At 64.4% G+C, this 57671-nt stretch carries 47 protein-coding genes (2 of these 47 running past the window's edge); 21 read left to right on the forward strand and 26 right to left on the reverse strand.

Annotated features, from left to right (window positions below; all coding sequences use genetic code 11):
* Positions 1-169, forward strand: partial view of a fluoride efflux transporter CrcB gene (gene crcB / locus KTJ89_RS17910; protein WP_259358784.1) — the final stretch only. It extends 209 nt beyond the left edge of the window; only the last 169 of its 378 coding nucleotides appear in the window; its start codon lies off the left edge, out of view; the stop codon is at positions 167-169.
* A gap of 183 nt (positions 170-352) precedes the next feature.
* Here crcB and KTJ89_RS17915 read toward each other — a convergent pair whose 3' ends face one another.
* On the reverse strand, positions 353-1429 hold the full coding sequence (locus KTJ89_RS17915) for an NADH:flavin oxidoreductase/NADH oxidase (RefSeq protein ID WP_259358785.1): 1077 nt from the start codon (positions 1427-1429) through the stop codon (positions 353-355).
* A gap of 199 nt (positions 1430-1628) precedes the next feature.
* Here KTJ89_RS17915 and KTJ89_RS17920 point away from each other — a divergent pair, with 199 nt between their 5' ends.
* Positions 1629-1973: an ArsR/SmtB family transcription factor gene (locus KTJ89_RS17920; RefSeq protein ID WP_139469891.1), complete on the forward strand. Its 345-nt coding sequence runs from the start codon at positions 1629-1631 to the stop codon at positions 1971-1973.
* A 216-nt stretch (positions 1974-2189) separates the two neighbouring features.
* Here KTJ89_RS17920 and KTJ89_RS17925 read toward each other — a convergent pair whose 3' ends face one another.
* From KTJ89_RS17925 to KTJ89_RS17945, 5 genes are all read right to left on the reverse strand, one after another.
* Positions 2190-3635: an MFS transporter gene (locus KTJ89_RS17925; RefSeq protein ID WP_259358786.1), complete on the reverse strand. Its 1446-nt coding sequence runs from the start codon at positions 3633-3635 to the stop codon at positions 2190-2192.
* Positions 3636-3762: 127 nt separating this feature from the next.
* Positions 3763-4224 carry a DUF3151 domain-containing protein gene (locus KTJ89_RS17930; protein WP_259358787.1) on the reverse strand — a complete coding sequence of 154 codons (462 nt, stop codon included), beginning with the start codon at positions 4222-4224 and terminating at the stop codon, positions 3763-3765.
* 89 nt (positions 4225-4313) lie between these two features.
* Complete coding sequence (locus tag KTJ89_RS17935; protein WP_259358788.1) at positions 4314-5231, reverse strand: hypothetical protein; 918 nt, start codon at positions 5229-5231, stop codon at positions 4314-4316.
* On the reverse strand, positions 5228-6307 hold the full coding sequence (locus tag KTJ89_RS17940; RefSeq protein WP_259358789.1) for a glycosyltransferase family 2 protein: 1080 nt from the start codon (positions 6305-6307) through the stop codon (positions 5228-5230). The genes KTJ89_RS17935 and KTJ89_RS17940 overlap by 4 nt, the downstream gene beginning before the upstream one ends.
* Before the next feature lie 147 nt (positions 6308-6454).
* The gene (locus KTJ89_RS17945) at positions 6455-7336 is read right to left on the reverse strand and encodes a CoA transferase (RefSeq protein WP_259358790.1); all 882 of its coding nucleotides are present in this window, start codon (positions 7334-7336) and stop codon (positions 6455-6457) included.
* Positions 7337-7656: 320 nt separating this feature from the next.
* Here KTJ89_RS17945 and KTJ89_RS17950 point away from each other — a divergent pair, with 320 nt between their 5' ends.
* From KTJ89_RS17950 to KTJ89_RS17965, 4 genes are all read left to right on the forward strand, one after another.
* Entirely contained in the window at positions 7657-9321 is a 1665-nt protein-coding gene (locus KTJ89_RS17950) for a sodium:solute symporter family protein (RefSeq protein WP_259358791.1), read from the forward strand.
* Positions 9322-9331: 10 nt separating this feature from the next.
* Positions 9332-10249, forward strand: coding sequence for a dihydrodipicolinate synthase family protein (locus tag KTJ89_RS17955; protein ID WP_259358792.1), 918 nt, complete (start codon positions 9332-9334; stop codon positions 10247-10249).
* Positions 10246-11385 (forward strand): ROK family protein, encoded by a 1140-nt coding sequence (locus tag KTJ89_RS17960; RefSeq protein ID WP_259358793.1) that lies wholly within the window; start codon positions 10246-10248, stop codon positions 11383-11385. Before KTJ89_RS17955 ends, KTJ89_RS17960 begins: the two co-directional genes overlap by 4 nt.
* An 81-nt stretch (positions 11386-11466) precedes the next feature.
* Complete coding sequence (locus tag KTJ89_RS17965; RefSeq protein WP_259358794.1) at positions 11467-12153, forward strand: N-acetylmannosamine-6-phosphate 2-epimerase; 687 nt, start codon at positions 11467-11469, stop codon at positions 12151-12153.
* 123 nt (positions 12154-12276) lie between these two features.
* Here KTJ89_RS17965 and nagB read toward each other — a convergent pair whose 3' ends face one another.
* Positions 12277-13059, reverse strand: a complete 783-nt coding sequence (gene nagB, locus KTJ89_RS17970) for a glucosamine-6-phosphate deaminase (protein WP_259358795.1) — start codon at positions 13057-13059, stop codon at positions 12277-12279.
* 25 nt (positions 13060-13084) lie between these two features.
* Entirely contained in the window at positions 13085-13783 is a 699-nt protein-coding gene (locus tag KTJ89_RS17975) for a FadR/GntR family transcriptional regulator (protein ID WP_259358796.1), read from the reverse strand.
* Positions 13784-13984: 201 nt separating this feature from the next.
* On the opposite strand from KTJ89_RS17975, the gene KTJ89_RS17980 reads away from it, so the two are divergent.
* The 3 genes from KTJ89_RS17980 (at position 13985) to KTJ89_RS17990 (ending at position 16384) form a co-directional block, all read left to right on the forward strand.
* Positions 13985-15154: an SPFH domain-containing protein gene (locus tag KTJ89_RS17980; protein ID WP_259358797.1), complete on the forward strand. Its 1170-nt coding sequence runs from the start codon at positions 13985-13987 to the stop codon at positions 15152-15154.
* Between the two features lie 215 nt (positions 15155-15369).
* Positions 15370-15843, forward strand: a complete 474-nt coding sequence (locus KTJ89_RS17985; RefSeq protein ID WP_259358798.1) for a MarR family winged helix-turn-helix transcriptional regulator — start codon at positions 15370-15372, stop codon at positions 15841-15843.
* A gap of 118 nt (positions 15844-15961) precedes the next feature.
* Entirely contained in the window at positions 15962-16384 is a 423-nt protein-coding gene (locus tag KTJ89_RS17990; RefSeq protein ID WP_259358799.1) for an organic hydroperoxide resistance protein, read from the forward strand.
* Positions 16385-16602: 218 nt separating this feature from the next.
* On the opposite strand, the gene KTJ89_RS17995 is transcribed toward KTJ89_RS17990, so the two are convergent.
* The gene (locus KTJ89_RS17995) at positions 16603-17808 is read right to left on the reverse strand and encodes an NAD(P)-dependent malic enzyme (protein WP_259358800.1); all 1206 of its coding nucleotides are present in this window, start codon (positions 17806-17808) and stop codon (positions 16603-16605) included.
* A 651-nt stretch (positions 17809-18459) separates the two neighbouring features.
* On the opposite strand from KTJ89_RS17995, the gene KTJ89_RS18000 reads away from it, so the two are divergent.
* On the forward strand, positions 18460-20961 hold the full coding sequence (locus tag KTJ89_RS18000; RefSeq protein WP_259358801.1) for an HNH endonuclease signature motif containing protein: 2502 nt from the start codon (positions 18460-18462) through the stop codon (positions 20959-20961).
* A gap of 236 nt (positions 20962-21197) precedes the next feature.
* On the opposite strand, the gene KTJ89_RS18005 is transcribed toward KTJ89_RS18000, so the two are convergent.
* The 3 genes from KTJ89_RS18005 to KTJ89_RS18015 form a co-directional block, all read right to left on the reverse strand.
* Entirely contained in the window at positions 21198-22529 is a 1332-nt protein-coding gene (locus KTJ89_RS18005; RefSeq protein ID WP_259358802.1) for an MFS transporter, read from the reverse strand.
* Positions 22530-22687: 158 nt separating this feature from the next.
* Positions 22688-23536: a CoA-transferase subunit beta gene (locus tag KTJ89_RS18010; RefSeq protein ID WP_259358803.1), complete on the reverse strand. Its 849-nt coding sequence runs from the start codon at positions 23534-23536 to the stop codon at positions 22688-22690.
* Entirely contained in the window at positions 23533-24447 is a 915-nt protein-coding gene (locus KTJ89_RS18015; protein WP_181271956.1) for a CoA transferase subunit A, read from the reverse strand. Before KTJ89_RS18015 ends, KTJ89_RS18010 begins: the two co-directional genes overlap by 4 nt.
* Positions 24448-24605: 158 nt before the next feature.
* Between KTJ89_RS18015 and KTJ89_RS18020 the strand changes: the two genes are divergently transcribed.
* Entirely contained in the window at positions 24606-25505 is a 900-nt protein-coding gene (locus KTJ89_RS18020; protein ID WP_259358804.1) for a LysR substrate-binding domain-containing protein, read from the forward strand.
* Between the two features lie 63 nt (positions 25506-25568).
* Entirely contained in the window at positions 25569-26222 is a 654-nt protein-coding gene (locus tag KTJ89_RS18025; protein WP_259358805.1) for a histidine phosphatase family protein, read from the forward strand.
* Positions 26223-26296: 74 nt separating this feature from the next.
* On the opposite strand, the gene KTJ89_RS18030 is transcribed toward KTJ89_RS18025, so the two are convergent.
* Genes KTJ89_RS18030 through arsB form a run of 3 tightly spaced genes read right to left on the reverse strand, consistent with a single transcriptional unit; the run spans position 26297 to position 29305 of the window.
* Positions 26297-27736: an NAD(P)-binding domain-containing protein gene (locus KTJ89_RS18030; protein ID WP_259358806.1), complete on the reverse strand. Its 1440-nt coding sequence runs from the start codon at positions 27734-27736 to the stop codon at positions 26297-26299.
* A complete protein-coding gene (locus KTJ89_RS18035) occupies positions 27729-28211 on the reverse strand; it encodes an arsenate reductase ArsC (protein WP_374990296.1) in 483 nt (160 codons plus the stop codon). Before KTJ89_RS18035 ends, KTJ89_RS18030 begins: the two co-directional genes overlap by 8 nt.
* Entirely contained in the window at positions 28208-29305 is a 1098-nt protein-coding gene (gene arsB / locus KTJ89_RS18040) for an ACR3 family arsenite efflux transporter (protein WP_259358807.1), read from the reverse strand. Before arsB ends, KTJ89_RS18035 begins: the two co-directional genes overlap by 4 nt.
* Positions 29306-29404: 99 nt before the next feature.
* Here arsB and KTJ89_RS18045 point away from each other — a divergent pair, with 99 nt between their 5' ends.
* Complete coding sequence (locus KTJ89_RS18045; RefSeq protein WP_172174812.1) at positions 29405-29776, forward strand: ArsR/SmtB family transcription factor; 372 nt, start codon at positions 29405-29407, stop codon at positions 29774-29776.
* A gap of 34 nt (positions 29777-29810) precedes the next feature.
* Here the strand turns inward: KTJ89_RS18045 and KTJ89_RS18050 are convergent, their stop codons facing one another.
* The gene (locus tag KTJ89_RS18050; RefSeq protein WP_172174809.1) at positions 29811-30344 is read right to left on the reverse strand and encodes a DUF2000 family protein; all 534 of its coding nucleotides are present in this window, start codon (positions 30342-30344) and stop codon (positions 29811-29813) included.
* 49 nt (positions 30345-30393) lie between these two features.
* Here KTJ89_RS18050 and KTJ89_RS18055 point away from each other — a divergent pair, with 49 nt between their 5' ends.
* The gene (locus tag KTJ89_RS18055; protein WP_172174806.1) at positions 30394-31173 is read left to right on the forward strand and encodes a helix-turn-helix transcriptional regulator; all 780 of its coding nucleotides are present in this window, start codon (positions 30394-30396) and stop codon (positions 31171-31173) included.
* Between the two features lie 61 nt (positions 31174-31234).
* Here KTJ89_RS18055 and KTJ89_RS18060 read toward each other — a convergent pair whose 3' ends face one another.
* Positions 31235-33358, reverse strand: a complete 2124-nt coding sequence (locus tag KTJ89_RS18060) for a SpaA isopeptide-forming pilin-related protein (RefSeq protein WP_259358809.1) — start codon at positions 33356-33358, stop codon at positions 31235-31237.
* Positions 33359-33846: 488 nt separating this feature from the next.
* On the opposite strand from KTJ89_RS18060, the gene KTJ89_RS18065 reads away from it, so the two are divergent.
* Complete coding sequence (locus KTJ89_RS18065; RefSeq protein ID WP_259358810.1) at positions 33847-35637, forward strand: sigma-70 family RNA polymerase sigma factor; 1791 nt, start codon at positions 33847-33849, stop codon at positions 35635-35637.
* A gap of 110 nt (positions 35638-35747) precedes the next feature.
* On the opposite strand, the gene KTJ89_RS18070 is transcribed toward KTJ89_RS18065, so the two are convergent.
* The 9 genes from KTJ89_RS18070 to KTJ89_RS18110 all read right to left on the reverse strand — a co-directional run bounded on the left by KTJ89_RS18070 (position 35748) and on the right by KTJ89_RS18110 (position 46853).
* Entirely contained in the window at positions 35748-38039 is a 2292-nt protein-coding gene (locus tag KTJ89_RS18070) for a helix-turn-helix transcriptional regulator (protein WP_259358811.1), read from the reverse strand.
* 160 nt (positions 38040-38199) lie between these two features.
* The gene (locus tag KTJ89_RS18075) at positions 38200-38901 is read right to left on the reverse strand and encodes a response regulator (RefSeq protein ID WP_259358812.1); all 702 of its coding nucleotides are present in this window, start codon (positions 38899-38901) and stop codon (positions 38200-38202) included.
* Positions 38891-40582: a sensor histidine kinase gene (locus KTJ89_RS18080; protein ID WP_259358813.1), complete on the reverse strand. Its 1692-nt coding sequence runs from the start codon at positions 40580-40582 to the stop codon at positions 38891-38893. Before KTJ89_RS18080 ends, KTJ89_RS18075 begins: the two co-directional genes overlap by 11 nt.
* A gap of 121 nt (positions 40583-40703) precedes the next feature.
* Positions 40704-41675 (reverse strand): LysR family transcriptional regulator, encoded by a 972-nt coding sequence (locus KTJ89_RS18085; protein ID WP_172174792.1) that lies wholly within the window; start codon positions 41673-41675, stop codon positions 40704-40706.
* A gap of 9 nt (positions 41676-41684) precedes the next feature.
* A complete protein-coding gene (locus tag KTJ89_RS18090; RefSeq protein WP_172174789.1) occupies positions 41685-42863 on the reverse strand; it encodes an acyl-CoA dehydrogenase family protein in 1179 nt (392 codons plus the stop codon).
* Positions 42864-42944: 81 nt separating this feature from the next.
* A complete protein-coding gene (locus KTJ89_RS18095; RefSeq protein WP_172174786.1) occupies positions 42945-44066 on the reverse strand; it encodes a CaiB/BaiF CoA transferase family protein in 1122 nt (373 codons plus the stop codon).
* Positions 44067-45440, reverse strand: coding sequence for an MFS transporter (locus KTJ89_RS18100; protein WP_259358814.1), 1374 nt, complete (start codon positions 45438-45440; stop codon positions 44067-44069).
* Positions 45441-45666: 226 nt separating this feature from the next.
* Complete coding sequence (locus KTJ89_RS18105) at positions 45667-46095, reverse strand: hypothetical protein (RefSeq protein WP_172174780.1); 429 nt, start codon at positions 46093-46095, stop codon at positions 45667-45669.
* Positions 46096-46196: 101 nt separating this feature from the next.
* Complete coding sequence (locus KTJ89_RS18110) at positions 46197-46853, reverse strand: TetR/AcrR family transcriptional regulator (RefSeq protein ID WP_259358815.1); 657 nt, start codon at positions 46851-46853, stop codon at positions 46197-46199.
* A gap of 273 nt (positions 46854-47126) precedes the next feature.
* On the opposite strand from KTJ89_RS18110, the gene KTJ89_RS18115 reads away from it, so the two are divergent.
* From KTJ89_RS18115 to KTJ89_RS18140, 6 genes are all read left to right on the forward strand, one after another.
* Entirely contained in the window at positions 47127-47342 is a 216-nt protein-coding gene (locus KTJ89_RS18115; RefSeq protein ID WP_139906896.1) for a CsbD family protein, read from the forward strand.
* Positions 47343-47467: 125 nt separating this feature from the next.
* On the forward strand, positions 47468-48856 hold the full coding sequence (locus tag KTJ89_RS18120) for an alpha,alpha-trehalose-phosphate synthase (UDP-forming) (RefSeq protein WP_259358816.1): 1389 nt from the start codon (positions 47468-47470) through the stop codon (positions 48854-48856).
* Positions 48853-49200, forward strand: coding sequence for a hypothetical protein (locus KTJ89_RS18125; RefSeq protein WP_259358817.1), 348 nt, complete (start codon positions 48853-48855; stop codon positions 49198-49200). Before KTJ89_RS18120 ends, KTJ89_RS18125 begins: the two co-directional genes overlap by 4 nt.
* Before the next feature lie 326 nt (positions 49201-49526).
* Positions 49527-50798 (forward strand): cation:dicarboxylate symporter family transporter, encoded by a 1272-nt coding sequence (locus tag KTJ89_RS18130; RefSeq protein WP_259358829.1) that lies wholly within the window; start codon positions 49527-49529, stop codon positions 50796-50798.
* 250 nt (positions 50799-51048) lie between these two features.
* Positions 51049-51264, forward strand: coding sequence for a hypothetical protein (locus tag KTJ89_RS18135; RefSeq protein WP_172174768.1), 216 nt, complete (start codon positions 51049-51051; stop codon positions 51262-51264).
* A 117-nt stretch (positions 51265-51381) separates the two neighbouring features.
* Positions 51382-57671, forward strand: partial view of a non-ribosomal peptide synthetase gene (locus tag KTJ89_RS18140; protein ID WP_259358818.1) — the 5' portion only. The gene runs 4342 nt beyond the window's last position; only the first 6290 of its 10632 coding nucleotides appear in the window; its start codon is at positions 51382-51384; its stop codon lies beyond the right edge, outside the window.

Here is a 57671-nt window from a genome sequence, read left to right on the forward strand (position 1 = left end):
CGGCACGGGATTCCTCGGCGGCTATACGACGTTTTCGACGGCGAGCTTCGAGACTGTTCGGCTTCTCCAGGAACGTCGCTGGGTCGCCGGCCTGGTCAACGGGCTTGGCACCCTCGTCTTCGCCACGGCGGCCGCGGCGATCGGAATGTGGCTCGGCGGCCTGGCTTAGCTGCGACCGACCGTTCTGGACTCAGCCACATCTCCACACACTCACCCTCGGCGAGACGCTGTCCGCACAGACGCCTGACGGCCCATTTGAAGGTGAAGAGCCCACATTCAAATCTGAGCTTTTCACCTTCAACTGGGCCGTCAGCGTATGAGCATTGAGCCGCTCCAGCCACTCTGCCTCAACTCACCTATACGCGCGGTGGTACTGAGCCGGACGGTAGTCGATGTCGAAGCGCAGTGCGTCGGCGGCGCGCAGCGCGAAGTTCGGATCGCGGAGGTACTCACGCCCCACGAGGATCGCATCGGCCTGGCCGGTGGCCAGAATGTGCTCGCCCTGGAACGGTTCGCTGATGAGGCCGACGGCCGCGGTCGGCAGCCCCGATCCCTGCCGCACGCCGGCGGCCAGGGTCGTCTGGTAGCCGGGTCCGACGGGAATCGATGCCATCACATTGCCGCCGGAGGAGACGTCGATGAGGTCGACGCCGTGTTCCTTGAGCCATCCGGCGACCTCCACTGTGTCGTCGAGCGTGAGCCCGCCTTCTGTCCAGTCCGTCGCGGAGAGGCGCACGAACACGGGAACGTCCTCGCCCACCTCGGTGCGGGTGGCATCGACGATGTCGAGCAGCAGTCGGGCCCGGTTCTCCAAGGTTCCGCCGTAAGAGTCGGTGCGCGTATTGCTCAGGGGCGACAGGAACTCATGGAGGAGGTAACCGTGTGCGGCGTGGATCTCGACGAAGTCGAACCCGGCCTCGATCGCCCGGCGGGCCGAGGACCGGAAGGCCGCGACCACCTCGGCGATCTCCGCCTCAGTCAGGGCACGCGGTTCGGCGAGTCCGTCGAAGGCCAGTGCGGACGGAGCCACGGTCTGCCAACCACCTTCGTCGACGGCCAGGCTGCCGTCGCGGTCGGTTCCCCACTCCGGATAGGTCGAGGCCTTGCGGCCGGCGTGGGCGAGCTGGATGCCGGCGGCCGCGCCCTGGGTGTGGAGGAAGTCGACGATGGGGACGAAGGCGTCGCGCTGTTCGTCGTTCCACAGCCCCAGATCCTTGGCCGAGATGCGCGCCTCCGGAGCGACTCCGGTGGCTTCGACGATGACGGCGCCGGCTCCGCCTCGGGCCATCGCACCGTAGTGGACGGTGTGCCAAGGAGCGGGGACCCCGTCAAGAGTCTCGACGGAGTACTGGCACATGGGCGGAACCCAGATCCGGTTGCGGAAGGTCAGGCCGCGCAGTGTGAGCGGTTCGAACAGCAGATGAGACATGACACCTCGTGATCTCGTCGAAAGTAGTCGGCTGGAAGTATGAGATTCTTCGTACTTCGAGTTCGCACTTTACTACGATGAATTTCGTACTACCAAATATTTCGTACAATGGAGAGATACGGCGCTACCTGTGATCGGTGGCTGTTCAGACGACATCCACCGACGCTGACCGACACGATGGCGAGATGGGAGGATCCAGATGCGCACACTCGACCACCCCAGCAGGGACGAGATGAGACTCGACACCGTCCTGGCCGCCCTCGCCGACCCGGTCCGCCGGACCGTCGCCTGCAAACTCAACGACGCTTTCGGCGATCATGCGTGTGCGACCTTCGAGCTGCCGGTGTCGAAGTCCACGGCGACCTACCACTTCCGCACACTGCGCGAAGCTGGTGTGATCCGACAGGAGTATGAGGGCACGAAGATCATGAATACCCTGCGCAAGGACGATCTCGACGCCCGTTTCCCCGGCCTCCTCGACGCCGTGTTCGCCGCCCAGGACATCGAACGCGCCGAGGCGACCGCCCCCGAATCTCGCGACTGACCCGACCGAGTCGCCTCCGCCCAGACGCGCGAACAGGCCCCTCTCCCCCGCGTGAGCCGCGTCCCTCACCCTCAATCGAAAATTAGGTGTGCTCAAATTGCCCGCTAATGGTGAGTAGACGTGCAATCTGCGCACACTTAACTCGCATTCGGCACGGCCTCGTCGTTCTGATTGAGCACCTCGACGCGGAAATCGACGATGCCGTCGGACCGGGGCTCAGCTCCTGACCGGCTGCCCTTCCTGCCGGGCCTTGGCCCGACCGCGAGCAAGATCGACCAGTCCGATGATTCCGGCGAAGACGATGACGAGCGCAATGAACCCGAAGCCCGCAACGATGGCGGCGCCGTAGCCGGCCATCGGCTGGACGACGAAGAACACGGCGGTGACGATCGCGATGCCGATGGCCGTGCCCACCCGCTGCCCGGTCTGCATCACACCACCGGAGCTGCCCGCATACTCGACGGGCACCTCGGCCAGAGTGAGGGTCTGATTCGGGCTGATCGCCATGCCCTGCCCGAGGCCGGTGACCCCGAGTGTGAGGAGCAGCCACCAGATGCTGATCCCCCAGGCCTCATGCGCCAACACGAGGAGCGCCGAGGCGACGACCCCGGCCAGACCGATTGCGACCCCGAGGACGACCATCTTCCGGCCGAAGGTGAGCACGACACGGCCGGCCGCCTGTGCTGCGATGGCCGAGAGCAGCGCCGAGGGCAGACCGACGAGGCCCGCATGGAGGGCAGGGAATCCGAGACCGTTCTGCAGATAGAGCGCCACGATGACCCAGATGCCGGGCATTCCGACGAAATACATGGACGTCAGCGACGCCCCGTACGCGAAGCTGCGTGTCCGGAACAGCTGCATGTCGACCATCGGTGATCCGCCTCGGCGAGAGTATCGGTTCTCCCACCGCACCCACAGCCAGACGACGGCGACGCCGACCGGGACGAGGGCGTAGATCCAAGCACCTGCGCTGCGTTCGAGGAAGGGCAGCATGACCAGCAACGTGCCCACGCCGAGCAGAACGAGCCCGACCGGATCGAAGTCGGCGCGGCGTCGGCCGTCCGAGTCGGAATCGGTGCCGGTGCCGACCCAGGCGCTCCGCGGGAGCCAGAACCGGCCGAGGATGATTGCGGCCAGGGCGATCGGCACGTTGATGAGGAACGCCGAACGCCATCCCCACTCGTCGCCGAGAACAGCGATGAGTCCACCGCCGAGCACGGGGCCGATACCCACGGAGACACCGACGATCGTGCCGAACATCCCGAAGGCGCGACCGCGCACCTGGCCGTGGAAGTACTGTTGGAGCATCCCCACCCCCTGGGGGCTGAGCAGGCCGGAGCCGAGACCCATGACGACACGGGCGATGTTGAGCACGAGCGGGTCCGGGGACAGTCCCGAGATGAGGGAACCGAGGGCGAAGACACTGACGCCGATGACGAAGAGCCGACCACGGCCGAAGAGGTCACCGGCTCGGCCGGCGGCCACGAGCAGCACGCCGAACGCGAGCGTATACCCCGAGAGCACCCACTGGATCGCCGAATTCGAGGCGCCGATCGAGCGCTGCATGTCGGGGAGGATGACATTGACGATCGAGACGCTCAGCAGCGACATGAACATCGGGACGAGCATCACCGCCAGGATCTTGCGCTGCTCTGCTGTCATGACCGTCTCGGAAACATTACCCATTCATATAGTTCTACGCCGCCCTGCCGACAAGCACAATCGGCCTCCGTGGTGCGTTTGCTCACGCACCACGAAGGCCGATCTGTCCGAAAAAGCTGCGGCGGGCCTACTCCCCGCGGCCGATGGCTTCCACTGCCTTCGGGTCAGAGGAGTGCAGGAATTCCTCGATGCGCGCGGCCTCTTCGCCTTCGCCGATCGCTCCGGCGGCACGGCCGAGCGCGTAGAGCGCACGGAGGAATCCGCGGTTGACCTCATGCGAATACGGGATCGGTCCCGCGCCGCGCCAACCGGCGGCGCGCAGGGCATCGAGTCCGCGGTGGTAGCCGACGCGGGCGTAGGCATAGGCGTCGACGAGGCGGCCTTCCTGGTGCGCTTCATCCGCGAGTTCCGCCCACGCCAGGGACGATGCCGGCAGTGCGGCAGCGACATCGATGGGCTCTTCACCTGCGTCGATGCGCTTGCGCGCATCGACGTCCGGGTGGTCGGCGGGCAGGTAGGTCGGCTGTGGGCCGAGCTGGCTGGCATCCAGATTTCCGATATGCGACGGGTTGCCGATGGGCTGGGTCATTGCGTCTCCTTCGTAGTCGGGGTCATAGTCAACATTTTTTCGCCGAGGCGGCTGTCCGCCCCAGCGTCACGTTCAGTTCGGGGCCGCAGTCAGTTCTTCTTCACTTCGGACGGCAGCACCGTGTACGGGTTCGCACTCAGTGCTCCGGTGACCCCGGCGTCGGCGAGCTTCTCGAGCTGCTTCTTGTCCTTGACATCGGTGGCCCAGACGGCCAGATCCGTTTCGGCCCAGGTCGACGCATCATCGGCGCGAACCGCCATTGCCGTGTACCCGCCGGAATCGAGGTCCTCAGCCGAGCTCACCGTGTAGTCCCCGGTGAACATGGCGCCGACTCCGGCATCGGCGGCGGCACGAGCCACCTCGGGGTCATCGGTGCGCACGAGCGTCGAGTCCTCGAGCCCCGCCTCGGTGATGGTCTTCAATGCCGGGGTTGCCACCTCGGCGGAGTCGATGGCGGGCATGAAAACGGTGTCCCCGCCGAACTCGTCGACGATCTGATCCCAAGTGATGGGATCGCCGGGACTCGTGTTCTTGCGGGCCGGTTTGATGGTCTGGTCGAGGAATTCGTGCGCGTCGAGCTCGTCGAGGCCCTTCTTCAGGCCCATGTCCTCGGCTGCGGTCTCCGGGTTCGCGGCCACGATCGTGCCGTCGCCCAGCGCGGTGAGTGTGGGCGCGGGCAGGTAGCCGAACTTCACGTTCTCGGTGAAGGCGAGCTTCGAGTTCGCCGGGTACACCGAGGATCCGCCGTCGAGAGCGCCCACGGCCGGTGGGTTGAGCGAATCGACGGTCAGCTGGTCATCGGAGCCGAAGATGTTCATCGCGAACACACCCGCGACGAGGAGGACGACGATGGCGCCGGCCCACAGGGGTGCGTTGAATTTCTTCGGCTCGGGACGATCGGGCACGGGAATCCGCTCGCGGGATTCGGGATCGACGCTCGGCAGCGGATCATTGGTGCCTCGGCCGTAGCGGTCCCGGTGAGCCTGGCTCGGTTTCTTCTTGCTCATCGGCTGCTGTCCTTCGTCGTTCCGGCTCCGGTGACGAGTCCCCGGAGGAACCCGGCGCCCCAGCACAGGTGCATGGTCGGCAGGACGATACCGAACCAGAATCGCTCGCGTCGTCCGCAGTCCTTCGCCGCCGAGGCGGTGGCCAGGATTCCGGCGATGTAGCCGAAGCTGGGGACGTGGATGAGGGAGGTGAAGCGGCGGAGGAACTTCGGCCACCGCTTCGTCGATCCGGACAGTTGGAGCAGGGTCTCGATCACGGCCGCGCCCATGCCGAGCACGAGCAGCGGCGGGGCGAAGTAGCGGATGGAGTTCTGCGACCCGTAGCGGCGGATGAGTTCGGCCCGCCAGATTCCGGTGGCCCAGAACTGCTGCGCGATCTTCGACCAGGTGCCGCGCGGCCAGTACGTGACTTCCATGTCCGGGTTGAACCAGATGCGGCCGCCGGCGGAGCGGATGCGCAGGTTGAGTTCCCAGTCCTGACCGCGTTTGATGCCTTCGTCGAATCCGCCGAGGTGGTCGAACACTTCCCGACGGTAGACCCCGAGGTAGGCCGATTCGGCTTCCTGCGCCTCGTCGCCGGAGTGGTAGGCGGGACCGCCGAGGCCGACCGGGGACATGTATGCCCGCGCCACGGCCTTCTGGAAGGAGGTCTTGCCGCGGGCGAGCATGAGCCCGCCGCAGTTCGCGGCCTTCGTCTCGCGCAGGGTGTCGATGGCCTGCCTGGTGTAGTCGGCGCCGAGTCCGGAGTGCGCGTCGACGCGGATGATCACCGGGTGTCGGGTCGCGGCGATCGCGAGGTTGAGCCCGATCGGAGTCGCGGCCTGCGGATTGTCGACAGTCTGGATCCGCGGATCACGCGCGGCCATCGACTCGATGATGGCGTTCGTATCGTCGGTCGAGGGACCGAGGGCGAGGACGATCTCCTTGTCCCCGTCATACTCCTGCGCAAGAATCGTGGTGATCGCCTGCTCGATGTGTTCGGCCTCGTTGAGGACCGGCATGATGAAGGAGACACCGGGCTTTTCGGCCAGCGGCGGAAGGCCCTCCGGGGTCAGGATCTCAAGTACTTTCGACACGCCCTCAATCTTCCCACACCCGCGAATGCTCGGTCTTGAGGGGGCATACAGGTGGGATTTGTCGAGCTGAGACTTCCTCGTCGCATTCGACCGCACATCCCGACTTCAAGTCACCATCGGACACCAGCACTCGAGTCTAGGTCAGCATCAGATATTCCTGTTCGCCGAATGTGTCCGATAGCGACCTGGATTCTGACCGGAACCGAGCGCGACTCGTTCGATCGGCAGGTCGTGCTCTGCGGCGAAATCCACCCAGTGCGCGGTCGGCTTCCCGGCGAACGTGCTCTCGAGCACGGCCTCCTCGTTGCCGATGTGCGCGGCCAACGCCTTCGCAAAATGGGGCTCGAGGCAGGCGACGGCGATGTGCCCATCGGACGTCGGGTAGGTCCGATAGAACGGCGATCCCCCGCCGAGGTGGCCCCCGGGTGAGCTCAGACCGTGCCGTGCCGGTCCTGCCGCCCATGCGGCAGCATCATCGAGGACGATCCGCTTGACGATGCCGCCGGCGGCACCCAGCTGCTCCTTCTGGCGCAGACCGGCGAGCGCCTCGAGGGCGGCGTGTTCGCCGCCGAGGACGTCGGCGATGGGCACGGTCGGCATCGTGCCAGGTACGAGTGTGGAGTGTGCTGCCTGATAGGTGAGGTCGTGGCCGGGCACATCGGCGCGATCTCCGGCAAAGCCGACGATCTCGACATGGACAAGCCCATGCTGTTCGACGAGCTCGGGCAGGCCGAGAGCGGCCGCCGCCCGCGGTCTCATCGCCGTCAGCAGCACCTGGGCATCGGCGGCGAGGGCCTCGAGCCCTGCCTTGCCGGCGGGATCCTTGAGGTCGATTCTGCGGATGTCCTGGCCGACGGTCAGTTCTCGGTAGTACTCGGGCACAGCGGCATCGAGAGGGTCGCCTGTGAGCGGTTCGATCTTGATGACCTCGGCTCCCAGGGCGCTCAATCGGGCGGCGGCCAAGGGGCCGGGCAGGTTCACGGCGAGACTGATCACCGTGACTCCGTCAAGTGGTTGCTGGTCGGGCACCGCGTCTCCTCGTATTCGGCCATGGAATCGGCTCACAGCACGACTGCTGCACGTCATCGCCTTTCACCGAATGTATTGGAAACTGAAAGAGTGTTCAATAAGCGGCACCCGATTGTCGTCGGCCCCACATGATCCACCCGCCCTCACCAGCGCGGATATCACATCCACCGTCTGCCAGGTTGTGCCGTGCCGCACATTCCCGTACATTCACAACATAGGACATCATACGTCTTACGTGTTGGTTCTATAAGTCAGATGGGACTTCCGCTCGCACTCACGCCCGCGCCGGTCCCCTACGTTCATCCACGTGAGGAGGGAGCATGGACGCTCCGGGACTCGGCGGCCTCAACTGGGCCGTGATCATCATCTACCTCTTGGCCACCCTCGGCATCGGAGTCTGGTTCACCAAGAGAGCAAGCGGAGGAACAGAGGAGTTCTTCAAGGCCAGCGGGCGGATCCCTGCCTGGGCGGCGGGCTTCTCCATCTACGCGACGACGCTGTCGGCGATCACGTATATGTCCACGCCCGAGCAGGCCTTCCTCGCCGACTGGTCCTATGCAGCCGGCAATATCGCGATCTTCGCGATCGTCCCGCTGCTCGTGCTCTTCTACATCCCGTTCTTCCGCAAGCTCGACGTCACCACGGCGTACGAGTACCTCGAGGAACGCTTCGGCCCGAGCATCCGCGTGCTCGGCTCGGTTCTCTTCGTCCTCTTCCACATCGGCCGCGTCGCCATCGTCATCTACCTGCCGACACTGGCCATCAGTTCGGTCACCGACATCAACCCGGCGCTCGTCGCCGGAGCCGTCGGCGTGCTCTCGGTCGTCTACACCTTCCTCGGCGGCATCGAGGGCGTCATCTGGTCCGATGTCGTCCAGGGCATCATCCTCCTCGTGGGTGCTGCGGTCATCCTCGTCTTCGGCGTCATGGCCATCGACGGAGGTCTCGTCACGGTCGCCGCCGACGCCGCAGCCGATGACAAGTTCATCTCTGCCGACAACTGGAAGTTCGGCGGAGCCGCAGCGGCCATCCCGATCGTCTTCCTCGGTTCGGTCTTCAACAATCTGCACCAGTACACGGCCAGCCAGGACGTCGTCCAGCGCTACCAGACCACGGATTCGCCGAAGTCGACGGCCCGTTCGCTCATCGTCAACGGCTTCCTCGCCCTGCTGACGATCCCGCTGTTCTATGGCATCGGCACTGTGCTCTACAGCTTCTACCAGCACTCGGAGGCCCTGCCGGAAGGCTTCAACACCTCGGCGCTCGTGCCTTACTTCGCGGTCACCGCTCTGCCGGCCGGTGTCTCGGGTCTGCTCATCGCCGCGATCTTCGCTGCCGCGCAGTCGACGATCTCCTCGAGCCTCAACTCGATCTCGGCCTGCGTGACCGTCGACATCCGCGACCGCTTCTTCCCGCCCAAGGACGGCCGGCCCCGCACGGGAGTCGGCTTCTCCCGCGCCGTCATCGTCATCGTCGGTGCCCTGTCCGTCGGGGTTGCGCTCTACCTCTCGGCGACAGATCAGGCCCAGACCTGGGACCTGTTCCTCTCGATCACCGGACTCTTCGGCGTCCCACTGGCCGGCGTCTTCGCCCTCGGTATCTTCACGAAGCGGGCGAACACCTCGGGAGTGCTCGCCGGCCTCCTGCTCGGTGCCGCACTGGCCTGGGTCGTCCAGGAGCAGGCCGGACTCACACCGTTCGCCGTCTCCACCGTCGCGTTCATCGGCGCCATGGTCTTCGGCTACCTCATCTCCCTGCTCACCGGAGCGATGCAGCGCGGCCGCGGCGACCACGATGTGCTGCCGCTGACGATCTACGGAAAGCGCTCGGCCTACACTCGCCGAGTCCCCACCGAACCTGCCCGGGAGCCCGCCGCATCCGTGGCCTCCTCCCCCGCAATCTCCGCCGACTCTGCCCCGACGATCGGATCGGATCCGACCGACCCCGGGGCCACCTCGGCGAACAATGACAAGAATGACAAGTAAGGACACGACCATGACTGACTTCCACGGAATCATCCCGCCGCTGCTGACCCCGCGCACCGCGCACGGTGAGATCGACCGCGCCGGGCTGGCCGCCCTCGTCGACCACCTCGTCGCCGGCGGAGTGCACGGAATCTTCGTCCTCGGGTCCTCCGGCGAGGTCCCGTACCTGACGAACGCCGAGCGTGACCTCGTCCTCTCCACCGCGATCGAAGCTGCTGCCGGCCGGGTCCCCGTCCTCGTGGGCATCAGCGAGCAGACGACGACCCGGGTCCTCGACGAGGCCGACCGTCTGCTGGCCATCGGCGGTGACGCAGCCGTCGTGACCACGCCGTTCTATGCGCTGTCCGATGCCGCCGAGGTGGAGCGCCACCTGCGCACCGTCGCCGCCCATATCAGCGTGCCCCTGTACGCCTATGACGTGCCGGTGCGCACGCATATGAAGATGCCGCTCGACGTCCTCGTCCGCCTCGCCGAGGAGGGTGTCATCGCCGGAGTCAAGGACTCCTCCGGCGACGATGTCGGCTTCCGCCGTCTGCTCCTCGCGACGAAGCACCTGCCGGACTTCGCCGTCTTCACCGGCCACGAGGTGGTCACCGACGGTGCGATGCTCGGCGGCGCGGCGGGCATCGTCCCCGGGCTCGGCAACGTCGACCCCGCCGGGTACGTGCGCATCTATGATGCCGCGAAGGCCGGCGACTGGCAGGCAGCGGCCGCCGAGCAGGACCGCGTGGCGGCTCTGTTCGACATCACCGGAGCCGCGACCCCGGGACGCGTGTCCGCAGGTGCGGCGGGCCTCGGCGGATTCAAGACGGCCCTGCAGCTCATGGGCGTCATCGGCTCGAACCGGATGGCCGAACCGATGGAAGCGCTCAACGCCGATGAGGCCAAGCGCGTCCGCGAGATCGTCGCCGCCGCAGGACTGCTGTGACCCTGCCCGCCACCGTCGCCGTCGATGTCGGAGGCACGAAGATCCGTGCCGGCTCCGTCATCGACGGCGAACTTGCGCACGTGCGCAGCGTGCCGACGCCCGCGGCAGATGGTGCCCAGGCGGTTCTTAACACCATCGCCGAGGTGGCCGCCGCCGTCATCGCGGAGACGTCGGGTTCGCGTGGCGCCGGGTCCGGCGGCCGTGGCAGTGCCGGATCCGGCGGTCTTGCCGGGGGCGGGGACGGCTCGGGTTCCGAATTCGCATGGCGGATCGGCATCGGCGCGGCCGGGGTCATCGACCCTGTGACGGGAACTGTGGTCTCGGCGACGGAGTCGCTGCCCGGATGGGCCGGAACGGACCTGGTCGCTGAACTCACTGCGCGCACCGGCCTACCCGTGCGCGTCGTCAACGATGTGCACGCTCATGCCCTCGGCGAGGCCGTCGCCGGAGCTTCGCGCGACTCTCGGAGTTCGCTGCTCGTCGCGGCGGGCACCGGCATCGGCGGCGGGTTCATCACCGATGGTCACCTGCTCACTGGCCGGAATTCTGCCGCCGGTCACATCGGGCATGTGCCCTCGGCAGCCGCGGCTGGCCTGGCCTGCCCGTGCGGCGGCACCGGTCACGTCGAAGCCATTGCCTCGGGGCCTGCCATCCTCAATACCTATCGGCGTTTAGCCTGCGGCTCCGCCGAGTCCAATACCGAGCCCGCGGAACCTGCGGCGCAAGGTCAGTCCCACAATTCGGCATCGGCGACAGCGTTCCGCGCCCCCACCTCGACGCCGAACTCACGGTCCGATCGCGCTGGGGCGGCGCCGGCCCCAACGAACACCCGAGAATTGGCGGTGGCCGCCTCGGCGGGGGATGCATTGGCGCTTCGCGCCTTCGACATCGGGGCGCGTGCCCTCGGCTCGGCACTCGGTGGGATCGTCAACGTGCTCTCCCCTGAGGTCGTCGTTATCGGCGGCGGACTCGCCGATATGGACGAGACCTGGTGGGGACCGCTCTGCGAGGCCTTCGCCGCGGAACTCATCCCCGCCGCCTCCGGGACCCCGCTGGTGAAGGCAGAATTGGGGCAGGACGCCGCGCTCATCGGCGCTGCCGGCCTCTGGAATGACGCGCCCGGCCAGAAGCACTGAGACGCTTCCCTCCCGTCACACCAACACACTGACGAACGCGCCGAACGGCGAGAAGAACCGCCAGAAGAAGGAGACTCACTGATGCTGTCGAAGACCGAGATCCTCGAGGCGCTGCGGGGGCGGCTCATCGTCTCCGCTCAGGCCTATCCGGGCGAGCCGATGCGCGATCCGAGGACGATGGCGCAGGTGGCTGCCTCGGCGGTCAGCGGAGGAGCATCAGCCGTACGAGTACAAGGTCTCGGCGACATTCAGGCAACTCGCTCGGCCGTCGACGTCCCGGTCATCGGGCTGTGGAAGGACGGCAAGGACGGAGTCGTCATCACGCCGACCTTCCAACACGCCTATGCAGTGGCTCTGGCCGGATCCCACATCGTCGCACTCGATGGGACGCGGCGGGAGCGGCCCGACGGACTGAGCCTGGCCGAGACGGTCAAACGCCTCCACGAGCAGACAAACGCCCTGGTCATGGCCGATTGCGGCAGCCTTGACGATGCGAAGGCAGCGGTCGAGGCCGGCGCCGACATCATCGGAACTACCCTGGCCGGCTACACGGGGGAACGACCGGCGACCGAAGGCCCCGATCTCGAACTCATCAGCGCGATCCGAGTTGCGGAACTGCCCGCGCTGCTCGTCGCCGAGGGCCGCATCCACACCCCGATGCATGCCGCTGCCGCCCGCTCAGCCGGCGCCGACTCCGTGGTCGTGGGCACTGCGATCACGCATCCCGCGACGATCACCTCGTGGTTCACCGAGGCCGTCGAGGGTTGAGTTCACGAGTCAGCTGCCCGGGCTGAGTTCGCAGGTAAGCAGCCCGGGATGAGCTGACCGGCTACCCGCCCGGGTTGATCTCGCTCCGAGGCCTCGCCAGCTGCCTGCCCAGGCCGAAATCGCTCAGAGGCTCTGCCACTCCGGTTTGTTCTCAAACGCGTGGCGGTAATAGTCGCCGAGCTGTAGCCTCGACGCCGCCGCATCATCGAGCATGACAGTGACATGCGGGTGCATCTGCAGCACGGTCGCGGGCCACATAGCCGAGATCGGCCCCTCGACCATCTGATGCACCGCCTCGGCTTTGTTACCGCCTGTCGCGACGAGCACGAGATGCTTCGCCTCCATGATCGTGCCCAACCCTTGAGTCAGGCACAGCTTCGGCACCTGCTCGACGTCGCCGTCGAAGAACCGCGCATTGTCGAGCCGCGTCTGGTGCGTCAGGGATTTCACCCGTGTCCGCGAGGCCAGGGATGATCCGGGTTCGTTGAACGCGATGTGACCGTCGCTGCCGATCCCGAGGATCTGCAGGTCGATCCCGCCCGCCTCGGCGATCTTCCGTTCATAGTCCGCCGAGGCGGCCGCCAGGTCATCGGCGGATCCCTCGGGACCGTGGACGGCCCCCTCGGCGAAATCGACGCGAGTGGCGATCTCGGCGTCGATGACGTTGCGATAGCGCTGCGGATGGTCGTCGGCGATTCCGACGTATTCGTCGAGCATGAACGCCTGCGCGTGGGCGAAGGACAGCCCTTCGTTCTTGTGGCGGGTGGTCAGCTCGTCGTAGATGCGCAGCGGGCTCGATCCGGTCGCCAGCCCGATGACCGGTGCGGATTCGGTGCGCAGCAGCGCCTCGATCGCGTCGGCGGCGAGCTCCGCCAGCGTGTATTCGTCGGCGATGACGACTTCCATGTGGTCTCCTTCAGCGTTCAGTCAATCACTTCTGTTCGAGGGCGCGCATGATCGGCTCATAGTGGGCGGTGATCGCGGCGCGGAAGGCCTCGGCATCGCCGGATTCCGCCGCTTCGAGCATGAGGCCGTGGGCATGCGCGGTCTGCTCCAGGTCGGCGGCCACGGCGACATTGAGTTTGGGCAGCACGGCAGTGTGCACATCCCAGAACGCCGCGACGAGTTGGCCGACGAGCGAGTTTCCGAGTTTCGCGAGCAGCCCCGTGTGGAAGGCGCGATCCTGCTGCGGAAAGGTCTTGCCGTCAGCGGCGAGCGCGGTCATCTCGTCGACCAGATCCTTGAGTTCGGAGTTCTCCGTGCCATTGAGGGCGTCGACGATCTGCTCGGACATTCCGTGGTCGAGGGCCTTGCGCACTTCGACGACATCGCGCAGTGCGTCGAGGTCGTCGCCGGGGCTGAGCACTCCGCGGAAGACGAGGGCTTCGACGAGCGCATCGAGCGTCATCTCGCCGACGTAGGTGCCGTGGCCGTGGCGGACGTCGACGATGTCGAGGGTCGAGAGCTTGCGGATGGCTTCCCGGACGTTCGACCGCGAGACGCCGAGGCGACTGCACAGTTCGCCTTCGGTCGGCAGCAGGTCTCCGGGACGCAGACCATCGGAGAGGATGAGATCCTTGATCCTGTCGGAGGTCGTCACTTTCCGTCCGGTTTCCGTCGTCTCCGTCATGATCACCTTCTGCTGGTCGTTCCACGCTGAGCCTCCAGTATACGTCTGACATCAGATGTGTCGGCAGTCGTTCTTCGATGTCGAGACGCTTGGGCCGTGACGTCAACCGGCCTTGGCGTATGCGGATGCCGTCCTGGCTACTAGGGTGGTAGTCACAGGCGGTCGCTCGGCGGCCGAAATCTACGACGCATTGGAGCACCCATGACTGGATTGGTGGCCACATTCGCCATAATCATCGTCATCCTCATCATCGCCGTTCTGCTTTTCGGCAAGCTGCGCACCAGCATGTTCTTCACAGTGAAGACGCAGGAGAACGTCATCGTCGAGCGATTCGGCAAGTTCAAGAAAGTGGCGAAGCCGGGATTGAACACGAAGGTGCCGTTCATCGAGACGACGAGCTGGCCGATCTCGCTGCGCGTCCAGCAGCTCGAGGTCAACATCGAGTCGAAGACGAAGGACAACGTCTTCGTCACGGTTCCCGTCGCCGTCCAGTACGTCGTCGAAGAGAACAATGTGGCCGACGCCTACTACAAGCTGGCGAACTCCGAGGAGCAGATCCGCTCCTACGTCTTCGACACCGTTCGTTCGGCGCTGTCGGGTCTGACTCTGGACACGGCGTTCGAGTCGAAGGACGATATCGCGGAGAACGTCGAGGGCCGGCTCTCGGAGTCGATGAAGCGCTACGGCTTCAAGATCGTCAGCAGCCTGGTCACGGATATCACCCCGGACCCGAAGGTCCGCGATTCGATGAACTCGATCAATGCCGCACAGCGTGACCGTGTCGCCGCTCAGTCGCTCGCCGAGGCGGACAAGATCAAGCGCGTCACACAGGCGCAGGCGGAGTCCGAGGCGATGCGCCTCCACGGTGAGGGTGTCGCCGCTCAGCGCAAGGCGATCGCCACCGGTATCGCCGAGCAGTACGCGAAGCTGCAGGAGGTGGGCATCGACAAGACGGCCGAGCAGCTGCTGATGATGACCCAGTACTTCGACACCATGCAGAACGTCGCCCAGGAGGGCCGGTCGAATGTGCTGTTCATGCCTTCGAACCCGGGCGGCCTGGGCGAGATGGGCCAAGAGATCCGCAACGCCCTGTTCGCTGCCAACGCCGCCGAGGATGGGGCCACCTTCACGGCGCCCGAGAGCAGGTACACCTCGAGCCACCGCTCCGAGCAGGCCAGCGTTCCGCCGCAGCCGACCAACCCGCCGAACTCGGGCGGCTCCGATGGCTCCGACGGCTCGGGTCATGACGGTCAGTCAGGTGGCCCCGGAGGTTCCAGCCAGTCGCTCGGCCAGTCCGTTCGGTCTGCGGCCCAGTCGGCTCAAGCGGCCGCTCAGCAGTGGAAGAACTCCAAGCAGAATCCACAGCAGTAACCGAGGGCCGAGCCGGGCCGCCGAAGCGACACCGAAGCTGACCGAGGGCCGACGCACGTCACCGGACGCCGGCGAACGACTGAGGCACCACATAGCGGAGGGGTGGGCGAAGAGAGATCTTCGCCCACCCCTCCGCTATGTTCACCTCGATCCCCGTTCATCCGCCTTCCGATTAATCAGTTGTGCACAATTGAATTGTGTGCAACCATTTAGTTATGGATGCGCTCGACCTCGACAGACAGCTCTGCTTCGCCCTCTACTCGGCGTCGCGTGCAATGACCGCGTCATACAAGGATCTGCTGGCCGAGCTCGGCATCACCTATCCGCAGTATCTGGTGATGCTTGTGCTGTGGGAGGAGAATTCCGCGCCCGGCGGCGTGACCGTCAAGCACCTCGGCGAGCGTCTGCAGCTCGATTCGGGCACGCTCTCTCCGCTGCTGTCGCGGCTGGAATCGCTCGGCTACGTCACCCGTCACCGCTCCGCCGAGGACTCGCGCAGTGTGTTCATCCGCCCCACCGCCGAGGGCGCCGCAGCCAAGGAGCGCGCCGAGTGCGTTCCGGCCCGGATCGGTGAGCGCACACAGCTCGACTCGGCCGCGATGCCCGAGCTGCTCGAGACCCTGCGCACTCTGACGAGGAATCTGCGCGGAGATCCCGCAGCCGTCACCGACTCGACTGCGGCCCGCTGACGGCCCCGATGCGAGACCGATCAATGCCCCGCCCCATAGCGCAAGTCCAGCCCAGATACCCCTACCAACCCACAAAACCCTACTAACCCACAACGCACCGCCAACGGAAGGAAGAATCATGAAGGCTCTCTACACTGCAGAGGCACTGGCTACCGGCGAAGGCCGCGACGGCCACGGTCGCACGAACGACGGGAAAGTCGACGTCGATCTCGCCACACCCGCGGAGATGGGCGGCAGCGGCAACGGCACGAATCCCGAGCAGCTCTTCGCGGTCGGCTACGCGGCCTGCTATCACTCGGCGCTGCGCCTCGTGGCCGGTCAGGCCAAGGCGAACGTCGACGACTCAGCGGTCGGCTCACGAGTGAGCATCGGCAAAAACAATGAGGGCGGGTTCCAGCTCGCTGTCGAACTCGAGGTCACCCTCCCGCACCTCGACAAAGCCGAGGCACAGGCGCTGGCCGACAAGGCCCACAAGGTCTGCCCATACTCGAACGCCACCCGCGGCAACATCGACGTGACCATCACCGTCACCGACGACTGAGTTCCGACCGCGTCTGCCTGGCATGGGCGGCAGTCCTCCGATGGCCAACCGACGGCCACGGGCGCCCGACCACCTGTGGCACACGGCCTGGAGCGGAACGCAATCAGCAACCGACACACAGTTGAGGGGCGGGTGAAGATCACTCTTCACCCGCCCCTCAGCTGTATTCGGCCGCCTCGGCGACAATTCCGGCTCGGCGATGGCCCACCGACGAGGCGTCAGCGCTTGGCCATGGCCTCGAGCGCGGACTTCTCGACTGCCTCGGCGACGGCCGGAGCGACGCGCGAATCGAGAGCACCGGGCACGATATAACCAGGCTCGAGGTCATCGCCGACGAGATCGGCGATCGCACGAGCGGCGACGAGCTTCATATCATCGGTGATCTCGTTGGCATCGGCGTCGAGCGCGCCGCGGAAGATTCCGGGGAACGCGAGGACGTTGTTGATCTGGTTAGGGTAGTCGCTGCGCCCGGTGGCCACCACGGTGGCGTACTTGGAGGCGACGTCTGGGACCACCTCGGGGTTGGGGTTCGACAGGGCGAAGATGATCGCATCGTCGGCCAGGTTGGCCAGGTGCGCCTCGTCGATGGTGCCGCCGGAGACGCCGATGAAGGCATCGGCACCGTCGAGGGCTTCGCCGATCCCACCGGAGATTCCGCGCGGGTTCGTCGACTCGGCGAGGAACTGCTTGGTCTCGGTCAGGTCGGAGCGGCCGCATTCGACGACTCCCTTGGAATCGAGGACGACGATGTCCTTCACGCCGGCGTCGGCGAGGATCTTCACCACGGCCACACCGGCAGCACCGGCGCCTGAGACGACGACGCGGACGGACTCGAAGGACTTCTTCACCACGCGCAGAGCATTCGTCAGTGCGGCGAGGACGACGACGGCGGTGCCGTGCTGGTCATCGTGCATGACGGGAATGTCGAGGGCTTCCTTGACCCGGTCTTCGATCTCGAAGCAGCGCGGAGCGGAGATGTCCTCGAGGTTGATCGCACCGAAGGTCGGGGCCATGAGGACGATGGTTTCGACGATCTCGTCCGTGTCATTGGTGTCGAGTACGATCGGAATCGCATTCAGCCCGGAGAAGGACTTGAACAGGGCGCACTTGCCCTCCATCACCGGCAGCGAGGCGGCCGGACCAATGTCACCGAGGCCGAGCACAGCCGACCCGTCGGAGATGACCGCGACGAGTCGGCCGGTCCAAGTGTGCGTACGCGCCAGCTGCGGTTCGTCCTTGATCGCGGTGCAGACCTTGGCCACGCCCGGGGTGTACGCGATCGAGAGGTCGCGCTGGGTCTCGAGCGGTGAGGTGAGCTCGGCGGAGAGCTTGCCGCCTTCGTGTGCCTCGAAGATCTCGGCGTCGGTGATCGGGCCCTTCGAGCCCTGGTCGGAGGCGGCGGAGTTGTGAGCGGTGGTCGTCATGGTTGATCCTCGTGGTTGATGCGGCGGCGGTTCGTGAGCTTACGAAGCTCGTGAGCACTCGGTTGGGCGAGCACTCCGTTCGATGATCGGATCATCGGTGCAGCCGGCAGTGATCGTCTGGACGTCGGCCGGCGCGGACACGGTCGACCGTGAGCGCAGGCGATGGTCTGGGCGAAGAACTGGTCACCAGTGAAGGATGGTGCGGTGACGTCGACGCGGCCCGCGACATGGCCCTAGGTGAAGGGCGACGCGGTTGCGCGCAGTGCGGATACGGCTCGCATGAGGCGAGTACCGACCTCATGGGTCGCATCCGACAACTCGATCATCATAACCGATGCTGTGACCCGTTTCACCCGAAAATCCGGCCCCCACCGAGGCTGTCCCGCCGTTCCGGTGGCATGTTCTCCAGACCTTTGGACCGGCGCAAAACAACCCCTGAACTGGCCGAACGAGGCCGAACGCCCTCATGTCAGCACCGAGTGCAATGATAAGTAGAGAATCAATTCACTATCAATATGTCATCGAAACTTATTCGAATCTTTTTTCTTTTTACTATTGTGAATGTCAGCTTGACCGTCTAAGATCTGATTAACAGCTTTTCAAGTCAGCACCACTTCCCCGACAACGAAGTCCGAGGCAGGTGAAAGAGCAATGAAGGGCACCACCAACCGTTCGACCCCCGACCAGGCAGACGAGCCGGGTGTGACACAGCCGTCGCCCCGATTCGCCATCCGCTTCGAATCAAGCATGTCTCGCTTTGCCGAGAACGCTGTCGCTTCCGACCGTGCCCATTTCTCCCTCCTCGAGTCCGTCTCCTCAGTTGTGTTGGAACAGGTCTTCATCGCCCTCGAACTGCCCATGCCCGAGGGCTCCGAACCGTTTCGCTGCGAGACGATCTCCGCATCCTTTGATCGCCGCGCCAAAGAATCCGAAGAGAACACCGTCTTCGGCGCTGCGGAGAAATCGGAGACCTCGTCCAAGGACGCGTCGTCAACCAAGGACCCGTCGTCGCCAGCGGACGACAAGACCGGCACCGGCGGCTCACCTTCCGCGACAGTTGTGCTCTATGACGCCGACTTCGCCCGCGAACAGTTGCGCAAGGCGACTGAGTCCGAGGCGAAGGTCCTGCCCGAGTTCCCGGAGCTCGATGAGGGCATCTGCTTCTCGAAATGGGTCTATGACAATGTCGACGCTGAGGACCTCGTCGAGATCTCGACAGTGCTGGGGACCAACACTGCCCGTACCTACCGTCAGCTCACCGGCGCGCTGACGATTTTCTATGGTCTGCCGCGCTTCGCCGACCGTGTCCGCGCCGGAGAGTTCACCCAGGCACATGTCGTTGTGGTCGCTCGCCAGTGTGCTGATGTCGCGTTCGACTTCCTTCCGAAGCTCGACATCTTCCTGGCCGCGAGGCGCGCCGATATCACCTGCGAGACCCTGCGCCGAGATCTGGCGAAGATGATCGCCCTGCTCGTTCCGCCGGTCGACAACACCGAACTCGCCACTAAGCGTCGCCGCGTCGATGTCGAAGGCTACAAGGACGGCTCGGCCTGCCTGACCGTCAGCGGGCCTTCAGCGGAGATCTTTGCCTGCTACAACCGAATCCAGGGCATGGCGCTGGCCGTGCATGGAAAGAACAAGTCGGCGTTCAATCTGCCCCTGGGCGTTGAGATCAGCGATGACCGCTCCATCTCTCAGCTCGAGTACGATCTGTTCACCCGGCCAGTGCCGGAACTCAAGGTCAAGGTCATTTCGGTCGACCCGATCACGGGTATCCAAACCGCCGAAGAGAAGTCGCTGCTCGACACCGACGGCGAGCTCATTCCGGATATGGACTCCGACGACGCCGTCGCCGACTTCGCGAAGCACGTCGCTTCGGACTCGGCCGACGATGCCAATGGATCGTCCGCCGGCTGCTCGGCCGACAGCGCCACAGGGTCGTCCGACGGATTCTCTGTCGCCAACCGACCCGGCGGTTCGGCTTTCCGCCCCGACTGCAGCGTCGAAGGTGAGGACCCTGACGGTCCCATTGAATATGTCGTCAAGCTGCGTATGCCCACAAGCGCGTGGTGGCTGTCGCATCAGGCCGCCACCGTGGTGACCGTTCCGTTCCTCTCGCTCACCGGAGATTCGGACCTGCCCGGCACTTTCGCCGACGGCTCACCGGTACCCGTCGAGGTGGCTCGCAACATCGCCGGCCGGTCGAAGAGCATCCAGCGGATCCTCACCGATCCCGCCACCGGCACTCCCATCGACGCCAAAGCGACCACTTACCAGGTCCCCAGGGATCTTCGGAAGACCTTGGTCGAGCAGTGGACAGTGTGCACCGTTCCCGGCTGTGTTCGTCGGGCTGAGAAGTCGGAGATCGACCATGTCGTTCCGTTCTTCCATTTGGATCCGCTCAAGGGCGGTCTCACTCGGTTCGGAAACCTTCATCCTCTGTGCAAGAAGCACCATGCGTTGAAGACCGCCGGCCGCCTTCGGGTCACTATGCCCAAATCCGGTGAGCTCGATTACGAGTTCAAGCACGGAATCTCGACCACTGTGTCGGCGCCGGGCCAGCCGATCAATGTTGCCCAAGCGCTCGAATTCGATTCCCTGGGACGACTGGGTCTCAAACGGTGGAAACTGCCCTGGTCGATGGTTCCCGCAGCACCAAGGGTGCTCGAGCTCATGCCTGGCGAGTCGACGATTCGTCAACGCGACGAAGAGAAGCGCCAACGGGAGGAACGCGAAGCACACCAGCGACGTCTTTCGGAGGCGTATCGGGAGCAGCAGGCAGAAATCAGGCGGCTGCGGCTGGAGCGCTGCCTCAATTGGGCGAACTCTGACCACCAGCGCAGTCTGCCCACCGGAAGCGACCCCGCGGCTCGGAAGCAGCTGACGGGGAACGCGAAGTACGCCCGAGTCGTCAGATGGGCGCGTCTTGCCAAGCTCGACATCGACGATATCGACTTCGACCCGAATGAGCCCGACAAGCGCAGCGCCCGTGCCGCCGCTGGCCCGAACCTCACCGGTTTCGAAAGCAACTCGCAGTCTGAGGACGCTGCAGACCCCAAGGGCACTGGAGCCGACGATCCCTGGGACCACCGCTTCGTCTCCAAGACAGTGAACTGGGACCACGATCTTGAGGTCGATCCCCCACCGTTCTGATGACGCCCCACGGAGCCTGTGGCATCGCTCTCAACGCAGAGCTGCAGCGACTGCACTGGTGGCAGAGCGCCTCCGCGCCACAACAACTGACCGCAATCCGGCAGTAGGGCCGTCGCCTACCCCAGCGGGCTGGTCGTAGTCCACCTCACCGGGCCGGCCGTCGCGTATCGCAGGGTCCCGGCCCTCGCCCATCGCAGGGTCCCGGCCCTCGCCCATCTCGGGGTCCCGGCCCTTGCCTATTGCAGCGGTTGCCGTTCGTCCACTGCGTCGACTTCAGTCGTGAGGTCGCGACCACGGGTCTCGGGCGCGAAGAGCGCACCGAGCAGGCCGCAGCCGGCGAACAGAATGAGAACGATCGCAACGGGCCACCATGAGTCGGTGATCACGGCGACGAGCGAGGCCGCGATCACCGGCGCCAGACCGCCGGAGACGACCGATCCGACCTCTTTGATAGTGGTCATGAACGTATACCGATGCTTCGATCCGAACAGTTCGACCAACCAGCTCGACTCGACACCGTAGAGATTCGGCAGAGGCCCGCCGACGAAGACCGCAAAGACGGCCGCGATGATGATCGGGTTGCCCGTGTCGATGAGGATCATGGCCGGAATCGCGAAGAGGACCTGGAATAGAGTGAACCCCAAGAACACGGGTCGGCGACCCAGCTTGTCACTGAGCTTGCCGAAGTACGGCACAGTCGCGAAGCCGATGACGGTGCCGATCATGATGCCGGTGGTGACGATGGAAGAGTCGATTCCCGTCGTGGTGACCACCCACCCGACCATGAAGCCTTTGACGAGGTAGACTGCGGAGTTCTCTCCCATTCGGATGCCCAAGGCGAGCAGGAACGACTTCGTCGACCGACGCGCTTCGACGAGGATGCTCGGCTGATCGCTCTTGTCCGCGGCCACCTCGGCGCGGCGCTCCTTCGCCTCTTCGAACACCGGGGACTCCCTGACCTTCGTACGAATTGCCAGAGCCACGAAAGTGGTGACGATGCTGAGCAGGAAGGGCACCCGCCAGCCCCAACTGAGGAAATCCTCGTCCGGCAGCAGGGTAAGCAGCGTCCACAGAACTGTGGCCAGGAAGATTCCGCTGTTGGTCCCCATCGCCACGATCGCCCCGAAGAGCCCACGGCGACGCACAGGCGACGATTCGACCAAGAGCACCGAAGCTCCGGCCAATTCGGCTCCGGCTCCGAACCCCTGCACGAGCCGGAGTACGACGAGCAGCATAGGCGCCCAGATGCCTATCTGCGCATAAGTCGGCAGAAGACCGATGCCCATGGTGGCAATGCCCATCATCGACAGAGTGACGATGAGGACGATCCGACGTCCGTGCTTGTCACCGACTCGTCCGAAGACGTATCCGCCGATCGGCCGGACTACGAAACCGGACCCGTAGACGCCGAGACTGGAGATCAGCGCCACCGCAGGAGTCTCATTGGGGAAGAAGAGCGGTCCGAAGACCAGAGCCGAGGCGAGCGTATACAAGGTGAAGTCCATGTACTCGAGCGAACTGCCGAGCCACGACGACCACGCGGCACGGCGCAGTTCGGGCCGAGTCACATTCGGATCAGGAGGGGAGGTAACCTGTGCGTTTGTCTTCATTGACATGATTTCAACTTTCTTCGATTCGAATTCTCGCTTGCTCAGCAGGGAGCCACAGTGGGCGACTGTCGCCTACAGCTGCCCGCGGACATCGGTCAGCGGGTGAGGGCTCCGGTTCAGCGCAGGTAGATCCGGGTGGGATCGAGCGTCTCTCGCAGCAGTGCCAGCTCATCCGGAGTCGGCGGCTGCGTCGTCTCGAGGTCGGTCGATACCTGGAGGTTCCATCCGGTCTGCCGCACCGCCTCGGCGGGGTCGACACCGGGGTGAACGGCTGTCAGAGTGAGCTCCTCATCCCGAGCGAAGCGCGTCATGATGCCCAGGTCGGTGATCACGTGGGTCACGCCGGAACCCGCCGGCATGGATCCGACTTCCGCCTCGGCGGCCTTCTTCGACCCTGGGGAGGTGACGAAGTCCAAGGACTCGACGAAGGTGCGCGGGGTGTGCCTGCGCATGACGAGGAAGATCTCTGCTGCGCCCGCCATGGCTTCGATGGCTCCTCCTGAGCCCGGAAGTCGGCTGTCTGGGTGCTCCCAGTCCTCGCCGATGAGGGTGGAGTTCAGGTTCCCGAACTTGTCGACCTGCGCGGCACCGAGGAAGCCGACATCGATTCGCTGGCCTTGCAGAACATAGTTGAACAGGTGCGTCATCGGCATCACCGAGGCGGCCCCCGGAACCAAAATCGAATCCGAGATGCTGCGCGGCATCACCGGCGGCCTGGCTCCGGTTACTCCCGACTCGTAGACGATCTCGATGTCCGGTGCGACAGTGTGCTGAGCCAGAGAGACGGCAAGAGTGGGCAGGCCGTGCCCGGCGAAGACCACGTTGCGTCCGGCCAGCGCCCGCGCCGAATGGACGGTGAGAAGTTCGCTGCTGGTGACCACGTCGCCAGCGACCTCGCTGCTTGTGGTCTCGCTGAGCTCGTCGCGGGACCGGGTCTCAGTGGTGTCGTGAGCACTCAATGTCATGCTCGCCCTCCATAGTTCACAGGCGTCGAATATGCGTCGTGGATGGCCATCCGCTCAAAATGTTCCGATCCGAGGGTGGCAAGGAACTCATCGTGGTCGCTCGTGCCGCGGATATTGGTCTCGAGCCAGTCCTGGACCGCCGCCGCGTCGCGGGCGAGCGCGGACCACTGTCTCGAGAATTCGTCGTCGCGGTCGTAATAGCCCTGGACCGAATGAGGATGCGAGCCGCGTGGCACGGCGACGACGGCATCGACGACGTGCGCGGGAACGATTGTGCGGTTCGGGTCGGAGCGGACGACAGCCTCGTCGACGATCTCCTCAACTGTGACGATGAGTCGGTGACTGGCGAATGCGGCCTCGGTTTGAATCCCGAGCATCCCCCATGCCTGCACGTTTCCATGCATGTCCGCACGTTGGGCGTGGATGATCGTGAGGTCGGGATTGAGTGCGGGGACGACGTGGATGTCCGGTCCACCGTAGGGGTCGGGAACGGACTTGATCCGCGGATTCTTCGCCGCTAGGTCGCTGCCCCGGTAGGAGGCGATGGGCTGGAACGGAAGCTTCGAGGCACCGGCCTGATAGCGGGCGACCATTCCGCCGTGACTGTATTCGTCGAACCACAGCGGTTCCGGGTCCGACTTCTCAATGCGCCGCCGAAGCTCGTGAAGGGAACCGGCCGAACTGTTGGCGATGAACGAGGAGATGAGACCTTTCAGGCAGTTCGCTCCGAGCAGCTGGTCGACAATGACGTCGCAGGACATGCGCGCAAGGACTAGATCAGTGAAGCCCTGCCGGATGATCTCGTGCGCGGCAGCGACCGGCACGATGTGGCCGAAGCCCTCCAGGGCGACTGTATCCCCGTTGCGCAGATAGGTGCTGATCGCCTGGGGAAGACTCATCGTCTTGTCCATCGCGTTCCTCCTCGAACCTCGGATGACTGTGACCTGGGTCATCCTTTCAAAATCATTGATACCCGTCCAATACTTATAATGGAGACGATTAATGCAGCCATTGCACGAATATCGCCCGATCCTCACTGGGCGGCCGCCTTCACGATTGAGACACCGATATGGACACAAAGCACATCCGCGCATTCCTCGTCCTCGCCGAGGAACTTCACTTCGGCAGAGCCGCCGAACGACTGCATATGACCCAACCGCCCCTCAGCCGACTCATCCGGGGCCTGGAGTCCGACATGTCGGCACAGCTGTTCGAACGCAGCACTCGGTCCGTGCGTCTGACTCCGGCAGGACAGGCGCTCGTCGAACCTGCGCGCGATATCCTCATGAGTCATCGCCTCGCCGACTCCGCAGTGCAGGCAGCAGGGAAAGGCGAGGTCGGACATCTGCGCCTGGGATTCACCGGCATCGCGACCCACAAACTCATCGGACGGCTGCTCAAACTGGTCCGCGGGACTCATCCGGGAATCCACCTCAGTCTGCAGAGCGCCTCCTTCGGGATGCCGGCCATCGACAGCGTCGCCGACGGCTCAGTGGACCTCGTCTTCGGCTATTGGCCATTCGTGCCACAGTCGGTCGATACTCGCGTCGTCGCCCAGGAGTCGCTTGTCGTCGCCATGCACAGAGAGCATGCCTTAGCAGGCCGCGAGTCGGTGTCGATGAGCGAGCTCGCGGGAGAGGAGTTCATCACGGTGCCGCCGAATCCGGGGTCGACGACGATCGAACGGCTCTACGAGCTGTCGCAGGCCGCAGGTTTCAACCCCACCGTCATCCAGGTGGCTCCGGACACGTGGACGATACTCTCGCTCGTCGGTGCGGAGATCGGCTGTTCAGTCACAGTGGCGTCGGTGCCGAAGAACGCCTCCTTCCCCAATATCGCCTTCGTCCCCCTCGAAGACCCGAAGGGGCCGTTCCCGCTGCTCATGGCATGGCGCAGAGATGACGTCAGTCCTGCCCTCGCTGAGGTGCTTCGACTGGCCGAGCAGCTGTTCCCCACCGATGTCCCGTAGACTCACATCAGTAAACGATCACTCGAAAAGCAGCGTGGGCTTCACGACGAGGATGTGTGATTCATGAGTGTGCTCTATCTGGTTCGGCACGGGCAGGCCTCCTTCGGCACCGATGACTATGACAGGCTGTCCGATCTCGGCAAAGAGCAGAGCCGCATCACCGGTCGCTTCCTCGCCTCTCACGGGATCGAACCAGACCGACTCGTCCACGGAGAGATGCTGCGGCAGCGTCAGACCGCCGAGGGCCTCCTCGAGGGCATGGGCCGAAGCATGGACGCCCACGTCGACGCCGGCTGGAACGAATATGCCGCTTGGGAGCTCACCGGAGTGCTCACGGATCTCGACCCTCGCGCCCAGCACGATTCCAAGATCTTCCAGGGTGAGCTCGAACGCGGTGCGGCTCGCTGGGCCTCGGGCGAACACGACGAGGACTATACGGAGACCTACAAGCAGTTCACGTCACGGGTCGAACGTGCCCTCGATGAGACGACCAGCGCGATGGGCTCAGGCCAGTCAACGATCGTGGTCTCGAGCGCCGGCGCCATCGCGTGGACCGCCGCCCGACTGATCGGCGGCGGTTTCGACCAGTGGATGGCATTCAACCGGGTGACCATCAACACCGGCATCACGAAGATCATCACCGGCCGAGGCGGCACCAGCCTCATCTCGTTCAACGACCACGGTCACCAGGATCCGAAGAACGCCACCTACCGCTGAGGCAACGTAAGCCGAACCTGCGAATCAGCCCGCTGAGGGGCAAAGGTCGAGGCGGCGAAGGTCGGACCCGCGAGTCAGCCGTTCCCGCTCTCTCCCGATCGCCCGTGTTCTGTCCCTGTGGGTATCCCGATCACAACCGGTTCTGCAGGTCCGCAGCATCCGGCTGCGTCTGATGCGTCCGATGCGGCAGCGGTGTCGGGCAAGTCGACAAAACCAGGCTTGTCAGCCGACCTGTCACACGAAGTTCCGATGTCGGCTGAGCACACTCCGGTCTCCGGCAGAACGAGTTCGACCCTGTCGGCTGCCTCCTGGTCCCCGGCGATCGCTGCGACGACGGAGCGGATTTGCTCATAGCCGGTGTACATGAGGAACGTCGGGGCGCGCCCATAGGACTTCATGCCCACGATGTAGAAATTCGGCTCCGGATGCCCGAGCACCCGGGCACCATGCGGAGCGACAGTTCCGCAACTATGATGTTCGGGATCGATGAGCGGGCCCAACTGCCGCGGAGCTTCGACAATCGGATCGAGGTCGAGTCGGATCTCACGCAAGAACCCCAGGTCCGGCCGGAAGCCGGCGGCAGGGACGACCCTGTCGGGATGGAGCGTCACCGACTCGCCGCCACTCTCCGCAGCTAAGGTGCCACGACCGTCGGTGGAGAATCCGGTGATCGTCGTCGAGGCATGCACTTCGATGACTCCGGTCTCGACGAGGTGGCGAAGTCGCGTTCCCAAGGCCCCGCGTGCTGGCAGACCGTCCTGGTCCTCTCCGCCGTAGACAGATGCGGGATCTGATCGCCTGAGCACCCAGCCGATTCGCGTGCCCGGGGCTTCCTCACGCAGTTCGGCTAGCGCCAGGAGCGTGTTGGCCGCCGAGTGCCCTCCACCAACGACAAGAGTCCGCTGCCCGACGAACTGCTCTCGATCTCGGCCGACCACATCGGGCAGAGGCGATGTGACGAACCCGCTGCGACGGGCTTCGGCCTCGCCGGTCGCTGCGAGACCGGACTGCCCGAGCGGGTTCGGGCTCTCCCATGTCCCCGAAGCGTCAATAACTGCCCTGACCTGCAAATCCGCCGATGTTCCATCTGAGCTCCGAGTGCGGATAAGGAAAGGAGTCGATTCGCGCTGCGCGGTGCCCGTCCGATCCATTCCGACTCTGCTCACTGCCACAACCCGGGTATCGATGAGGACGGAATCTCGGAGTTCAGCTGTCTCAGCAAGCGGCTTGAGGTAGTCACGGATGAGCTCGGCACCGGTGGGCAGGCGGTCCCCGTCGGGCTCATGCCAGTCGGTGGGCGCCAGCAGACTGCGCCCCGCCTCGTCGATGTTGTACTTCCACGGAGAGAACAAACCGATATGACCCCACTCGGCCACTGCCGCCGCGACAGTGGTTCCCGCTTCGAGAACGAGCGGTCGAACACCGCGTCGGACGAGCTGGGCCGCGGCCGCGAGGCCGACGGGACCGGAACCGATCACGGCGACCGGGAGCTGTTCGAGCGCATAATCAGTCATTGGGCGCCTCCTCGGCGATGGGGTTCGACGTGGTCGTCGACAGTGTGGATCTCGTCCCTGCATCGGGGGCGAGATCGACGACGAGGGCTTCGACTCTGGTCCCGATCTCATCCCGGATTCGGCGCACAGATTCCAGGCCCTGACCTGCGGGATCATCCAGAACCCAGTCTTCGTAACGTTTGCCGGGGAAGATCGGGCAGGTATCGCCGCAGCCCATCGTGATCACGACATCGGACGCGAGCACGGTGTCGGCGTCGAGGAGCGTGGGACTGTTTCGAGTGATGTCAATGTCGAGTTCCCTCATCGCATCGACTGCGACTGGGTTGATCGTCTCGGCCGGTGCGCTGCCGGCCGACCGCACCTCGATGCGCTCTCCGGCCAGTTCGCGGAGGAATCCAGCCGCCATCTGGGACCTGCCGGCGTTGTGCACGCAGACGAAGAGGACACTCGGCTTGCTCATCTGTGTAGGACTCATACTCGGTTCACTCCTTGACCAGCGGCCGATGGGAAGAATCGGGGTCGCACCCAGAGCGCGACGTAGACGAGGGCGACGAGGATGGGCACCTCGATGAGCGGGCCGACGACTCCGGCGAGCGCCTGCCCCGAGGCGACACCATAGGTTCCGATCGCCACTGCGATGGCGAGTTCGAAATTGTTGCCGGCAGCGGTGAATGCCAGGGTCGTCGTCTTCTCATAACCCAGGTTCAGTGCCTTGCCGATGACCATCCCGGCAGCGAAGACGACGACAAAGTAGACGAGCAACGGCAAGGCGATGCGGGCGACGTTGCCCGGGTGAGAGGTAATTTCGTCACCCTGGAAGGCGAAGAGCACGACGATGGTGAAGAGCAGTCCGTACAATGCCCACGGCCCGACTTTGGGGAGGAATCGATCTTCGTACCACTGACGTCCCTTTGTCTTCTCTCCCACCGTGCGTGTGAGGAAGCCGGCAAGAAGCGGGATTCCGAGGAAGACGAGGACGCTGAGGGTGATCGCCCAGAAGGAGAATTCGCTGGACGTCGTCGGCAGACCCAGCAGGCTCGGAAGCCACTGGAGGTAGAACCAACCGAGGAGCCCGAATGCGAGAACCTGGAAAACCGAGTTGATGGCCACGAGCACGACGGCAGCCTCACGGTCTCCGCAGGCCAGATCGTTCCAGATGAGGACCATGGCGATGCACCTGGCCAGACCGACGATGATCAGTCCGGTCCGGTATTCGGGCAGATCAGGAAGGAAGAGCCATGCGAGCACGAACATGAACGCCGGTGCGGCCAACCAGTTGATGGCCAAAGAGGTGATCATGAGCTTCTTGTCACTCAGCACGTGTCCGGTCTCGTTGTACCGAACCTTGGCGAGCACAGGAAACATCATCACCAGCAGGCCGATGGCGATCGGCAGGGACACGTCGGCGACCTTGACCGCGTCCAGAGTCTCGGCGACGCCGGGCACGAGTCTGCCCAACACCAGGCCCAGGGCCATGGCGCCGATGATCCACAGCGGCAGAAATCGATCTAGTGTCGACATCTTCGCCGCCACAGGCGAATCGGTGCCGGCTGGCGCAGTGGAATGCATTGTCTCCCTCGAGGTCCTGATCGACTCGGCGCCGCGGTCACATGCTGACGCATTGAAGTTTATCGATACGATAGGACCACAATACATCGACAAGTGTCAATGTATGGGCATAATGGAAGAGTGACCACACAACCCGCGCCCCCTCCGACACAAGCGGACGACTGCTGCCCGTCGCTGACCGTCTCGCCGTTGAGCCTCGATGACGCTCAGGATTTCGCGCGCATCTTCAAGGCAGTAGCCGATCCGACTCGGTTGCGCCTGGTCTCCCTCGTCGCCGCGCACGAGCAGCAGGAAGCGTGCGTCTGCGATCTCACCGAACCCGTCGGTCTCGGCCAGCCGACCGTCTCCCACCACCTGAAGATCCTCGTCGATGCCGGAGTCCTTCACCGTGAGAAGCGCGGAGTCTGGTCGTACTACTCGCTCGAGGTGGACACATTGAACCGGCTGTCCGCGTTTCTCTCTACGAAGTGAGAGCACAACGGCAAAGCAGGGAGCTCGCCCAACTTCACGCGTGCATCCGCGCGCCTTTCACCACCCGGTCGACCCCGTTCTTCGCGCCGCGCAGGGCCACCCCGACGAGGTTGAGCTCCTCGGCCGGGACACCGGCCACGGCGGCCCGGTTGGCTGCGTCGTGGCCGGTGGAGAACAGCTCCTCGGTATAGATCGCCGTCGGGATTCCGCGACCCATCGCCTTCGTTCGGATCGACCGCAGCTTATCCCCATCCGCGGTCATCACCATCACCGGTTGGCGCAGCATCGGCAGGTAGTCGTTGCCGTCGGCGTCCCGGTAGTTCTCCCCGACCAAGCCCTCATCGCTCGTGGCGATCCCGGACATGAGGAAAGCGGTGACGTTGAGCTCCTGCCACGGCTGCAGGTCGTCGCGAAGGACGACGACGACCTTGGTGTCGAACCGCACCGGCACGCTCGGATCGGCGGACAGTGTTGGCGCGGCTGCCTCGGTGATGGAACTGCTCGCGGCCGCCTCGGAGGGGGTGGGCTGACCGTCGGTCTGATCTGTGGCATTCGTGTTCTCGTGCATGCATCCACTCTGGCCGACCGTGGCACTGCCGGTCTTGTACATTTGTTGCATGGTCGACGTCATCCGCGCGTGGCACCCTGCGGTCCCGCAGGTGCAGGAAGTCCTGCACGCCCGTTTCGACCATCACGCCTACCCCGCGCACACCCACGATTCATGGACGGTGCTGCTCATCGACGACGGCGCGGTGACCTATGATCTCGACCGCCACGATCACCTTGCCACTCCCGCGGCCGTGACTCTGCTGCCGCCGCAGGTGCCCCACGATGGCCGTTCCGCACTGGCTGACCAGGGCTTTCGCAAACGGGTGCTCTACCTCGATGCCGATTGGCTGCCGCCGACCGCTGTCGACGCTGCGGCCGATTCGCCCACCCTGCTCGGCGCCGATGCGCTGAGCACCGTCACCGATATCCACTCCGCCCTCGCCGATCCCGCCGATGCCTTCGCTGCCGAATGTGGTGTCCTGGCCCTGCGCGAGATCGCGAATTCCTGCCTCACGCCGTCGACCGAGACCGCGTCCGATGCGCCGCTCGCCCGTCGTCTGCGGGAGATGCTCGATGATCGTCTGCTTGAGTCGTTCACCATCGCCGAGGCGGCCGCCGAGCTCGGCGCCCACCGCAGCCACCTGGTGCGGGTGTTCACCACGACGTTCGGGATCGCGCCCCACCGGTATGTCATCGGCCGCCGGGTCGATCGTGCCCGCAGGCTTCTCCTGGCCGGGCACTCCCCTGCCGAGGCGGCTGTGGAGTCAGGATTCCACGACCAAGCTCATCTCACCCGCCATTTCCGGTCGACTCTGGGAGCGACCCCCGGTATATTCTCCGGACGGTAGAGGGCGGGGCCGATATCGATTCGGCTCCGCCCTCTGCGCTCGGATCAGATACGAGACTGCATCACAGCAGGTCGGTCTTTCGTCGTCGTGACACGAGGATAGCGGCGATTCCGCCCCCAATGAGGAGCACGCCGAGGATGCCGAACGTCACCGCTCCAGCGGCACCTGTCCTCGGCAGATGAGAGCCGTCGCTGCCGCGGTCGTTTCCTCCGCTGGTGTTCCCTCCGCTGTCGCTGGTGGATCCATCGGCTGAGGTGCTTCCGCCTTCAGACGTGCTCGACGCAGCACTGCCCGCATTCGAGTTCGTCGCGGCCGAGTCATCAGCGTCCGGATCAGCTGCGGCCGAGTCGCCGGCGCCCGGATCAGTCGCCGCATTGGCATCCGGATCGGCCGTTGCCTTGGCATTGGTGTCCGTCGAAGCTGTGTCCTGGCCGCTGGGATCGGCCGATGCCTGGCCACTCGGGTCAGCCATGGCGTCTACGTCAGCATCCTTCGACTCCTCGTCCTTGCCGTCAGGGTCCGTCGACGCATCGTCAGCACCATTGGGATCGGTCGAAGCCTCGGCGTCAGACTCCTTCGATGCGTCGGGGTCGGCATTCACGTCGGACGAAGTGTCCGGGTCGGATGAAGTGTCCGGGTCAGTCGATGCATCCGCATCAGGCGACGCGTCGGGATTTGCGGACGCGTCGGGATTTGCGGACGCATCAGGATCAGTGGAAGCGTCCGCGTCTGCACCCGGGTCTGCAGAGGAGTCGCCATCCGGATCGGCACCAGCTCCGACGTCCTTCTTGTTGACGATGTCGGAGAACGCCACGTCCCGCTTATCACCGGTGATCGTCACGGTCTGCGTCTCGTCAGTGAGCACATATCCTTCAGGAGCGCTGGTCTCCTTGATGCTGTAATCGCCCCAAGCCAAATCGGTCACTTCGAACTGCCCGGCCGCCTCATCGGCGTCGAGCTCTCCGTTGTCGGCCACGACGAAGTCCTTGCCGTCCGGACCCGTCAAGGTGAATTCCGCACCCACGAGCGCTCTGCCGTCCTCGTCGACCTTCTTCCAGCTCAGTGCTCCGGGAATCTGTTCGTTGACAATCTGGCAGGTGATGATCGCGTCCGTATCGACAGTCTCGGTCAACTCGAATCCGTCGGTGATGTTTCTGGTTCCGACTTCGCGTCCGTCTGCGGTGCAGACCGCGTTCGATCCCGATTGCGGCTGGAGCCGGTAGCCTTCCTGCTGCTTCTCGGAAGCCTGCACCCCTTCCGCCGGGGTCTGCAGTTTGAAACTCACCGTCCCGGCCGCGTCCGTGGTCTTCTCCACTCCGTCCATCGAGTCCGGAGACGAGATCGCCCAGCCCTCGCCTGGGTGCGTCGCGGTGTTCTTCGCGTGTTCGCCGGCCCCAGGGTCGATGAGTTTGGTGACGTTGAGAGTTCCGCGACAGCTCTTCGTGGCGATCTCGCGGAGCTTCTCGGCCAATTCGGAGTAGTCCGAGACCACATAGTAGTCGTCTCCTGAGGTCTGGCCCGAGACCAGCTTGATATTGCCCTCGTTGATCTCGCTGCCCACTCCCAAACCGACGACCTTGGCACCCTGCGACTTCAGTGCATTCGCCGATTCGATGGCTTTGTCGATATCGATCTGATCGGTTCGCGTACCGCGGTCGGAATTGCCCGGTTCGGATCCCGGCACCCCGTATGCCGTTGGCTTGCCGTCGGTGACGAACAGCACCAGGTCATGGTTCGTGCCGCCCAGCTGCCCGAGACCGCGGTCCCAGTTCGTGCCTCCCGAGTCCTGCGGAACCCGCCGAAGCGCGTCGATCTGCTTATTGAGTTCGTCAACTGAGTCCGAGGTTGCGACAGACGTGCTGTTGATGGGCTCGTTGGTGCCGTCGGGCCCGAACGTCGCAAACGAGTTGACAGACACTCTGCTGGGAGTCCCCGAGAGGCCGCTGGCGACAGATTTGGCGGCCGACTTCGAATCGTCGACGTCTCGATCTGACAGGGAATTCGACAGGTCGAGGACGACCCCGATATCGAGGCCGCATTTGTCGGCCAATGAGGGGTTCGGCAGGGGCTCTGCCGCGGCCTGTGCCGGCGCGACGGATGCACCGAGGAATGCGAACGAAGCAAGAACGGACGATGCGAGGATCGCGGCTCCGTGCTTCGTCAGAGGATGTCGCTTCAGAGACAAGGGTTGGCTCCTTCAGAAAAAGCCGTCACCTGCGCATTCGACGAATGCCAGGTAAGCGGATGCACTGACTATGGGGGTGTGAGGCGGCCCTGCAACCACGTGGTTCTGCAGGGCCGCCTCGGGCGAGTCCGGGACTCGGAGGGGACCCGAATCGGCTGTTGTCCAACTGCCGGCTCAGGCTCGGAGCGATCGTGGGTCTTGACCTCTCCATAGACTGAGACCTGCGCGCGGAGGCTTTCGTTCGCGAGTTCCAGAAGTTTTTCTCCGCGACACGGCAAACAGGACTACATCGAAAAGGCATCTCTTCTCCTTCGGCTGACATTTCGAGCTCACAGCACCGGGTTTCGAATGTTTGGGAAGCCGAGAACTTCTCCTGTAGAGTTTCAGCACTCCCCTGAAATACCCCGAACTGTTCCCCGAATCACAGTTGAGGTCCCCATGCAGATTCAGCGCCAACTTCCGTGCCTCTACACCGAGGCGATTAGCCGATGACCGAAGCGTGGTCATCATCGACCGATAGTTCCCGGTCCCCTTTCGGACTGCCGCGCCCAGGCAGCGAACTCAGCGACTCCGACCTCTGTGCCCGCATCCGTGACCACCGGCCCGAATCGGCAACTGCACGGACCGCCTACGGTGAGCTCTATGCCCGACATCGACTGCCCGCATTGCATTTCGCACTGCGCCTCAACCGAAATCGTGCGCAAGCAGAAGATGCCGTCGCCGAGGCTTTCGCCAAGATCTGGCGCGCGTGGGGGAACGGGAAAGGGCCGGATGAGTCCTTCAAGGCGTACCTCATGGCCGCTGTGCGCTCCGAATCGTACCGGCGCACGGCGACAGCCCGTGCGACAACGATCGTCGAACCCGATGTGCTGACGTTCCTCGCAGACAGCGAACCGGGCGATCACGCCGCCGAGGTAGCTGAGCGAGATCAGCTGGGCCGTGCCTTCAGATCTCTCCCCGACACCTGGCAGAACGCACTCATTCTCATCGACATCGACGGGACACCGACCGCTGATGCAGCCGAGAAGATGGAGCTGTCGCCGAATTCATTCAGCTCGCTTCTGCGTCGTGCCCGAGAGGGGCTCCGGGCCGCCTATCTGCAGGAACACGTTGAACCCAGTGCACCTGAATGTGCGGAGTACTCCTCCGAGCTTGCGCGTTTCGTGCGCCGGCAGCTGAGCCAGAAACGCTCCGAAGCGATCGAGACCCATCTCAGCCACTGCGGTCACTGCCGCCGTCAGTCCTTCAAGCTCCGCAGCGTCAATACGACGTTCCAGGCATGGATCACGCCCGCTGCTCTCGCTGCCGCGCTCATCGAATGGGGCTATTTCCCGGAAGCAGCTGTGCTGCTGACAGGAGCAGGAACGGCGAACGTCGGGCCCGATGGGCAGTCGGGTACGATCGCCGCGGATCCGCACTCAAGCCCGGCAGCCGCAGTTTCGAAGAGTACCACCGGCACAGCGGGTGCGGGCGGCTCCGGAGGCAGTACCACCGGAATCGCGGCCGGGGCGTCGGCGGTCAAAGTCGCCATCGCGAGCATCGCCGCCAGTGCCGCCATCGCGGCCGGTGCCGCCACACTTGTGAATCTTCAGAGCGACCCTGCCCCACAGTCTGCTGCTGCGGCAGAGACTTCCTCCGCGCCTGCTGGCCCACCGAAGACGACGCCTTCTTCAGTCTCTCCACCGCACGCTGCTGGGCCGGCCGGAAGCGATGAGAGAGGTGAGAGTTCGGACGAACGCGAGCAGAACGCCGCCGAGCGCTCCGCTTCACGCGAGGAGGAGCGGTCGCGGGCCTCTAGGGAGAACACTCAAGAGCCCGCCCCGCAGGAAAAGACCCAGACCCCCTCCTCGTCCGACCGGCAGCAGCCGAGGGACGATGACGAAGAGAAGGAACCCGCCGAGGCTCCGCCTGGCGAACCGGATGAGCCCTCATCCGAAACGACCCCAGAGACTGCCGAACCCACACCGGCCGAGGAGCCGACGGTCTCGAGCGAGCCCAGCCCAGAACCGAGCAGCACTCCTTCGGCCCCAGCAGAACCGAGTTCCGACTCCTCATCGGAATCGTCGGAAGGCACTGACGATGCGGCTGCGAACGGCGACGCTGGCTCCTCGGCCGCGCCCAGCGGACCGGATGCGGGGGTCGACTCGACCTCAGAAGCAGTCGCAGACGCAGACGATTCGACTGCAGCAGATGCTTCTGACGCCTCAGACGCCGACGGAGAAGACCCTGACGAAGGATCCCACTGTCACGTCGTCGGCTGGTGGGAGTTCTGCCACTGATCCACCGCCGAAGACAGAGAGCTCAGACTGCTCGCGGTGGATCGATCGTTCCGGTGCCTCTGCTAACTGGCCGTCAGGCGGCCGCCTCGCCGCAGACGATTCTCACGCAATCACCTGTGCTGAGCGCGGTGGGCATAGGCCACAGCCTCGGCACGGCTGCGCACGCCGAGCTTGCGGTAGAGCGCGGACAGGCGATTCTTCAGCGTTCCCGACACCACTCCGAACTCGCGGGCGATCTGCGCGATCGACTTCGATGAGTCGATCGCGAACAGCAGCGACTGCTCGGTCGGCGTGAGATCGGTCTGGAAATCGGGCACCGCCTGCGAGGTCTCAGGCAGATCGAGCAGACGCCTTCGCAGCTCGCCCGCCGCCACCTTGCCCGGACCGAACGACCTGGCTACCGCATCCCACATCGGATGCTTCGCCGACTCATGAACAAACGCAAGCCTCGCTCCTCGGGTAAGCTGTGTGATCGCCAGCACGGACGAAGTGATCGAACAGTAGTCGAGCACATGGACGAACGTCTCGAGCGCTTCGTCTGCCCGGCCCTCATGGTGGAGGATGTCGGCGCGCAACGCCATGGCCGAACTCTTCAACCTGGGCCCCTGGTCACCGGCCAGCGCCTGCCCAGTCGCGCTCCACAGTACATCGTGCTGGCCGAACACCAGAGCCTGCCGTGCCTTGACAATGGAATATCCAGGACTCTGCGGGTTCATGCGGTCGCCCAGATTCTGCAGCGCCTTCGTCTCCCCCGCGGCAACCAGCACGGAGCTGGCGATGTTGAGAATGCCCGAGAACCGCGTGCTCTGTGCTTCGGTCATCGGCAGGAAACCTACTTGCATGCTCTCCGTCAGCAGCTTCGCCGCGTGCGACGCGCGCCCCTGGAAGACATAGTGCAGGCTTCGTACGATATCGGGAATCGGCCCGAGGTGTTCGGTCGGCAGTGCTGTGTCGAGCGCGGAGACGATCTGCTCGGCGGCAGCAAGATCGAGACGGTCGAGGCTGCGCATTAACTCGATGCACAGGGCCGTGTGCTCATCCGGCAGTGCCTCCATCCCGAATCGGGACGCGGCCTCTCGAGCCCGATCCAGGTTGCGGTCCATTTCCGATCCGTGCCCGTGGCCCATCCCGGCCAAGGCGGTTTCAACCAGTCCGGGCAGCAGAGGGTGGGGAGAGTTCGGGGTGTAGATCTCGGCAAACTGGACAACCCGCTGCAGCATCGACATCGCCTCGGGAAAGCGACCGGCCACAATGAGGTTGCGCCCGTGTTCGAGGTTGAGCTCGGACTGCAGCATGAGCGTAGGTCCGGGGTGACTTAGGCCAAGGTGGCGCAGTCGATCACGTCCCGCTTTGAGGATCTCCAGCGCAAGTCGGTTCTCCCGATTCAACCGGTGCGTGCGCGCTTCCAGCGTGGTGACCACAGCCACCTCGTCGGCTGAGAGCGGCAATGCTGCCTCCTCGCGGAGCAGACCGTGGAGTTCGGGCACGACGATGCTGTCGAAGTCGGTGGCAGCCAGCAGCGTCGGTCCATCGTCTGTGCGAAGCCGCAACCGGGTCGAGTCGATACGGCGGGCCGCGCTTCGGGCCAGGGTAAGGATCGGGTTCGTCGCGAGGACATCCTCGGGGACGCTGAGATAGGCCTCGACGGCGGTGGATGCGTCGAGAAAGACATTGACCGAGCGGCGGGCCCAGGCCCGTTCGAGGATATGCCAGTTCCGAGTCTCGACGGCAACATCGACGACTTCAACGAGCCCGGATCGCTCATCTGCACGCTGCCGGCCGAAGGTGTCGGCGGCGGCCGCCCCGAGAGCCTCACGCGGGTTCTTGCCGGCGAGTCTCGGGTCGATCGCGGTGTTGCGGCGGACGAGCATCCGGATGAGGGCAGGGACAGCGAAGACCTCGTCGGGGCCGGTCGAGATCGTCAACAGCCCCTCATCGATGAGGAAAGAGGTGAGGTCCTCGGCCGTCGCGTTGGCCGTGTCGGTCACTTCGGCGGCGACGTATGCGGCGTGGACGAGATCGACTGCCACCGAGGTGATTCGCGAGGTCCACGCGAAGAGAGTCAGCAGGAAGAGTGCCGCGGATTCCCGGGAGACGCCGTCGACGACGGGCGTGAGTGCGGGCGGGAGCTGTGCATCGATACGGTCGGGATCGGTGTCGGCAACGGGCACACCTGCGTTCAGGCGTGACCGCAGGAGGATGTCGGCGACGCGGGTGCGACCACCAGCGCAGGTGAAGAACTGGGTGAGTTCGGACTCGGAGAGGACGTCGCTGCGTTCGATCGCTGCGGCGAATTCAGCCTCCGAGTACGCTCGCGGACCCCATTGTGCGTCGAATGTCGAGGGCGGTGGGGTCGCCGTCTCGTGTGGGTTTACGGCTCGGTTCGTATGGTCGTCTGTCACTGTCGGGATCTTCTCTATCCTCTCGGCGCGCGCCGAGGTGGCAGCGGGGGAACTGCGCAGATGGGCTGGGGATGTGCGTAATTGAGTATGACAGATCTGGTCAGGCCGAACGCGTCGTCGAACCTGACTGTTTCCTTACAGCCGCAGCCTCACCGACCCTTCACACCCACCGGTACTCGTACTCGGGCCGCCCCGGATTCCCGTGCCGAGGCTGTTTGATCGCCTGCTTCGTCGAGACGAGGTGCTCCAAATACCGGCGGACGGTGACCCTGGACAGATCAAGCCGACGCCCCACCTCGGTGGCGGAGACCGGAACCGTGGAATCGCGGACGAAGGCGGACACGGCTTCCAGGGTCTCGGCGATGAGCCCCTTCGGCAGAGTCGTCGACGATACCGACCGCAGGGCTGAGAGCGCATTGTCCACCGAGGCCTGAGTCGCCAACGACCCCGATCCGCTGAGTCCGCGCCGGAACTCCCGCTGGTTCTCCAGCTTCTCCCGGAACGACGCGAAGGTGAAGGGTTTGATGAGGTATTGGGTGATGCCCGACGAGATCGCCGACCGGATGACCTGCAGATGCCGCACCGCGGTGATCGCGATGATGTCGACGTCCTGACCGCGCGAGTTCAGCCGCCCCGCCACCTCGAGGCCGTGCGAATCCGTGAGATTCATATCGAGTAAGACGATATCGACTGGCGTCCCGGCCGCGGCGAGTTCGTCGAAGCGTTCGATCGCCTCGTGCCCGCCCAGACACGTTCCGACGACCTCGAACCCAGGAATCCGGGCCACGAAGTCCGCATGCGCCTGCGCCGTCATCGGATCGTCTTCGACGATGAGCACCAGCAGCGCGGCATCATCGCTCACGTGAGTCTCCTTCCGCCCGATCCTGACTCGAATCCTCACCATCAGTGGTGTGGTTCTCCGAAGAATCGTAGTCGCCGGGCGCGTCGATGTCCCCCAATGGAAGCGTTACCGTGAAGATCGCACCGCCATCGGAATCGACATCGATATGTCCGCCGAGGCGGCTCACCGCCTGCCGAACCAAGACGAGCCCGAAACCGTGCCGTCCCACTCCCCCGACCTCGGATTTCGCCGAGGCGCCGAGGTGGAAGAGCGCATCGATGTCCTCCCCAGCAACTCCGGCACCGGAGTCGGCGATGGTGATGATGAGCTCCCCGTCAGCGGCGACGAAATCCGCCCACACGTGCTTCTCATCCGAGTCCGCGACCGCGTCGAAAGCATTGTCGAGAAGATTGCCGGCAACGGTGACGAGGTCGCGAGCATCGAGTCGTTCGGGAGGGAGTTCGCCGGTGGCGGTGACGGTGAGTTCGATGCCGCGCTCATTGGCCTGCGCGGCCTTGCCGATCATGAGCGCGGTGATGAATGGCTCGTCGAGTGAGGCAACGAAGGAATCCGTCAGCCGCTGCGATTCCTGCTCGTCCTTGACTGCGAAGTCCAGCGCCTCCTGCACCCGGCCGAGCTCGATGAGAGTGGAGACCGTGTGCAAACGGTTGGCATGTTCATGAGTCTGCGCACGCAGGGCCTCGGACAGAGTCGTCATCGTCGCCAGCTCACCGGTGAGCTCCTGGATGTCCGTGCGATCGCGCAGGGTCGCGACCGTTCCGCCTTCATCGCGCCCGCCGCGCGGCTGCCGGGCCTGTTTCTGACTGATGACGAGGACACGGTCCTCGGTGAAGTGGATTTCGTCGACGGCGACCCGACCGGTTGTCAGAAGGTCGCGGACAGATTCGGGCAGGGCCACCTCGGCGAGGGAGATCGGCGTCGATTCCTCCACCTTGGGCAGGCCGAGCAGGGACGCGGCCTCGTCGTTGTAGAGGACGAGCCGACCGGAATCGTCGGCGAGGATGAGGCCCTCACGCAGGGAATGCAGGGCCGAATCGTAGAACGCGAACAGACGGCGCAGCTCCTCCGGACCATAGCCGAGGGTGACTCGGCGCAGGTAACGAGCGAGCAGCCAGGAGCCGAGCCCGCCGAGGGCGAGCGCGGCCAGGCCGACGAGGATGATCTGCGGCAGGGAGGCCGCCTGCGCCACCGACAGGGTCTCGAGTGTCACGCCCACAGCGACCATGGCGGTGACCTCGCCATCGGCGTCCGTGATCGGCACGATCGCGCGCACCGACGGGCCCAGCGTGCCCACGTATTCCTCGGTTTCGGTCTGCCCGGCCCGGGCCTTCGCGGTGGACCCGAGGTACTTCTTGCCCAGCTGATCTGGGGCGGGGTGGGTGTAGCGCGTGCCGTCGCGGTCCATGATCGTCACGAAATCCACCTCGGCGAAATCGATGACGGTCAGTGCATAGGGCTGCAACCGGGCGGAGGGATCGTCCCCGGTCACAGCCTCGGTGACGAAGGGATCGTGGGCCAGCGTCTCGGCGATGGACAGGACCCGCTCTCCGGTGGCGTGCCGGATGTTGTTCAGCGTCGTCACGTAGCTCGTCACCGACAGCGCGGTGCAGACGAGGACGATGAGGACGAGCTGGACGAGGAAGAGGCGCCTCGCCAGGGTGGCCTGCGCCGGCCTCCTCACGCGTCGTCTACTGCTGATCGTCGTCCTCTTCCCTCTGCCGCACCACTGAATATCTCAAGAACAGGTGACTGACTCCTGTTCCGCGCACCCCGGCGGACAGGGCAGGGTCCAGATTCTTGTTCTATGGTGCCAGAACCCTGAGCGCGGCGGTATAGGAACCGGTCGACCGGTAGGCGTTTTCGGTGGTCTCCGACCAATTCTGCATCGACGCTCGGCATGCTGCGATCAGCTGTTGTGCCGCCTGGCTGATGCCCGATCGGCGATAGACGAAACCGAAGTCGCTCTCGACGAGAGGCGCAGTGTCATAGATTCGCGCCCCCTGCCTATAGGCGGTCAGCGCCATCCGCAACGGCAGGAAGGTGAACATCTCTCCGCTGAGCACAAACGCCAGCTGAGTCGACCGGTTGGGACAGATCGCTCGTGGGGAGAACTTGGTGCCGCAATCCTCGAAGACCCTGGCCACGGCAGTGTTCTCACGGTTGGCCAGGTGTGACACGGCAATCGGGATCTCGGGCAGGTCCGCAATGCTCACCACATCCCCTTCGGCAACCGAGTCGAGGTCATGGGCGGAGTCCTGAGGCGCCACCAGCAGCAGTCGCTGCGTGCCGATGACCACAGAATCCAGCTGCGGATTCTCCGCAATCGGCAAGGAGGTGAAACCCAGTTCCGACTTGCCCGTCTCGACGGCTGCGGCCAGGCCGGCTGCGCTGTCGGCTTCGGAGATCAGGTAATGGAACTTCGGGTTCTCTCGAAGAAACGACGACGCCCAGTTCACGAGCGCGTCGCTGGAGAGCTCCGGCATCGTCGTTATGGCCATGACTCCGCCCCTGGCCTCTTGGATCTCACGGGCGTGGTCACTGACGTCGAGAACTCCTTTGAGCGCTTTGCGCGCGTCGCTGACCAGCGCTATCCCTGCGGGACTGGGCGTGAGTTTCCGCCCGGTGCGCACGAACAGTTCGACCTTGAGCTCACGTTCGAGCACTCTCAGACCTTGAGAGATGGTCGGCTGCGCCACGTGCAGTGCTTCAGCAGCTCGACTGACTCCGCCGTGGTCGACGACCGCTACGAAATACTCGAGGTGCCGGAGTTCCATCTGTTCATACTATTTCACTCGGTAGGAGTCCGGCAGAGTCCCGTCTTTGAGCGACTGTTTGACCATGGCGCGCCCGAGGTTCCTCCGGTGGATGGGAGACGATCCTTCGTAGATTCGCAGCCCGCGGACGTCCCTCCACATCCTCGGCACCGCATGACCACCAACGATTCCTTCGCCGCCGAGCAGCTGCACGCATTCGTCGGCGACCTTGCTGGCCATTTCCGTGCAGTACAGTTTCGCCGCCGAAATCCGGTGCCGGGCAATCGTTCCTTCATCGAAGGTCCGCGCACTCTCCAATGTCAGCGCCCGGCCCGCTTCGAGCTGTGCGAAGCACTCCCCCAAGGAGTTCTGCACTACACCGAGGTCCGACAGCGGAGCGCCGAACTGTTCTCTCTGGCTGACATGCTTCACTGTCTCTTCCAGCATTCTGGTCGTCTGGCCGACAGCGGTCGCGGCCACATGCATCCGAGCGTGATTGATGCCGCGAAGCGCCATATTCATTCCAGTGCCCTCAACGCCCCCGATGAGCGCTTCTTCCGGCACATGAACATCGCGCAGCTCGATCTCGGCGACAGGTCCTGCCTCATGACCGTTCATCGTCTCTGCTGCGCGCGTTGTGACTCCAGTGGCGAGACGATCGACGATGAAGCAGCTGATGCCCTCGCCGGTTCGGGCGAAGATGAAGAGCTGGTCGGCCCAGGCGCCGTTGGTGATGTAGCGCTTGTCCCCGTTGATCACCCAACCGTCGCCGACTTTGTGTGCTTTTGTTATCAGCGACCCGGCGTCGGAGCCGGCGTCGGGCTCGGTCAGGCCGAATGCGGTGACCGTTTCGCCAGCGGCCATCGAGGGCAGCCATTTCGCCTTCTGCTCGCTTGTGCCGAAGTCCAGCAGACCTTGCGAACACAGCCCGATGACGGTGGAGAAACGTGACCTGTACACCGCGGACGCGCGGGTGAATTCCATGGTGAGCTTGACCTGCTCTTCCATGGACCAGCCCAGCCCGTCGAGCTCGCGGGGAAGGGAGATGCCGAAAAGACCGAGGTTCGCCATCGATTCGACGATTGGATCAGGGACCTTCCCGGCCTTCATCATCTCCCCTTCGCCGGGGATGAGGACATCGTTGGTGAATGCTGCTATCCGGTCCAGATACTCCGGGAACGTCATCTGTCTGATGGCTTGGTCGATCATTCTCAACCCTTTCTCATGTGATTGCATCGGTTGCCGCGCGAGGACTCAGTACCCGTCGGCGCGTGAGGTGGTGTGCGGTGGTCAGTTCTTCACGGGGTGATCTGATCCGACTGGTGGCGCTCCCTGCGCCGCGGTCGCCCGTTCGCCATTGAAGACGACCGGTGCACCCGGCAGAGTCAGCGGTTTCCCTGTCGACGATTCAACTACCGACAGCAATCCGCTGGCGCACAGGTCGGGATCGTCGCGGATCTCATCCAGGGATCGGATGAGTCCGCAGACGATGCCCGCTTCGCGCAGCATGGTGACTGCTTCGTCTGCGGTCATTCCCGTGAGCGCGGAGGTGATGACTTCAAGCATGGCCGGCCGGTTGGCCACCCGATTCTCGTTCGATCCGAATCGGTCGTCGGTGAGCAGATCCTTTCGCCCGATGGCGGTGCACAGCGCAGCCCATTTCGCGTCGGTATAGGCAGACAGCACGAAACTTGATCCGTTCACGGTGATGACATCCGCGGCCGGAGCTGCGTGCGGCTGGCCGTTCCCCTTGCGCACTGGGGCCCGTCCGGTGAGCGAGTACTCCGCCCACTGTGCAGCTTGAGCATGAACAGTTGCTTCCATCAGTGAGGTTTCCACCAGAGTTCCGCGACCTTCACGGTCGCGGGCCACCACAGCAGCGAGCACACCGCTGGTCAGAGCGTGAGAAGCGAGAACATCGGCAACGGCGAATCCGACTCGTTGCGGTTGCCCGTCAGCTTCCCCTGTCACACCGAGGACACCGAATTCAGCTTGGGCCATGATGTCGAGACCGGGGCTGTTCGCATGGGGGCCGAGTCGCCCGAAGCCTGACACGACGCCGCAGATCAGTCTTGGGAATCGTGCTGAGAGGGTCGGCCAATCCACTCCGAGCTTCGTGGCCGTTCGCGGAAGGAAGTTGTGGATGACGATATCGGCTGTGGCAGCCATCGAATAGAACTCTTCTTTGCCATCGTCTGTGCTGAGGTCCAGCGCACGGCTGGACTTGCCGCGGTTGCTCGACTCGATCATGGTGTCGCCGAAGAGTCCGATGTTGCGTGCCTGTTCGCCTCTCGGCGGTTCGATCTTGATAACGCGGGCTCCCAAATCGGCGAGGTTCTGCCCTGCCAGTGGAGTAGAAATGTACTGTCCCAGGTCCAATACGGTCAGGCCCTGCAGGGGTGGGGTACTCATTCAGCTGTCCTTTCTGCTGTTGTATTCGGCGGTAGCGGCCAGCAGTGTGAGACGCGCCTTCTCCGGGTCGAGCAGCTTCCCGCCGATGAGAGCGCAGACGATGATGGCGATACCCACAACGCGGAAAGCCAGGGCGTATCCCACTTCAACCGTGTCAGCTGAATCAACGATGAGGCCGATGACGTAGGGAGCCGAGATACCCGCAATGCTGTAGAAGCCGATGATGCAACCGAAGAAGGCAACTCTCTGCTTGGCAGGCAGGAAGTCGGAGGCTCCCGCGAAGGCAATCGAGAAGGCCACGCTGTTGATGGAGAATGCCGCGACCACGAAGATCATCTGGATCATGCTCGATTCGATGGAGCTGAAGATGATGAAGCTGATACCGGCAAAGATGAGCGCGCCGGCGGTCAGGTAGCTGCGTGCCGCCTTCGAGGTGAATCCTCGTTTCAGCAGCCACCCGGAAAGCGCACCGGAAGAAATCAGCACGACGACGGCGAAGGCATAGGGCAGGGTGACCAAGGTGCCGGTCAGTTCCTGAGAGTAGCCCAGTCCTTCGTGCATGAACACGGGCAACCACGACGTTTTGGACGAAGTGATGATATATCCGCCGAAGCTCAGGATTCCCAAGCCCCAGAACGATCCGAGGCGGAAATAGTAATAGAAGGGAACTTTGATATCGCCGTTCGGATCGGCTTGTCCTCCTTCGTCTTCGAACCGCGATCGTTCGACGGCAGGAAGGTTCGAGTTGAGCACCTGCATCTGTCCGCGGTTTGTCATCCACCAGACGATCATCCACACGACGCCGACAGCGATGAGGACGAGAAATGCCGCATGCCAGTGGAATTTGACGATGATCCAGGTGAGTATGGGCGCACTGATCAGCGGAACGACTGATGAGCCGGCATTTACGATGGCACCGGCCAAGGCTCTCTTCTCGGGTGGGAAGCGCAGCGCGACGATACCTTGGCACAGAGCGTGCGCCGGACCCTCGAAGAATCCGAGTGCCATCCGCGACATGAAGAGCACCAGAAAGCTCGTCTCCATGGTCAAGGGGATCATCGTGGTTACCCACGCCAGCATGAGGACCGGCGCAGCCCACAGCAGGTTGATCCACCGGAAGAGTGCGGCGATGCCGACAGCGCCGGCGGCGAAGAGCCAGAAGAAGCCGCTGCTCAGCAGTCCGTATTCGGCATCACCGACCCCGAGGTCGGCCTTAATCTGTGAAGCCGCAAATCCCAGCGAAGCCTTGTCGGCAAAATTGAGGGTGAAGAACACCAGCAGCAAGACGACGATCACCCAATCTCGCCGCGTGGGCGCGGCACTGCTGGGTGTGAGCGACTGCTCGGTGGGTTTCAAAGTGTGTGGCTTGTTCATCTGCTCATCTCCATTGACGACTGGTGATTTCAGAATCTCAACATCGCCGAGGCGGAACAAGATGAATCTATTGCTAAACCATATAGGTCAAACCTATATGTCAGCCAGCAGCCGGGCAGACGCAATGAGGCCCGGCCCTGCCGAGAACAGCAGAGTCGGGCCTGATGCAATGGGATGCGCCGGATCCGTTCCCGGCCCCGCCGTGGTGGGGCCGGGACGGAGGTCATTACTTCGTGTCGCTCTTCTTTTTCTTCTTGCTGCCGCCGGAGAGGAGGAGGGCCAGGCCGATCGCGGCCAGCCAGGTGTCCTTGGCCAAGGCGATGCCGTCCTCGGACGGGCGGATTCCGTCGTCCTTGGTCATCGAATCGATGGAGAAGTAGTTCGCGACGAGGCCTGCGGCAAACGTCGTCAGTGCGGCGCCGGCGATGCGGGTGGGCACGAACGGCAGCAGCAGTGCGGAGCCGACGGCGATCTCACCGTAGGAGAGGAACTTCCCGAACTGGGCGGGGGTCATGTTTTCGACCATGGGCACACCGTTGGCGGCCATCTGCTGGAGTCCCGCGGCGGAATCCTCGTCGAGGCCGAGCTTGCCGATGCCCGAGTTGAGGATGAATGCGCCGGGGGCTGCGCGCAGAAGTGCGGTGCTGAGTTTCATATCCTGCTCCTTCGTAATGGGATCGTCACTGAGCCAAGACTATCCGCGAGAGCGCAGGTGCGCCACAGTACAAGGACTGTCGACCCCAGCTGCCGAGACTCTCAGCCCTGCGTGCTGGTGCGGATCCGCTCGATGAGGTCGTCGAGGGCGTCGTCGAACTCGCGCTGGGCGTGGTCTTCCATGAGCAGGCCCTGCAATCGCGACACCGTGGGATACTCGCCGAGGTCGTCACCGGCGGAGGACTCCTCCTCATCTCCGAGGACCTCCGGGGTCAGGGAGGCCGCTTGGAGCAGAAGCGCGCCGACGAGGAAGCTCGTGAAGGCCTTGTATGCCGCCACTGCCTCGGCGTCGGCAAATCCGAAGCGCTGCAGCGAGGACAGGAAGTCCTCGACCCAGCGCACGCTTCGCAGCGGCGGACGGAGCCAGGGCGCCTGAGGTGGCTGGGTGGCGATGAGAGGGAAGATCCGCGGATGCTTGAGGGCCAGATTCCGCGTGGCATTGGCGACACGCTGCAGATACTCCTCCCACGAATGGGAGTCCTCTGTCATGAGATCGTCGTCGAAGAGGCCGTCGATGAGCTCGTCGACCATGGCCTCGAGGAGGTCCCCCCGCCCCGAAACATGCCGATACAGTGCCATCGCCTCTACGTCCAAGGCCGTTCCGAGGCGACGCATCGTGAGCTCGCTGAGACCGCAGGCATCGACGAAGGCGATCGCCGACTCGACGACCTGTGCACGATCAAGTCGCTGCTGAACCACGCGCGCCTCCCTTTCCTCGTCGGAGATGTCGCAGACCGGGCGGATTTCACCGTCAGTCTACTCGCTTGATCCGACGCGTCGAGAGATCCCCTGATAACGCGATTACACTGTAAACTCCTCATGGATGACTAAGCTATCACTCTCCATCGACCACCCGACTCGCCGGATCTATTGCGCAGCGAAAACTCGGTCTGCTAAGTTGATTACACTGTAAACATGAATAGAGTTCGACAGAGCAGAACGTCCAGACCGATCCACACGAAAGGACGAATCATGAATTCTCACGACAAGGCCGACAAGGCTTCGGACAAGGCAGAAGAGCTCAAGGGCAAGGCGAAGGCCGCCGCCGGCAAGGCCACCGACGACAAGAGCCTCGAAGCCGAAGGCAAGACTGACGCGGCCAAGGGCAAGATCAAGCAGGTCGGCGACGATGCCAAAGACTCACTGAAGGGCGTCAGAGACTCGCTCAAGGACTCACCGGAGAACTGAGGGACGCGGCTGGAGGGCGGAGGCACTGTCTGCCTCCGCCCTTCGGCCATGCTTTCAGATTCCATGCCCCCGAAGTCGACGTGCCAATACGATCCGTCCCGGCGGCACGAGAAGAAGAGAAGATGATGGGAACTGACCGCCATGCTTTCGTCGTGGTGGCCAATCGCCTCCCCGTCGACCGCATCGATGGGGCGTGGGAGGCCTCGCCCGGCGGACTGGTCTCCGCCGTAGCTCCCGTGGTGCGCGAGCACGCCGGAGCCTGGGTGGGCTGGGCGAACACGCACGACGACAGCCTCGAGCCCTTCGACTTCGACGGGATGAGCCTCGTCCCCGTCTCCCTCAGCCACGACGAACATCAGCAGTACTATGAAGGATTCTGCAATGCCACTCTATGGCCGCTGCACCACGACCTCATCGTCGCGCCGCAGTACCACCGCTCATGGTGGCGGGCCTATCGGGAAGTCAACGCCCGATTCGCACAGGCCGCAATCAAGGCAGCCGAGGCTGGGGCGACAGTCTGGGTACACGATTACCACCTCCAGCTCGTACCGGCGATGATTCGCGCTCAACGACCGGACATCCGGATCGGATACTTCTGCCACATTCCGTTCCCTCCCGTCGAGCAGATGGCCCAGTTGCCCTGGCGTGACGAGATCCTCCGCGGCCTGCTCGGGGCCGATGTCATCGGTCTCCAGCGAGAAGCCGATGCCGCCAAGGCCCGCCAGGCTATGCAGAAGCTGCTGGGCATGGATCCCGAGGAACTTCGCGGCCGCATCGGCTCGTACCCGATCTCGATCGACGTCGACGAGATCCGGGCCGCGGCCGAATCCCCGGCGGTACAAGAGATGGCCCGATGCTTCCGCCGTGACCTGGGCGATCCCGCCACCCTCATGATCGGTGTGGATCGTCTCGACTATTCGAAGGGAATCCTGCACCGGCTGTGGGCCTTCGAGGAGCTGATCGACGACGGAATGCTCGATGCGCAGGGAACCTGTCTCGCACAGATCGCAGTCCCCTCGCGTGAAGGCGTGCGCGCCTACCAGGACCTGCGCGATGAGGTCGAACATACGGTCGGGCGCATCAATGGGAGGTTCTCCACTCTCGACGGCGATGTCATCCACTACTCCCACCACTCACATTCGACAGAGGAAGCCGTCGCTCTGTACCTGGCCGCCGACATCCTGCTCGTCACCTCCCTGCGGGACGGGATGAACCTCGTGGCCAAGGAATTCGCCACTGCCCGCCGAGGCAGGGGCGGTGCACTCGTCCTCTCCGAATTCGCCGGAGCCGCCGAAGAACTCGACCAGGCCATCATCGTCAATCCCCATGACAGGGCCGGCCTGAAGGCGGCCATCCATCACGCGGCCACGCTCAGTGAAGACGAGGCTCGGAGGCGCATGGATGCGATGGCCGACACCGTCGACGCCTTCGACGTCCGCCGCTGGGCGCAAGCTTTCCTCCACGACCTGCGAAACCCAGCATCTGCGGCGGCTCTGACGCCCAGCGACTGGTGACACCGACCATTCTGACCGACCTACCCCAGGAGACCACTGTGTACACGATGCTCAACAACCAGGAATCCTCGAAGTACGACCTCTACCTTCCCGGCAGGATCGTGGCCGCGCTCCATTACAAACTCGAGCCCGACGCCAATGAGGTCATGTTCATCTACTGCGAAGCTATCGAGCCCATTCAGGCAGATCAGCACCGCTGGGAGCTCATGTGGCGGGCCGTCGAAGACGCCAAGAGCCGACGCCTCAAGCTCACCATCACCTGCCCCATCGGCCTCAAGGCCCTCGAACAGCGGGAACCGCGTGCCGACGCCGGTCACCGGCACGCGGAGGAGCCGCGGGCCTGACCCTCGCCGGCCTGACCCTCGCCGGCCTGTCCCCCCTGGCCATACTCCTGCCTCGGCGCGTCTCACTCCTCCTGTGAACACTATGAACGCAACCGAGACACCCGTCACATCGGCTGGCACAGTTGTCGGGTACATCACCACCGCGGCCAGTCGTCGCGCGCGTTCGCACCCACCGACGGGTGAGTTCGCGGAAATCATTTGGAGGAATCATGGCAATGTCGCCACAGCAAGAAGGCGGGCCCGCGAATACGGGCAACGCCACCGCAGCGGCCACCGATCAGGGTGCCCCGCAGCGGAAGAAGGATCGCACTCACTGGCTCTACATCATGGTCATCGTGGCAGTGTTCGCCGGTGCCGCCATCGGCCTCATCGCCCCCGAGGCAGGAATCGCCCTCGAACCGCTCGGCAAGGCGTTCGTCGCTCTCATCAAGATGATCATCGCCCCGGTCATCTTCTGCACCATCGTCCTCGGCGTCGGCTCCGTGGCCAAGGCGGCCACCGTCGGCAAGGTCGGCGGCCTGGCCCTCATCTACTTCCTGGTCATGGCAACCTTCGCCCTGGTCATCGGCCTCATCGTCGGCAACTTCATCCACCCCGGCGACGGACTCCACCTCCAGCCGTACGAAGAGGCATCCGGCGGTGAGGAAGGCGGCATGGTCGCCTTCCTCATGAGCCTCATCCCCGGTGACATCCCGGTCCTGCCGACACTGGTGCTCGCGCTCCTCGTCGGTTTCGCCCTGCAGTCGATGGGCAAGGCCGGCGAGCCCGTGCTCACCGGAATCAAGCACATCCAGGCCGTCGTCTTCAAACTCATGATGATGATCATGTGGGCCGCCCCCGTCGGCGCCTTCGGTGCGATCGCCGCAGTCGTCGGCAAGACCGGCTGGGCCGCAATCGGAGCGATGGCAACCCTCATGGGCGCCTTCTACCTCACCTGCGCGCTGTTCATCGTCATCGTCCTCGGCGGTCTGCTCAAGATCGTCACCGGCCTGAACATCTTCCTGCTGCTGAAGTACCTGGCCCGTGAATTCCTGCTCATCTTCTCCACCTCGTCGTCCGAGTCGGCCCTGCCGCGCCTCATCGCGAAGATGGAGCACGCCGGAGTCTCGAAGCCGGTCGTCGGCATCACCGTGCCCACCGGCTACTCGTTCAACCTCGACGGCACCGCCATCTACCTGACCATGGCGTCGCTGTTCGTGTCCTCGGCCATGGGCATGCCGATGTCGATCCCCGAACAGATCTCGCTGCTCGTGTTCATGATCATCGCCTCCAAGGGCGCCGCCGGCGTCACCGGTGCGGGCCTGGCCACCCTGGCCGCCGGTCTGCAGTCGCACCGTCCCGAACTGCTCGACGGCATGGGCGTCATCGTCGGCATCGACAAGTTCATGTCCGAGTGCCGTGCGCTGACGAACTTCACCGGCAATGCCGTAGCCACCCTGCTCATCGGCAAGTGGACGAACGAGATCGACCTCGACGTCGCCCGCGCCACCCTGTCGGGTGACAACCCGTTCGATGAGCTCTCGCTCGAACCGGATGCGCATGGTGCCCCCGCCGAGGCGGCTCGCCCCGCAGAAGGCGAGAAGGTCGCCGTGAGCTGACCTTCGGTCGCTCCCGCTCCACAACCACCACGGGTGCCGATGTCCTCATCGTGAGGACGTCGGCACCCGTGGTTTTTCGTCTCCCCTCGCCGAGGCGGCCCTCCCCTGTCGTAGTGCTGTGACGAAGGGTTCGAAACATCGGACCAAGAAAAACTCTTGGCCAGCCAATCCACATTCGCGAGTCTTCCGAATGACACATGTCCGTCCCCGTACGGACGATTGCCACCGATACCAGAAGAGGACAGGGACCATGAAGAATCTCAAGCTCATCAACGCCCGCACCGTCTCCGGTGCCGCACTCGCGGCCATCCTCATGTCGGTCGGTCTCATGGCCGCGCCAGTCAGCGCCTCCGCTGCCGAGACCTCACCGACCGATTCGACCGAAGCCTCGGGGGCACTCATCAACGGCCCGATCATCGATCTGGGCGACCTCCTCGGCGATATCAACATCGGGCAGTTCCAGTAACACCTGATCCCCTGCTTGCTCACGTGACCCCACAGCCGGGTTGCGCTGAGCACCCGCGCGCCTCCTTGCCGACGGAAGCCTCGCTCAAGGAAATCTCCACCCAATGCGAAAGACACGATGACTGACGAGAACGCTCGAATCGACCTCACCTCAGCACAGCGCGGAATCTGGTACGCCCAGAAGATCGAACCCGACAACCCGACGTTCCAGATCGGGCTCTATATCGATATTCGTGGACCGCTCGATGTCAACAGAATGCGCAAGGCGGTCGCCACGACCGTAGCCGAAGCCGACTCGCTCAATGTCGTCTTCGGCGAGGACGAAAAGGGACCCTTCCAAAAGCTCGGACCGGCACGCAGCCATCTGCTGGTCCGAGATCTGCGGACGGAGTCGAGTGAGGATCCCGAAGCCTCAGCTCATGCGCTGATGCAGGAGGATCTCGAAACCGTCCACGATGTCGATGAGGGTGAACTGCTCCGGTCCCAGCTGTTCCACATCGGACCCGACCACTGGATCTTCTATCAGCGGGCCCACCACCTCCTCGTCGACGGCTATTCCGCCATCCTCGTCCTCCGCCGCGAATCCCAGGTCTACCGGGAACTCGCCGATCAGGGAACCGCATCGGACTCACCCTTCGGCAGCCTCGACGATCTGGTGGCCGAGGAGGCTCAGTACCGTTCCTCGCAGCGCTTCACCACCGATGCCGAGTTCTGGAAGCAGGTGCGCTCCGAGTCGGAGACGGCCACCGGCTTGGCCGACCGTCCGGCATCACCGGCACGACGGCTTGTCACCTGCAATGCCGACATCCCCCGAGAGCTCTCATCGCGCCTGGCCGATTCTCGGTCGGCACCGACGCTCATTCTCAGCGCCGCAGCAGCCTACCTGCACCGCATGACCGGGCGAGAGTCAATCTCGGTGGGCCTTCCGGTCACTGCCCGTCGCAGCGCCCTGTCCAAATCAGTGCCGTCCATGATGTCGAAGATCCTGCCGGTGCAGCTGCAGGCAGCACCGGGGATGACGTCGGCAGATCTCGTCGCCGGCGCCGGCGCTACGCTGCGTGAGACGCTCATCCACCAGCGCTTCCAATATCAGGAGCTGAGCACCGACAGCGACTACATCGGACCTTCGGTCAACATCTTCCCGCACGTCGACGACATCGACTTCGGAATGCCGACCGCCTCGCTGCACCTGCTGTCGACCGGCCCGGTCGATGACCTCTCGATCATCATCCACGGCATCGGAGCGGATCCCAGCTCCGATGGAGGCAGCAGGCCGGCAATCGTTCGATTCGAGGCGAACGCCGAACTCTACGATCAGCACAGCCTCGCCGAGCACCTGCGGCAGTTCCTCTCCGTCCTGTGCCAGTTCGACGCCAGTGAAGATCAGCACCTGGCGGGACTCTCGCTCATCGATGCCGGCGAGTCCGACGAACTCATCGCAGGGGGCAGGGGACCCGAGCAGAGTCTCCCCCGCCACACCGTGGTGGAGGAATTCTCCCGTCACGCCCGCAAGTCCCCATTCGCCACCGCGGTCGTCGCCGAGGACGGGCACATCAGCTTCTGCGAACTCGACCGACGCTCGACTCAGCTTGCCGACTATCTTCGGGACTTCGGTGCAGGACCCGGGGCTCGCATCGCGGCACGCTTGGGCCGGTCCACCTCGTTGCCCATAGCCGTGCTCGGAATCCTCAAAACAGGTGCCGCCTACGTACCCCTCGACCCTGACTATCCGGCCGACCGCATCGAAGCGATGATCGCCGATTCCGCGCCGGCGCTCGTCATCAACTCCCCAACCGTGTCGGGTCCCGCCGGAGAGACGAGTATGACCACCGATCGTCCCGTCATCGACATCGATGCGGAACTGCAGTCGGCAGCGCCCGTGCCCGAGTCGACCCAGGCCGGATCACAGCAGACCGGATCGACTCCTGCTCCCGACGACCTCGCCTACGTCATCTTCACCTCCGGGTCGACCGGTCGACCCAAGGGCATCGGGGTCGAGCACCGGTCGCTGCTCAATCTCTTCCACAGCCACAAAGAGACCATCTTCGATCCGGCCGCCCAACGGCTTGGACGAGGACTGCGTGTGGCGCACACGGCAGGGATTTCTTTCGATGCCTCCTGGGATCCGCTGCTGTGGCTCTTCGCCGGACACGAACTCCACCTCATCGACTCGATCACCCGCCGTGACCCCGAAACTCTCACCGACTACTTCGCCGCCCACGGCATCGACTCGATCGAGACGACTCCTTCATTCGTCAAGGCCCTTCTCGCGCACGGCACGTTCAGCGGCACCGAGCATCCCAGCGTCGTCGCCCTGGGCGGCGAAGCGGTCGAACGCGGTCTCTGGGATCAGCTCGCGGCCCTGCCCGAGGTGGACTCCTTTAACTTGTACGGCCCGGCGGAAACAACGGTCGACAGTCTCACCGCTCCGATCGTCGCCGGTGCCTCACCCGAACTCGGCGGCTCCGTGGCGAACACCAGGTACTACGTCCTCGACTCCCGGTTGGCCCCCGTTCCCGCGCAGGCGCGTGGGGAGCTCTACATTGCGGGGCTGAATCTGGCGCGCGGCTACGTGGGTCGCCCGGCCACCACCTCAGAACGATTCATCGCCGACCCCTTCGCCGACGACGGCTCCAGAATGTATCGCACCGGCGACATCGTCCGCAGACCTCTGGCCGGAGGCATCGAGTTCCTGGGCCGGGCCGATGAGCAGATCAAACTGCGCGGCTATCGCGTCGAACTCTCCGAGGTCGAGCTCGCTCTCCAGTCGGACACCCGGATCCGGTCGGCCGCGGTCATCCTGGGACAGAACCAGGCCGGCTACAGTCAGCTTCTCGGCTATATCACCGCCGATGAGCAGATCGATACCGCCGAGGTGCGCCGCCACATGAAGACGCACGTGCCCGACTACATGGTCCCCTCGTTCATCACACAGATCGAACAGATACCCCTCACCGTCAACGGCAAGCTCGACCGCGCCGCGCTGCCGGAACCGCAGTCGACGAAATCGGAATCGGCAGAACCAAGGACGGCCCAGGAGCAGGCCGTAGCCGAGGCCTTCGCCCAAGTGCTGGGGGTGGAGACCGTCGGCATCGACGATGACTTCTTCGAACTCGGCGGGCACTCCCTGCTCGCCACCCAGCTGGTGGCCTCACTGCGGGAGAGGTTCGCCTCCCCACCCGCCCTGAGCGAGATCTTCCACCATCCCACCGTCCGCGAACTCAGTGCCGGGCTCGACCTCGACGACACGGCGCAGGAGCCGGCAGACGAACTCGTCGCCGCAAACCGTCCCGCGACCGTTCCCCTGTCCTACGCGCAGAGCCGTCTATGGTTCCTCAACCAGTTCGACCCGGCATCCGCGGCCTACAACATTCCGCTCACCCTGCGCATCCGCGGAGACTTGGACACCCATGCTCTGCGTTCTGCAATCAACGACGTCGTCGCTCGGCACGAGAGCCTGCGCACCGTGTTCCCGTGGAACGAGGGTCAGCCCGAACAGGTGGTCCGCGCCGCCGACGATGCGCAGATCGCCCTGCCCATTGTGGAGATCAGCGAGGACCTCGTCGATCACACCGTCGATGCGGAGGCGACACACGGCTTCGACGTTTCGACGCAGCTGCCGATCCGGGCCCTGCTGATCAGGCTGGGCACCGAGGATCATCTCCTGCTCCTCACGCTCCACCACATCGCCGCCGACGGCTGGTCGCTGAGGCCCCTGGCCGGTGACCTCTCCGAGGCCTACCGCGCCCGGGCTCGCGGCGCCACCCCCACCATCCCCGAGCTGCCGATCCAATACGCCGACTACGCACTGTGGCAGCGGAGAACTCTCGGCTCCGAAGACAACCCCGACAGCGAGATCGCCGACCAGCTGGCCTATTGGAAGAACACACTGACTGGGGCTCCGGTCGAACTCAGACTCCCCGTCGATCGGCCGAGGAGCGCACAGAACACCGCCCGTGTCTCCCGCAGGATCCCGGTCGACATCGACGCCGAGACCCACACCGGTCTGCGCCGGCTCTCCGGCGAGCGCAACGCCAGCCTGTTCATGGTCCTGCAGGCCGCCTTCGCTGTGCTGCTGAGCAAGCTCGGTGCCGGCAACGACATTCCCATCGGCACTCCCGTCGCCGGCAGGACAGAGACGAAACTCGACGATCTCATCGGCTTCTTCGTCAACACCATCGTTCTGCGCACCGACACCTCCGGCAACCCCAGCCTCGTCGATGTCGTCGATCGGGTCCGCGCGTCCAACCTCTCCGCCTATGCCAATCAGGATGCGCCGTTCGAACGCGTCGTCGACGAACTCGCACCCCCACGTTCGGATCAGCTCCATCCGCTGTTCCAGGTCATGCTGACCCTGCAGAACACTGCCCCCGCGGCTCTGGACATGGGTGACCTCGACGTCGAACCCGCACCGGGGCCAGAGGTGTCGGAGGCGAAGTTCGACCTCCTCCTCGACCTTGCCGAACGCGAGAACGAGGGCGCGCCTCACACGCTCGGTGACATGCACACGGTCAATGAGGCTGCCGGCATCACCGGCTCCCTCGAGTTCGACTCCGCGCTCTTCGACGAATCCACCGCCGAAGCCATAGCCGCACGTTTCGTCCATGTGATCAACCAGTTCGCCGCCGACCCGCACACACCGCTGGGCGAACTCGAGGTGCTGCGCCCGGACGAGCTCGCAGAGATCCGCGCTCAGGGTCAGGGCCGCGACGCGGTCGCACCTGAGTCGACGGTCCTCGACGTCCTCGATTCGACGATCAGGAGGCATCCCGAACGCCGGGCGCTCATCGCCGACGACGGCGAGCTGACCTTCGCCGGACTCGGGACCCGCATCGATCGGATCGCTCATGTCCTGGCCGCCCGAGGAATCACAGCGGGAGACACCGTCGCCATTGCCCTTCCCCGGTCCGCCGACGCCATCGCGGCGCCCTTGGCCGTGCTCTCGATCGGGGCAGTCGCTGTGCCCATCGACCTCAGCTACCCCGGAGAGCGGATCCGGCTGATCCTCGACGCGAGCGCCCCCGCAGCCGTCATTACCGACGAGGCTGAGCTCCCGGTCCGCCCGGGCACAGCGATCGGCACCACCGAACTCCACACCGCCGAGGCGGGTCGACGTGACGATGAAACCGCCGAACTCGGTCGTCACGGAGCCGACCGTCCGGCTCCGAGCGACCGCGCCTATGAGATGTACACCTCCGGATCGACCGGCACCCCGAAGGGCGTGGCAGTCCCCCACAGTGCCCTGCTGAATCTGCTGGCCCATCATCGGGAGACCATCTTCGCCGAGGCGGGACTCGACATCGGACCGGTCCAGGCAGCGCACACGGCGGGGTTGGGCTTCGACGCCGCCTGGGACCCGGTGCTCTGGCTCGTGGCCGGAGCGAGCCTGCACATCGTCGGCGACGAGATCCGCCGCGATGCCGAAGCACTCGTCCGATTCTGCCGCGAGCACGAGATCCGGGCCCTCGAGACCACCCCTTCGTTCGTCAGGCAGCTCATCATCTCAGGACTGTTCGAGAACGTAACCGAGGAAGACCGATTCCCGCTGTCGCTCGCCCTCGGCGGAGAGGCCGTGCCCGCCGATCTCTGGCAGGAGCTTGCTGCAAACCCCAAGGTGCGAGCCCACAACTTCTACGGTCCCACCGAATTCACCATCGATTCCGTCACCGCCGCGGTCGCGGGAGACCGACCCACCATCGGCCATCCGATCAGGAATGTTCGAACCATGGTCCTCGATCAGCATCTGCGTGATGTCCCCCACGGAGTCGTCGGCGATCTCTATCTCGCGGGCGCCGGAATCGCCTCCGGCTACGTCAACAGACCGAAGGAGACGGCAACACGATTCGTCGCCGATCCTCTCGAACCGGGCGCTCGGATGTACCGGACCGGCGACCTCGTGCGCCGAAACCCCGACGGCAGCCTCGACTTCGTCTCCCGCGATGACGACCAGATCAAACTGCGCGGATACAGGGTCGAGCTCGGAGACGTCGAGAACGCCCTGGCCTCGGGCAGCGGCGTCACCCAAGCGGCGGCCATCGTCGAGAATCTCACGGATCCTGAATCGGCACGGCTCATCGGCTACTACACCGGGGACGCCGACGAGGCCGCCCTCCGCGATCACCTCGCCGCCCAGCTGCCGGCACCGATGGTCCCCCACATCCTCGTCGGTCTCGACTCGATCCCACTGACCTCACACGGCAAACTCGACCGCTCCCGGCTTCCTGCCCCCACTGCTTCGGGGACCAAGCACTCCAGAGCCGCGCGCACCGTGGACGAACACACCATGTGCCGAGTCTTCTCGTCCGTGCTCGGCACAGAGGAGATCGGCCTCGACGACGACTTCTTCGACCTCGGCGGGCATTCGCTGCTGGCGGTCTCCCTCATCGGCCGCATCCGGACTGCCTTCGA

The organism is Brevibacterium sediminis (assembly GCF_024895295.1).
Taxonomy (GTDB): Bacteria; Actinomycetota; Actinomycetes; order Actinomycetales; family Brevibacteriaceae; genus Brevibacterium; species Brevibacterium sediminis.

What these genes read in the sequence shown, in the direction of transcription:
- KTJ89_RS18085 (WP_172174792.1), bottom strand. Translation starts at nt 41,675, where the DNA reads ATGGAACTCCGGCACCTCGAGTATTTCGTAGCGGTCGTCGACCACGGC.
- KTJ89_RS18050 (WP_172174809.1), bottom strand. Translation starts at nt 30,344, where the DNA reads ATGCACGAGAACACGAATGCCACAGATCAGACCGACGGTCAGCCCACC.
- KTJ89_RS17955 (WP_259358792.1), top strand. Translation starts at nt 9,332, where the DNA reads ATGACTGACTTCCACGGAATCATCCCGCCGCTGCTGACCCCGCGCACC.
- arsB (WP_259358807.1), bottom strand. Translation starts at nt 29,305, where the DNA reads ATGCATTCCACTGCGCCAGCCGGCACCGATTCGCCTGTGGCGGCGAAG.
- KTJ89_RS18015 (WP_181271956.1), bottom strand. Translation starts at nt 24,447, where the DNA reads ATGGACAAGACGATGAGTCTTCCCCAGGCGATCAGCACCTATCTGCGC.
- KTJ89_RS17980 (WP_259358797.1), top strand. Translation starts at nt 13,985, where the DNA reads ATGACTGGATTGGTGGCCACATTCGCCATAATCATCGTCATCCTCATC.
- KTJ89_RS17965 (WP_259358794.1), top strand. Translation starts at nt 11,467, where the DNA reads ATGCTGTCGAAGACCGAGATCCTCGAGGCGCTGCGGGGGCGGCTCATC.
- KTJ89_RS17925 (WP_259358786.1), bottom strand. Translation starts at nt 3,635, where the DNA reads ATGACAGCAGAGCAGCGCAAGATCCTGGCGGTGATGCTCGTCCCGATG.
- KTJ89_RS18030 (WP_259358806.1), bottom strand. Translation starts at nt 27,736, where the DNA reads ATGACTGATTATGCGCTCGAACAGCTCCCGGTCGCCGTGATCGGTTCC.
- KTJ89_RS18020 (WP_259358804.1), top strand. Translation starts at nt 24,606, where the DNA reads ATGGACACAAAGCACATCCGCGCATTCCTCGTCCTCGCCGAGGAACTT.
- KTJ89_RS18000 (WP_259358801.1), top strand. Translation starts at nt 18,460, where the DNA reads ATGAAGGGCACCACCAACCGTTCGACCCCCGACCAGGCAGACGAGCCG.
- KTJ89_RS17935 (WP_259358788.1), bottom strand. Translation starts at nt 5,231, where the DNA reads ATGAGCAAGAAGAAACCGAGCCAGGCTCACCGGGACCGCTACGGCCGA.
- KTJ89_RS18010 (WP_259358803.1), bottom strand. Translation starts at nt 23,536, where the DNA reads ATGACATTGAGTGCTCACGACACCACTGAGACCCGGTCCCGCGACGAG.
- KTJ89_RS17975 (WP_259358796.1), bottom strand. Translation starts at nt 13,783, where the DNA reads ATGACGGAGACGACGGAAACCGGACGGAAAGTGACGACCTCCGACAGG.
- KTJ89_RS18095 (WP_172174786.1), bottom strand. Translation starts at nt 44,066, where the DNA reads ATGAGTACCCCACCCCTGCAGGGCCTGACCGTATTGGACCTGGGACAG.
- KTJ89_RS18055 (WP_172174806.1), top strand. Translation starts at nt 30,394, where the DNA reads ATGGTCGACGTCATCCGCGCGTGGCACCCTGCGGTCCCGCAGGTGCAG.
- KTJ89_RS18025 (WP_259358805.1), top strand. Translation starts at nt 25,569, where the DNA reads ATGAGTGTGCTCTATCTGGTTCGGCACGGGCAGGCCTCCTTCGGCACC.
- KTJ89_RS18130 (WP_259358829.1), top strand. Translation starts at nt 49,527, where the DNA reads ATGGTCATCGTGGCAGTGTTCGCCGGTGCCGCCATCGGCCTCATCGCC.
- KTJ89_RS17985 (WP_259358798.1), top strand. Translation starts at nt 15,370, where the DNA reads ATGGATGCGCTCGACCTCGACAGACAGCTCTGCTTCGCCCTCTACTCG.
- KTJ89_RS17930 (WP_259358787.1), bottom strand. Translation starts at nt 4,224, where the DNA reads ATGACCCAGCCCATCGGCAACCCGTCGCATATCGGAAATCTGGATGCC.
- KTJ89_RS18035 (WP_374990296.1), bottom strand. Translation starts at nt 28,211, where the DNA reads ATGAGTCCTACACAGATGAGCAAGCCGAGTGTCCTCTTCGTCTGCGTG.
- KTJ89_RS18100 (WP_259358814.1), bottom strand. Translation starts at nt 45,440, where the DNA reads ATGAACAAGCCACACACTTTGAAACCCACCGAGCAGTCGCTCACACCC.
- KTJ89_RS18120 (WP_259358816.1), top strand. Translation starts at nt 47,468, where the DNA reads ATGGGAACTGACCGCCATGCTTTCGTCGTGGTGGCCAATCGCCTCCCC.
- nagB (WP_259358795.1), bottom strand. Translation starts at nt 13,059, where the DNA reads ATGGAAGTCGTCATCGCCGACGAATACACGCTGGCGGAGCTCGCCGCC.
- KTJ89_RS17950 (WP_259358791.1), top strand. Translation starts at nt 7,657, where the DNA reads ATGGACGCTCCGGGACTCGGCGGCCTCAACTGGGCCGTGATCATCATC.
- KTJ89_RS18115 (WP_139906896.1), top strand. Translation starts at nt 47,127, where the DNA reads ATGAATTCTCACGACAAGGCCGACAAGGCTTCGGACAAGGCAGAAGAG.
- KTJ89_RS18105 (WP_172174780.1), bottom strand. Translation starts at nt 46,095, where the DNA reads ATGAAACTCAGCACCGCACTTCTGCGCGCAGCCCCCGGCGCATTCATC.
- KTJ89_RS17995 (WP_259358800.1), bottom strand. Translation starts at nt 17,808, where the DNA reads ATGACGACCACCGCTCACAACTCCGCCGCCTCCGACCAGGGCTCGAAG.
- KTJ89_RS17920 (WP_139469891.1), top strand. Translation starts at nt 1,629, where the DNA reads ATGCGCACACTCGACCACCCCAGCAGGGACGAGATGAGACTCGACACC.
- KTJ89_RS18045 (WP_172174812.1), top strand. Translation starts at nt 29,405, where the DNA reads ATGTATGGGCATAATGGAAGAGTGACCACACAACCCGCGCCCCCTCCG.
- KTJ89_RS17990 (WP_259358799.1), top strand. Translation starts at nt 15,962, where the DNA reads ATGAAGGCTCTCTACACTGCAGAGGCACTGGCTACCGGCGAAGGCCGC.
- KTJ89_RS17915 (WP_259358785.1), bottom strand. Translation starts at nt 1,429, where the DNA reads ATGTCTCATCTGCTGTTCGAACCGCTCACACTGCGCGGCCTGACCTTC.
- KTJ89_RS18065 (WP_259358810.1), top strand. Translation starts at nt 33,847, where the DNA reads ATGACCGAAGCGTGGTCATCATCGACCGATAGTTCCCGGTCCCCTTTC.
- KTJ89_RS18090 (WP_172174789.1), bottom strand. Translation starts at nt 42,863, where the DNA reads ATGATCGACCAAGCCATCAGACAGATGACGTTCCCGGAGTATCTGGAC.
- KTJ89_RS18135 (WP_172174768.1), top strand. Translation starts at nt 51,049, where the DNA reads ATGAAGAATCTCAAGCTCATCAACGCCCGCACCGTCTCCGGTGCCGCA.